We start from the raw sequence: 53,638 nt of genomic DNA on the forward strand, positions 1-53,638 counted from the left end.
CGGTCAGATTGGCGATGTGCAGCACCGCGTCGTGGTCGACATCGGCGGCGTTGGTGAGCAGGTCGATCGTGTAGGCGGCGGCGTCCTCCGAGGCCGTCGAGGTGACCGCCGCCGACACCGTCGGCGCATCGTTGGTGCCGTCGATCGTAATCGTCACGTCGTGCGTCGTCGTGCCGCCGTGACCGTCATCCGCTTTGACCGTGTATTTGAGCGTAAGGTGCTCGCCCGCCGCGAGATAGTCGAAAGCTTGCGGCGTGGAGTTGAACGACCAGTTGATCGCGCCCGATGTGTGGCTGTTGTCGATGACGGGATTGCCGCCCAGCGACAACATGTTCACGACATCGGCAGCGTGAAGGGAGCCGGTAGCTCCGCCCAAGGTCACTCCCGTCACCGAGGCATTGACCGTATCATGGATATCGACATCGCTGACGGTCAGCGTACCGTTTGTCGACAAAGGGGAGTTTGTTTCGTTAAGCGTGACAGCATCGTGATCGCCGGCGGTGACGGTGATCACCGGGGCATCGTTGGTACCTGTGATCACAACCGTCAGCGTGCCAACGCTGAGCGTGCCGTTCGACATCTTGATCGTGTATTGGATCGTGTCCGTGAACTGCTCGCCAGCGCCGAGCGCGTTGATCAGGGGGGCTAGGGTGGTTGCGTCATAATGAATCTTGTTGTCGGTGCCGATCCAGAATTTCGCCCCGCTCGTGCTGCTGGTTTCGATGACGTTCGCACCGTCCTGGATCAGCAGGTCCTTGTTATAGTCGGCGAACGCCTTGTTGGTGACGACGATCGCAGCCCCTCCGTCGTCGTTCTTGACGCCGTCATCCACCGAATAGATCGTCGTCTTGGTGCCGCCACCGCTTGCTGCAAGGACGTCGAATGTGAACAGGAGGCTGCCGTCCTCGCTGCCGGTTGATGTCAGATTGGCTGCCGCGCCCGAATTCGAAAACGTGACGGTCGAGCCTGAAACTGTTGTGGTCGCCATTGCCGATTACCCCCTGTGATCCCTCTGCGAACGACGAAAGTGTTCGCCCCAACGGTTGCTGCTGATCCTGGTGCGGGCGGCGCAAGCGGATGCTTCCGCCTGCGGCGGTTGGTCAGGACCAAGCCACTCTGTTTGAACGTAAAGACTTCTCTCGCTGAGAGACAAAACCCCACCCCAGAGCGCTTGCACGCTCGCACCCCAACATTCCTAGCGTGCCCTCCTCGGTCGCCACAATCGCGGGACAGACACACCTATAGTCAGGTATATTAGCTTTTTATGATTTGGAAACCATAACGGCATATATATTTTCGCGTAATATTAACGATTCATTAAACATTTAACAAATCTGCCATCGTGTCGATTGATGCCTGTGGCCCTCAACGTGGCTGCGACTTAAGCGAATGATAGGCACTTGGTCGGCGGCGCCTTTTCATGCAACCTCACACCGGGAAGCTGTCCTGCTCCGCGGCATTCGGATCGCCCGGCGCCGTCGCCCAGGCGAGCTCGACCAGCGTCACCGTTCGCCGGCCGACGCCGTCGACCTGGCAGACGACGAGCCCCTGCTCCTCGATATAGTCGAGCAGCCGGCGCGCGCGGCGCAGAGAATGCGAGCCATAGGCGCGGGCAATCGCCGCGTCGCTGGGGCAAGGCCAGCCCTCCTTGGCGGCGCGGGCGATCATCATGAACACGCCTTGCATGTCCTCGGGCAACAGCGATGCGCGCACCGACACGTCCCGCCACGCATCGTCCTCGGCCATGTCGGAGCCGACGCCCGCGCGGGCGCGCGTCAGCATGCGGCGGAATTCCGAAAGGTCGGGCACGACCGAAGCGAGGCCCTCGATGCGGCAGCGGACCACGAACTCCTGGTAAAGCACGCCGATGACGCGGAATCCGGCATCCGGCTCGGCCAGGATGGCGCGCAGAATGCGGTCCATCCGTTCGCGCCGCTCTGCCAGGTCCTCGGCGCTTGGCCGCGGCTCCATCGGCTCGGGGCGGATGTCCAGCGGCGCGGCCTTGGCGGCCATCAGCTGGTCGAGCAGGTCGGGCGAAGGCCGGCGTTGCGGCCTGACCGTCTCCGGCGGCGGCGCGGCAAGAATGATCGAGCGCGCATCTTCGAGCGCGGTTCCCGGCATCGGCATCAGCCGCGGCGTGCCGTTGCGCGGGCTGGTTTCGGTCTGGCCGATGCGCAGGCCGAGCGGACGGCGCGACAGCGCCGGGCCGAGCGCCATGAAATGCCCGCGCTCCAGGTCGCGAAAAGCTTCGGCCTGGCGCCGCTCCATGCCGAGCAGGTCGGCCGCGCGCGCCATGTCGATGTCGAGGAAGGTGCGGCCTATCAGGAAGTTGGACGCTTCCGCCGCGACGTTCTTGGCAAGCTTCGCCAGCCGCTGCGTGGCGATGATGCCGGCAAGCCCGCGCTTGCGGCCGCGGCACATCAAATTGGTCATAGCCCCCAGCGAAAGCTTGCGCGCCTCGTCCGAAACCTCGCCGGCGGCTGCGGGCGCGAAGAGCTGCGCCTCGTCAACCACCACCAGCATCGGGTACCAATGGTCGCGAGCGACCTCGAACAGCCCGCCGAGGAAGGCCGCGGCGCGCCGCATCTGGTTTTCGGCATCGAGCCCTTCGAGGTTGAGGACTGTCGAGACGCGATGGATGCGCGCCCGCTCGCCAGCCGCCTGCAGGCCGCGCTCGGTATGCTCCTCGGCGTCGATCACCAGATGTCCAAACCGTTCGCCAAGCGACACGAAGTCGCCTTCGGGGTCGATGATGGTCTGCTGCACCCAAGGCGCGCTCTGTTCGAGCAGCCTGCGCAGCAGATGCGACTTGCCGGAGCCCGAATTGCCCTGCACCAGCAGGCGGGTCGCCAGCAATTCCTCAAGGTCGAGGGCCGCCGGCGCGCCTGCCGTCGTCTGCCCCATCTCGATTGCAACGGTCATATTTCGACTCGGATCGTCTCCCTGCGCGCGACGGGCTTATCAACCTGAGCGCGGTGCGTCGAGCTTGCCGGCCATCGGCCAACCGATGTCCACATCTAAGGGCGGGCGTCAGCCCCCGTCGCTATGGTCCGAACTGGCGGCAGGCTGTCGGCAATCGCACTGGTCGGACCACCATTTCGCTGGCGCAATCCAACTATTGGCGTATCATTCTTTCAGAGAAGGTTCATGGCAGGAGGAGGCCAATGAACATCGCTGCGGAAGTGCCGGTCCCGGACCTCACGGTGCAAGACCTTGTTTCGTCTGCTCTTTCGAACTTTCGCGCTGGCGACACCGTGTCCACACGCGCCATGCTCGATGCCATACGCCACGCCGACCCATCCTGTGTGGACAGCGATGACCATCTGGTCGAGCTGATCGTGATGACCGCCGTTGGTAAGACCATGGGCGTCGTCTTCGACCACCGCTCGCCCGATGAGCGGTTGCCACGGCTTTCCTAGCGAGCCCGTCGGCTGAACCTTCGCTAACGTCGTCAATGACGAACTAACAGGCGCTTCGGCTAAGCTCCATAATGGTCGATTTTGCCAACGCAGGCGGCGTCCGATAGCCCCTTTTAGCTTCCCAGCGGATGCGGCATGTAGCCGACAAAGCCCGCGATCTTCCAGCGTCCGCCGACCTTGCGGCAGAAGTAGAGCGTCTGCCACTTCAGCCGATCGACGCCGCCATCCGCTTTGGCGACCGAGCCGTCGAATTTCTTGTGCAGCACCGCGCGGTCGCCGTCGATGTCGATGTCGCGCATGTTGGTGACGCGAAACAGCGCTTCGCGCAGCGGCTCGGCGAATTTCGTCGCCGCGGTTTCCTTGGCCTGCCGCAGCCATTCGTCGCGATAGATTTCGAGCCTTGGGAACTGCAATCGCCAGGCGTCGGCGTTGCTGAGGAAATGCGCATGCATGCCGAAGAAACTTTCGGCGATGAAATCGTCCTCGACCATCGACCAGTCCTGCCCGAGGAAGGCATCGATGTCGCGCCGCACCAACATTTCCCAAAGCGCGTGGCGGTCGGCATCGCCCTCAGGAAACGGATTCTTGTCGAAGGTCATGCTGGATCTCCCCTCACAATGCCGCAACCGGCCGGAAGCGGCGTCGAGCGCAACATGCTCAGGCTTGTGTAATAAAGCAACATCAATTTCGAAAAAATGTTGCTTTCCGACATCGGCTCTATGAGGATCATGCCGACAAGCATAGACGGCTCTATAAACAGTCCCGCTCAATCGACAAAGGAGGCTCATTTGCCCAAGCAGTGCTTTGGAAAATCGCATGTCCCGCTCTCGCCCGCCGTGCGAGCCGGCGATTTTGTCTATGTCTCCGGCCAGGTGCCGGTGGGCAGCGACGGGCTGGTGGTGAAGGGCGGCATCGCCGAGCAGACCGAGCAGGTGGTGCAGAACGTCAAGGCGGCGCTGGCGCTCGCCGGCTGCACCATGGACGATGTGGTGAAGACCACGGTGTGGCTGGAGGACGCGCGCGATTTCGGCACCTTCAACACCGTCTACGCAAAGCATTTCTCCAAGGATCCGCCGGCGCGCACGACGGTCGAGTCACGTCTGATGATCGACATCAAGATCGAGGTCGAGGCCGTCGCCTACCGGCCGGTCTGATCGCCCGGTCGGATCGCTTGAAGCAATTCCAGGAAAAGTGTTTAGCAGTTTTCCGTCCGGAATTGCGTGAAACAAAGGGAGGGCACCGATGCAGTTCGATCTCCTGATCAAGGGCGGCCGTGTCATCGATCCCGCATCGGGGCTGGACGCGCAACGCGATGTCGCCATTGCGGATGGACGCATCGCCGCGATCGACGCCGCGATCGACGCCGAGCATGCCACGCAAGCGGTCGATGCCAGGGACTGCATCGTCACGCCCGGTCTCATCGACCTGCACAGCCACGTCTATTGGGGCGGCACCTCGCTCGGTGTCGACCCCGACCGGCTCGCCGCCAAGAGCGGCACCACCACCTTCATCGACGCCGGCAGCGCCGGCGCCGGCAATTTCCTGGGCTTTCGCCGCCATGTCATCGAGCGTTCGAAGGTCCGCATCCTGGCTTACGTCAACATCTCCTTCGCCGGCATTTTCGGCTTTTCCAACACCGTGTCCGTCGGCGAATGCGGCGATCTCAGGCTCTGCGAGCCGCGCGAAACGGTGGCGGCGGTGCGCGAGCATGCCGACGTCGTCGTCGGCGTGAAAGTCCGCTCCGGCAAGCATGCCGGCGGCTCGAGCGGTATCGCGCCGGTCGACCTCGCGCTTGAAGCCGCCGACAAGGCTGGCCTGCCGCTGATGGCGCATATCGACGAGCCGCCGCCAGGCCGCTCGGAGGTGCTGCCCAGGCTGCGCCGCGGCGACATCCTCACCCATTGCTTCCGGCCTTTCCCCAACGCGCCGGTCTTCGCCTCCGGCGCGGTGCGGCCGGATATGCGGCTGGCGCGCGAGCGCGGCGTCATCTTCGACATCGGCCACGGCATGGGCTCCTTCGACTTCGAGGTGGCGAAGGCGATGCTCGCCGAAGGTCTCGCGCCCGACGTTATTTCCAGCGACGTGCATCTCTACTGCGTCGACGGCCCGGCCTTCGATATCCTGGTCTGCATGTCGAAGCTCATGGCGCTCGGCATGCCGCTGATCGAGGTGCTGCGCGCGGCGACGCAGCGGCCGGCGGAGGCGATCGCCAGACCGGAACTAGGCGCGCTGAAGGTCGGCGGCACCGGCGATGTCGCCGTGCTGAAGCTCCAACCCGGCCGCTTCACCTTCGTCGACGCCGTCGGGGCGTCATTGGTCGCGGATCAGCGGCTGGTCTCCAACGGTATCGTCATCGGCGGCAAATGGTGGCCGAACGAAACGACGGATTACAACGAGACGGAGCGCTTCGAGGCCCATTCGCATCACACGCATGTTGATGTGGCGGCGAGGCATTTTGGGCGGGGGTATGATTAGCTGATCTCTCCTTGAGGGGAGATGGCCGGCAGGATTGCTGCGGCGGCGCGTTTGACGAATGGCTTCCCCCACTCCGTCGCTGCTTCGCAGCGCCACCTCTCCCCCCTCCGGAGGGAGAGGAAGGGAGCCAGCTGGAATAAGCGCGCGCCTTCCTCTCCCCCGTCGATCGGGGGAGAGGTGTCGAGCGAAGCTCGACGGAGTGGGGGTCGATCTTACCCAGCGTTGCTCGGCTCCCCATACACCGGCGTCGCAATCCCTTCCATGCGCGCCTTGAGCTGAAGCGCAACGAACTTCGAGTAGAACCTCGACAGCGCCAGATTGCCGCCGTGGAACCATAGTGCTTCCTGCGCCGTCGGCTTCCACATATTGCGCAATTCGCCCTGCCAGGGACCGGGATCGCCCTTCACGCCGGAGCCGAGGCCCCAGCACGGGCCGACCTTGTCGGCGACTTCGCGCGAGACGATTCCCGCAACTGTCTCGTTCATCGACTGGTAGCCGGTGCAGCAGACGATTGCGTCGACGGCGAGTTCGCTGCCGTCGTCGAACAGGATGCCGTCCGGCGTCAGCGACTTGATGCCGGCGCCGCTTTTGACTTTGATCTCGCCGTTCAGGATCAGCTCGCAGGCGCCGACATCGATGTAATAGCCCGAGCCTGTACGATAGGCCTTCATCAACAGCCCGGTCTCGTCCTCGCCGAAGTCGATGGCGAAGCCGCTGTCGCTGAGGCGCTGGTAGAAATCCGCGTCGCGCGCCCGGATCACGTCATAGAGCGCGCGCTGGCCCTTCGGAACCAGCGCGAAAGGCGTGGAGGCGACGATCATGTCGGCCTTGTCGGTGGTGATGCCGCGCGCCAGCGCCTTCTCCGAGAATATCTCGAAGCCGACATCCATCAGCGTATCGGATTTCACCACCGTCGTCGGCGAGCGCTGGACCATGGTGACCTTGGCGCCCGCTTCCCACAGATCGACGCTGACATCGTGGCCTGAGCTTGCAGCGCCGATCACCGCGACGCCCTTGCCGCGGAATTTCTCGCCGGTGGAATATTGGCTGGAATGCAAAAGCTCGCCCTTGAAGCTTTCGGCGCCCGGCAGCTCGATCTGCCGCGGCGGCCCATAGGCGCCGGTGGCGAAGACGATGTGCTTCGGCTTCAGCGTGATGCGCTGGCCGACGCGGTCGACCACCACGGTCCAGATTTTTTCGGCCTCGTCATAGACGGCGCTGACGCATTTTGTGGCGACCCAATAGTTCAGCTCCATGACGCGGGTATACATCTCCAGCCAGTCGCCCATCTTGTCCTTGGGCGTGAAGACCGGCCAGTTTTCCGGGAACGGAATGTAGGGCAGATGATCGTACCAGACGGGATCATGTAGCACGAGCGAGCGGTAGCGGTTGCGCCAGGAATCGCCGGCGCGCGCATTTTTCTCGATGATCAGCGTCGGCACGCCGAGCTGCCGCAGCCGGGCCCCTAGCATGATGCCACCCTGACCGCCGCCGATCACCAGGCAATAGGGCTGCTCGTGCACGCCGAGATCGCGCGCCTCGCGCGCCCGTGCTTCCGCCCAGGTCTCGCGCTTCGGGTCGGCCTTGTGGCGGATGCCGAGCGGCCGCGCCGGGCCCTTCTGCTCCTCGAACCCCTTGAGCGCGCTCATCGCGGTCAACAGCGTGCGGCAGCGGCCGTCCTTGAGCCGCAGGATCCCCTCGCCGCGCGCCACCGCCGTCTCGAATGTGAACCAGGCTTCGACGGTGCCATCGTCGACGCTGGGCTCCCCGGATATCCGCCAGTGCGATGGCTGCGCCGAAGGCAGCGTGGCCTTCAGCATGTCGCGGATCGCCGCCTGTCCCTCCATGGTCTTGATGTTCCAAGTGAAGGTCAAAAGATCGCGCCAGTAGCAATCCTCCGCGAAAAGGTTTGTCGCCGCCTCGATATCGCCGGCCTCGAGCGCCCGGCCGAATGAGCCGAGCCAGGTTGCCGCCTGTTGCGATGGTGCGATGTCGAGCATTCTTCTTCGTTCCCTTCTTCAGTTCGAATTCCTTGGCGGCGGCGCCTCCCCCTTCTCCCCTTGTGGGAGAAGGTGTCGCCGAAGGCGACGGATGAGGGGTGCTCCAGGGAAAGCCAGCGTCTCACTCCGCTGGAACACCCCTCATCCGTCTCGGCGCTGCGCGCCGATCCACCTTCTCCCACAAGGGGAGAAGGGACTCTGCTAATCCCCCAGCGGCTCCATCTCCTTGCCTGTCCGATGGATCTGGGCGTTGTACTTGATGCGGCGCACCGTCTCGCGCGCCGGGCCGTCGATCCTGTAGGCGGTCGCTACCGCCAGCAGGTCGATGGCCGCGAGGAAAGCGTAGCGCGACGCTGTCGGCTTCAGCGTGTCGGGATATTCGGGAACCGCCATCGTCAACCGCACGTCGCAGACCCGCGTCAGCTCGGTGTCGGGCGCCGTCACGCAGATCGCGTTGGCGCGGTAATGCTTGGCAAGCTCCACCGCTTCGATCACTTCCCGTGTGCGGCCGGTGGCCGAGATCGCGATGACCAGATCGCCGGGCTTCAGCGTCGAGGCGGTCATGCGCATCAAATAGGGATCGCATTGTGCGCTGATGGTGATGCCATAGCGGAACAGCCGGTATTGCGTTTCCTGCGCCAGCGCCGACGAACTGCCGCCGAGGCCGAACACCGTCACCTGCCGGGCCTTGGCGATCAGATCCGCCGCTTTCTGCAGCTGGCCCGGATCGATCTGCCGCTCCGCCTCCTGCAGCGCCCGCCGTGCCTCGCCGAACACCGCGTTCCAGAACGGCATGCCGCTGTCGCTGTTCGCGGGTTGCGGCTTAGTGGCGAGATAGAGCGCGCCGACAACCAGGCTTTGCGCCAGCTTCAGCTTGAAATCGCGCACGCCGTCGCAGCCGATGGCGCGGCAGAAGCGGGTGACCGTCGGCTCGCTGACTCCGGCGCGCTGGGCAAGCGCGGCATTGGAAGCGTCGACCGCATATTTGACGTCGTCGAGCACGACATCGGCGACGCGGCGCTCGGCCGGCCGCAGCTCCGCATAGCTGTCCTTCACCTGCGAGATGATATCGGGAATGCGCCTGACATGGTCGTGCCGGTCGCCATCCTCGTCCGTCGTTCGCAACGCCTGGCTGTCAGCTTCGGTCATTGGCCAGTCCTCCCCAGCCCGCTTCGTGCCCTATCATCTTCGCGATTATCCGCCTGCTGACCATAGGCAATCAACCGAGACGAGTATGTAGGAAAGTAACACGCACCGCAAGGGATCATAAAACTGCTAAGAATCAAACGTTTATATGAAATCTGATTGAACCTGATTGCTTCCGCAGTCTGCCGCCGCTTGACAGTAAAGTAGGATAGTTACAGACTGATTTTCGCGGACAGATGGGCCTCCGGCAACGCATCGCGCAGTCTCCGAGGGGGAGCATGAGTACGGCAAGCGCAAGAACGCCGAAGCTCGGCGTGCAGGCAGCGACGAAGGTCTACCAGACGGGCTCCGGCGATCTTCTGGCGCTGGATCGCTGCAGCCTGGATGTGCAACCCAACGAGATCGTTTCGATCGTCGGTCCCTCCGGCTGCGGCAAGACCACGCTGTTGTGGTCGATGTCGGGCCTGCATCGGCTGACAGCGGGCGCGATCCTGCTCGACGGCAAGGAGATCACCGGACCGCGCCCCGAGATAGGCATCGTCTTTCAGGAAGCGAACCTTTTGCCCTGGCGCAATCTCGACGCGAACATCAACTTCCCTTTCGAGATCAAGGGCGAGAAGCCGGATCGCGCCTGGATCGCGCATCTACTCAACCGGGTCGGGCTCGACGGATTCGGCGGCAAGTTCCCGCGCGAGCTTTCCGGCGGCATGCAGCAGCGCGCCGCGATCGTGCGCGCGCTGGCGCTGAAGCCGTCCGTGCTTTTGATGGACGAGCCCTTCGGCGCGCTCGACAGCTTCACTCGCGAAGAGATGAACCGCCTCGTCGAGGAGATCTGGCTCGATACCAAGACCACCATCGTCTTCATCACCCACAGCATCGAGGAAGCGATCTTCCTGTCAGACCGTGTGGTGGTGTTGACGACACGGCCCGGCCGCGTCGCCAAGATCTACGACGTGCCGTTTCCGCGGCCGCGTTCGCTGGAGATCATGGCGACGAAAGAGGTCTTTGACCTCACCAACAAGATCAAGATGGATATCGTCGGCGAGCGCGTGCGGCCAAAGACGCCGGAACGACCATCGGCTGAAATCGTGAGGATCAGGCCGTGAGCGGAGGCGACGCCATTCCGGAATTCTCGAAGGCCAAATCGGGAGATGGGCAGGACGTCAGCCTGACCAACCTTTCCGCCTTCGCCAACGGCCCCGGCATCAAATCCGGCGCCGAGGTGGCGGCGATCCTTGCCGTGGCGGTGGTGATCATCGGCGGCATCGAGCTGGCGCTGCGCATCTTCCATGTGCCGCAATACATCATGCCGCCGCCGAGCTCGATCGTTTACGCGTTATTCGACGAGTTTCCGCTGATCGCGCCGCATCTCGGCTACACGCTGGTCGAGCTTGTCTCGGGCTTCGCCATCGGCGCCATTGTCGGCCTGGTGATGGCGGCGGTGATCACCCAGTTTCCCTTCGCCGAGAAGATCGTCGCGCCTTACATCCTGATCCTCGTCACCACGCCGATGCTGGCGCTGGTGCCGTTGCTCATCCTGCGCTTCGGCTTCGGCTACACGCCGCGCATCATTGCGGTCGCTTTGGCTGCCGGCCCAATGGTGATGATCAATGCCGCCACCGGCTTCCGCCGCGTCGACAGCGCCAAGATCGCCTTAGCCCGCTCCTATGGCGCCAGCACCTTGCAGATCTTCTGGAAAATCCGCGCGCCGATGGCGCTGCCGATGATCCTGGTCGGTTTGATGATCGGCGCGATCTTCGGCTTGCTCACCGCCGTCGGCGCCGAGATGGTCGGCGGCGGCTTCGGCCTCGGCAACCGGCTCACTTCATACTCGTCGATGATCCAGATGCCGCAATTCTTCGCGGTGGTGCTGATCCTGTCGACACTCGGCATCCTGATCTACGTGCTGTTCTTCCTGATCGGCAAGAAATGGGCGAGCTGGGAGACGTAAGCGCGAACGGACGAGGTCGCCCGGGAGGCGGGCGAAGGCAAGCAATCAACAAAAAGGGGAGTGCTATGACCAACGACAATCCGATCCATTCCAGTGCACCGGTGGGCATCAGCCGCCGCTATTTTCTGCAGGTGACGGCGGCCGGCGTCGTCACCGCCACCGCGCTCGGCGCGTCCGGCCTGAAAGCGAGGGCGGCGGGTTATGAGAAATTCACCTGGATCTCGCCGCGCGGCACGCTCGAAGTGCTGGACGACTATCCCTACTGGTCGGCGAAGAAGGCGGGCTATTTCGGCGACCTCAACACCGACATGCAGCCGGGCCCGTCAGACGGCACCGCGACGGTGAAATTCGTCGATGTCGGCCAGGCTGACATGGGCTTTCCCTCGCCGGGCGTCTTCTCCTTCGCCATCCAGAACGGCATGAAGCTGAAGTCCGTCTTCCATATGGGCGCGCGCGATACTTTCAGCATCGCCTTCCGCAAGGGCCAGGGCACCAAGAACCTCAAGGACCTCGAAGGCAAGACCATCCTGCTCGGCTCCGCCGCCTGGCAGTCGATCGTCGATCCGCTGCTTGCCGCTCAAGGCGTCGAGATCAAGAAGGTGAAATATGTCGAGGCCGGCTGGCCGACCTGGGGCACCGCGCTTGCCGGCGGCCAGGGCGACGCGGCGCTGTCCTGGGAGGGGCTCCGTGCCGAATGGATCGCCAAGGGGCTCGACTTCGAATATTGGCTGGGCGTGCAGAATTCGAAGCTGCCGGCCAACACCTTCGTCGTGCGCGCCGCCGACCTCGAGGATGCCGACAAGAAGGCCTTCCTGGAGAAATATCTGCGCGGCTGGGCGATGGGCCTCGAATTCGGCTACCAGAACCCGCGCGCCGCGGTCGAAGCCGTGTTCGAGCAATTCCCGACCTTGGCCAAGAACCTCGGCCCGGAGCTCGGCACCACCTCGATCCTGCAGCAGATCAACGTCTTCCGCGGCGACATGGACAAGCGCGGCGGCTGGGGCTCGCACGACATGGCGAGCTGGCAGGGCTTCTTCGACGAGATTCTGAAAATCGGCCAGATCACCGCGCCGGTGAAGGCGGAAGACGTCTGCACCAACGACCTGATCAAGCCAGCCAACGACTTCGACAAGGCCAAGGTCAAGGCCGATGCCGACGGCGTGAAACTGTCGGAAGGCTTTGCCGCGCTCGATGTCGACAAGATCAAGGCGCACCTGTTCGACTCCGCCGTCAAATAGGGCAGATCGACCGACCAACGGGCGGCGCGATGCGCCGCCCGAATTATCGTTCAAGCATCGAGGAGGCTTCGATGGCCGGCAAAGTAAGAATCCTGGTGGTTGGTCTGGGCAATATGGGCGCCTCGCATGCCAGCGCCTATCACCGCTCCGACGGCTTCGAGATCGTCGGCATTATGAGCCGCTCGATCAAGAGCAACAAGAAGATCCCGAAGGAGCTCGCCGGCTATCCGCTCTTCGAGGATTTCGACCTGGCGTTGAAGGAGACGAAGCCGGACGCCGTCTCCATCAACAGCTGGCCGAATACCCATGCGGAATATGCGCTGAAGGCGATCGCCGCCAATTGCCATGTGTTCATGGAAAAGCCCTTGGCCACCAACATCGCGGACGCCGAGAAGGTTGTGGCCGCCGCGCGCGCGAAGAACCGCAAGCTGGTGCTGGGCTACATCCTGCGGGTGCACCCGTCCTGGATCAAATTGATCGAGGTCGGCAAGACGCTCGGCAAGCCGCTGGTGATGCGCCTCAACCTCAACCAGCAGAGCAGCGGCAGCGCCTGGCACTGGCACAAGAACCTGATCGACTCGCTGATCCCGCTCGTCGATTGCGGCGTTCACTATGTCGACGTCATGTGCCAGCTGACCGGCGCCAAGCCGGTGCGCGTGCACGGCATCGGCGCCAAGCTGTGGGCCGAGGCCGACAAGCAGAATTACGGCCATTTGCACGTCACCTTCGATGACGGCTCGGTCGGCTGGTACGAGGCGGGCTGGGGTCCGATGATGAGCGAGACCGCCTATTTCGTGAAGGACGTGGTCGGCCCGAAGGGCGCGGTCTCGATCGTCGCCGGGCAGCAGGCCGGCAGCGCCAAGGACGCCGAGGACGTGTCCGATTCCGCCGACATCGACCGCCACACCAAGACCGACGCGTTGAAGATCCATTATGCGCAGGTCGACGGCGACAAGAATTTTACCAAGCCCGACGAGATCGTCAGCATGGAGGACGAACCTGGCCACCAGGAGCTCTGCGATCGCGAGCAGGCCTTCTTCCTGCGCGCCATCCGCGAGGACCTCGATCTCAGCGAGCAGATGGACGCCGCGGTCAACAGCCTGCGCATCGTGCTGGCGGCCGAGCAGAGCATCGCGGAGAAGCGGACCGTCGAGCTGGTCTAGAGCAACTCCAGAAAAGTGCGTAGCGGTTTTCCGCCAAAAAAAGACGCTGCGCCAGCCCTCTCATCCGGCCGCTTCGCGGCCACCTTCTCCCCGACGGGGAGAAGAGGTTGGCGCCGACGCTGACGATCTCCTCTCCCCGCCGGGGAGGAGAGCCGAGCGAAGCGGAGGCTGGGTGAGGGGGAGCCGCCGAGCCATTCTCAGCCTTCGACAAGAACCTAACGGGAGGAACACATGGCCGCGATTTCGGAGAGCCTGCTCGAGACCTACACCAACTCCGACGCCTGGCCGACCTGGTGAAGCGCGGCGAGGTTCTCCCATCATCACCGAGACCGGCGTCGGCTATCGGTTGCGCGAGGTCGATTGAAACGAAGAGGGCGACCGGCATCCGCCGGTCGCCCGAGCAATTCCAGGAAAAGTGTGTAGCGGTTTTCCGTCCGGATTGCGTAGAAACTGCTCTAAGACGAATACGCTTGTTCGCCGGTCAGTCCGCCGACAGGTCCGCCGTCCGCGCCAGCGCGCTGCCGAAGCCGTTGAGCGAGATGGTGAAGGAGATCGGCTGCGTCGTGTCGGCCGCCGTGGCGTTGACCTTCAGCGTGGTGCCATTCTGCAGCAACGGCGTGATATTGGCATCGAACGTCACCGGTACCAGGCAACCTACCGCCTGGCAGGTGTTGAACTGCAACGTGCCATCCAGCTTCTTGTCGTCGATTTCGAACGAGACGCCGTTGGCCAGGGCAAGCCCGAAGGGCAGCGCCAGCGTGCCGGCGGCGTCCTGGCCGGTCTTGGTCGTCAATTCGATCGCCAGCAGCCTCTGGCCGCTCTGTTTGTTGAACTGCTGATGCGACAGGCTGCAGACCTTGTTCGTGCCGGTGACCTGACAGTTGACCGTCCAGTCGCCATGCGTTTCCGACAGCGCCGAGGCGCCGCCCGGCAGTTGCGGCTTGGCCGCCGCGTCGGCGGGCTGGGCCGCTGGAGCCGCCTTGTCGGTCTTATTCTGCGCGGCAAGTCCCGCCGCCGGCACACCGGCAATGCAGGCGGCCGCCAGCATCGCCGCGAGATACGCGTACTTCGTCCTCATGAGATCCCTTCTTGGCCGTCGCCCCCCGCGTCAGCTGGAAGCTGACCTTCAGAGACGCCCTGACCGCGTTCTGCTTGACCGTTTGTCCGAAGGCGCCGTTGTACCTGACAGCCAACCCGGACGCCGTTGACGCCATTGAGCTCCAGCCCGGCGCCGACCGGATAGAGCGGCGAATCGATGGCTTCCGTCAAGTGCAATGCCGGATTGCCGGGCAAATTCTCGGCGGCGGCGGGATGTCGGCTGCGACCTCCAGCGCCGCGTCACGGCATAGTCGATCGCGCGGCTTGCGTGAGCCGCATCACGTTTCGCAGTTGCCCATAGCGTTATTGGCCGTCCGCACTATATGAAACGCATGGTTTTTCGTATGGGAGCCTTGCGGATGCTTCGTCTGGCTGTTCTGGCAGGCGCCATGCTGGCGGCCTCGGTTTCTCTGATTGCGCCGTCTTATGCGCAAATCGTCATCCCCACGAACCGCAACGCATTGATGCAGCAGAATGAGCTGCAGCAGTTGCAGAACCGCTTGCAGCGGCAGCAATACCAGCAGCAGCAGCAAATCTATCGCGAGCTCGACCGGCCTGCCCCGCCCAGAAGTCAGCCCGATGTGCCGGTATTTGACAAGACGTGCCGGATCGAAGCGGTCGGCAACACGATTTCCAGGGTTTGCCGCTGACATTTTGTTTTTTTCAGTTTATTAGCCGACTTACTTGCCGGCAAAATGCCGGATTGCAAGGGCGGCGGTTTTAGGGTTTGCAGAGGACAGGGTTTTTGCCGCGCGGATAGCGTGCTGCAAGACGCTGCTCTCACCGGAATTTGGGATGGCAACAACCAAGAAGAAAGCAGTTCGCAAAGCCAGGAAAGGCCAACGGATTCGCCAGGTGGCGGCCATTCCGTATCGGTTGCGAGAGGACGGCAGCCCCGAAGTGTTGCTGGTCACCTCACGCACCACGCGGCGCTTCATCGTGCCGAAGGGTTGGCCGATGAAGGGCAAGAGCGGGCGCAAGGCGGCAACGATCGAAGCCCAGGAAGAAGCCGGCGTTCTGGGCAAGGCGCTGAAGCAGCCTGCCGGCACCTATTCCTATTGGAAACGCATGACCAACGGCTTCATTCCCGTCGATGTTGTGGTCTATCTGCTCGAGGTCACCGAGGAGCTTGCCGATTGGCAGGAAGCCGCGAACCGGCAGCGCGCGTGGCTGCCGGCGGCAGACGCCGCATTGCTCATCGACGAGCCGGAGCTTTCGACGCTGCTGAGAGATTTGACCGTTCCGGTGGCCGCATAAGCCATCCCCTGTTCAGTGTCGTTCGGAAGGGTCGCGGCGTGCCGCCACGGCCCCAGAGCCATCCCTGGTCAGCGGCCCCTGTTGCGTTCGCTCCCGCGATTGTTCCGAGGCGGGCGCATCTTAGGCGTAGCGGTTTCGACAGGCCGTCATTCGCTGCTTGACTCATACATATCCCAGCGGTTATACGTCAATCAATAGCCAATGGGTTATCGATTTGAATGACAACCGCGCATGACATGCTGTTCAGGACGCTTGCCGATCCGACGCGGCGCGCCATCTTCGAACGTCTGTGCCGCCAGGGCGAGCAGACGGTCGGAGCTCTCACCGCACAGGCGGGCGTATCGCAGCCGGCGGTGTCGAAGCATCTGGGCGTGCTCAAGGAAGCCGGTCTGGTGCGTGACCGTCATGAAGGGCGCCAGACCCATTACAGCGCGCAGCTCAAGGCGCTTGCGCCATTGATGGACTGGACGCGCGACATGGCGGGTTTTTGGGAAAGCCGGTTCGACGATCTGGAAGACCTGCTCAAAAGGATGGATCAATGAACGAAGCCGCAACGCGCTCCGTCATCGTCGAGCGCGAGATACCTTTTCCGCCGGAAAAGATCTGGCGCGCGCTCACCCAACCGCATCTCATCGAGGAGTGGCTGATGAAGAACAGCTTCAAGCCGGTCGTGGACCATCGCTTCAATCTGAGCGCGGAATGGGGAGGCGTCGACTGCCAGGTGCGGACGGTCGAGCCCAACAGGACCCTGTCCTACAGTTGGGACACCAAGGATCTCGAGAGCGTGGTCACGTGGACGCTCACCCCGACGGGCAGGGGCACGCGCCTGCGCATGGAGCAGGTCGGTTTCCGAACCGATCAGGAGCCATACTACCGCGGCGCCACGGTGGGCTGGAAGCGCAACTTCACGGCCTTGGAGCAGTTGCTTTCGCGGATCGATTGACCTCCGCCGAAGCTTCAAAAGATAGACACGGCCCTGGCGGGGCGGCAAACCGCAGGCGTAAGCAATGGAGGCACCAAAATGAAGATCAAGCTGACCAGCATCTATGTCGACGACCAGGAAAAGGCCCTCGGCTTCTATACCGACGTGCTGGGCTTCACCAAGAAGGCCGACTTCACCAACGGACCGTTTCGCTGGCTAACTGTCGTCTCGCCGGAAGACCCAGACGGCACCGAACTGCAGCTGGCCCTCAACGACAATCCGGCGGCAAAGACCTATCAGCAGGCCATCTTCAAACAGGGCCAGCCGGCGCTGATGCTGTTCACCGACGATATCAAGGCAGACCATGAGCGCATCAAGGCCAATGGCGGCAGCTTTGCCATGGCGCCGACCGCGGTGACCGGCGCGACCATCGCGCAGCTCAACGACACCTGCGGCAACCTCATTCAGCTTTCACAGCTGGCGCGCTGGTAGGCGGCTCGATCCGTCTCGTCATTTGCAAGGGAGGTTATATTGAACTGGAGCAAGTGGATCAGGCAGCTTCACCGCTGGCTTTCGATCATCTTCACCGTCACCGTCATTGCCAATTTCGCCGCCATGGCGATGGGCCCGCCGCCCGCCTGGATCGTCTATTCGCCGTTGATCCCGCTTTTCCTGCTGCTGTTCAGCGGCCTCTATATGTTCGTGCTGCCCTATGCCGGCAGGCAGCGCGGGGAGCCGGCGGGCGAGCGCACGGGATCGGTCTGATGGCGCAGGCGAAATCGAAGGCCGCCGCGCTTCCGGACAAGAAGCCCGTCCTGCTTTCAGGCGGCAACCCGCAGATCGCCAAGGGCTACGGCGACGCTCCCGTGCAGGCCTATATCGCGGCAATGCCGGGCTGGAAGAGCGAGGTCGGGCGCCGGCTCGACCAGCTCATCGTGCAGGCCATCCCTGGTGTGCAAAAGGCCGTCAAATGGAACTCTCCCTTCTACGGCATGGAAGGCGAAGGCTGGTTCCTCGGCATTCACTGCTTCGCCAAATACATCAAGGTGGCGTTCTTCCGCGGGCTGTCGCTGAAGCCCGTGCCGCCAGTCGAATCCAGGAGCAAGGACACGCGCTCTTTTCATATCCATGAGAACGACCGGCTCGACGAGGAGCAGTTCGTTTCCTGGGTGAAGCAGGCAAGCCAGCTGCCCGGCGAACGGATGTAGGCGCACGAGCGATCAAGCGCCGTCTCCCCGAAAGAGACACGATTGCACTTTCCATTCAGCTCAGGAGAACCGAACATGCAAGATGGCGGCATACAGGACGGCAAGTCTGCGTCCGAACTGATCGACGGACGGATCACGGAGCTGGGCGACTGGCGGGGCGAGACGCTTGCCCGGCTCCGCGCTCTTATCAGGGAGGCCGCCCCCGAAGCCGTCGAGACGTGGAAATGGCGCGGCGTGCCGGTCTGGGAGGATGCCGGCATGATCTGCACCGGCGAGACCTACAAAGCCGTCGTCAAGCTGACCTTCGCCAGGGGCGCGGCGCTGCCCGATCCCAAGAAGCTCTTCAACTCCAGCCTCGAAGGCAATACGAGGCGCGCCATCGATTTCAAGGAAGGCGACAAGATCGACGCCGACGCCCTGAAGGCGCTCGTCCGCGAAGCCGTGGCGCTCAACAAATCCAAGACCAAGCGCTGAGACGCGGCTGCCCGGGCGCTATCGGATTGATGTTGCCGGCTTTTTCTTCCGCGCTCTCGCACCGTGGATCGATACTATGCGCCAAATGTCGCCATCACGCGGCGTAGCATCCTTCTGTTGCTTAGCAATAACTCATGAAAGCGCTTCTCTTTCCGGATCCGGCCTGCCGCTCCAACAGGATCGTCGGCTTCTCGTGATAGGTGGTCCGCAAAATCTCTCTATAGCCGTTCCTTTCGGCCACCTTCTGCGAAGCGCCGTTTTCCGGATCGATAATGCAGACGGTTCTCGCCTGTCCGAACGTCTCGTCACTCCAGGCGACGATCCTCCCGACGACCTCGCTCGCAAGCCCTCGGCCATGCGCCTCCGAGGCCAAGGCCCAGCCGGCTTCCGGCACGCCTTCGATCGAAGGTTCGATCTCGCGCTTCAGGTCATGGAAGCCGGCCTCGCCGATGAAGCGCCCCGTCGCCTTGTCCTCGATCGCCCAGAACCCGTAGCCGATCAGCGACCACAGGCCGGCATGGCGCAGGAAGCGCATCCAGCTCTCCTCTCGCATGCGCGGCTTGCCGCCGATGAAACGGGTGACGGCGGGCTCCGCCCACATGGCGGCATAGGTCTCGAAATCGTCCAGCCTGTGCGGCCGCAAAACGGTGCGCGCCGTTTCGAGGATCGGCACGCCGGCTTCCGTTTTGATGCTCATGGCATTGCCTCCATTGACGCGACAGCGCTTAGCAAACCAGCGGGCTCGATCAAGGGCCAGGAGAATGCGTTGGCTCTTCCAGCCGTAACAGCCATGGCACGGCTGCATCGCTATGGGCTTTTCGCATAGCGATGCTAGTTTGCGCCCGAAGCCGATCCAGAAACGCAAGTCTACCGAAGGAAGAACCATGGACACCACAGACCTGTTGCTGGCGATCGCGCATCACCTTCTGGTGTTCTCGCTGGCCGCCATCATCGGCGCCGAGTTCGTGCTGGTGCGCGGCGATCTGGGCGCGGCGACGCTGAAGCGCCTTGCCGGCATCGACCGTCACTATGGCGTCATTGCCGCGCTGATCGTCATCGTCGGCATCTGCCGGGTGTTCTTCGGGCTGAAGGGCTGGGAATTCTACGTCTACAATTGGGTGTTCTGGGCAAAGATGGTGGCCTTCATCATCGTCGGCCTGCTGTCGATCGTGCCGACCATGCGCTTCCTCTCCTGGAACAGGCAGGCGAGCGGCAATCCGTCTTTCGCGGTGCCGGCGGCGGAACTGGCCTCGGTGAAGAACTATGTCCGCGCCGAGGGCTTTATCTTCCTGCTCATTCCGGTTTTTGCCGCGGCGATGGCGCGCGGCTACGGTTACTAGGGCAATTCCAGGAAGAGTGCGCAGCGGTCAGGCTCGGCGACTTCGCCGTAACCTTCCGTCCGGAATTGCGTCAAAGCAACCTTTAGGCCTCGACCGGAAACGCCTCATCCAGCGGCGCGATCGGCACCAGCGGGGCCGGCACGTCGGTGGTCTTTTCCTTCGACTTGCAGATGTCGGCGATCACGCAGGCCGGGCAATCGGGCTTGCGCGCCTTGCAGACATAGCGGCCATGCAGGATCAGCCAGTGATGCGCGTGGCGCATATATTCGGCCGGAATGACCGTGAGCAGCCGTTGTTCGACCTGTTCCGGCGTTTTGCCGGGCGCCAGCCCGATCCGATTGCCGATGCGGAAGATATGCGTGTCGACCGCCATGGTATGCTGGCCGAAGGCGACGTTGAGCACGACATTGGCGGTCTTGCGCCCGACGCCCGGCAGCTTCACCAGCTCGTCGCGATCCTGCGGCACCTGGCCTGCATAATCGTCGATCAGCGCCTTCGACAGCGCGATCACGTTCTTGGCCTTGTTGCGCCACAGACCGATGGTGCGGATATAGTCGCCGACCTTGGCCTCGCCCAATGCCAGCATCTCGGCCGGCGTGTCGGCCGCCGCGAACAGCGCCTTCGTCGCCTTGTTGACGCCGGCGTCCGTCGCTTGCGCGGACAGCACCACCGCGACCAGCAGGGTGAAGGCGTTGAGATAGTCGAGTTCGCCTTTCGGCTCCGGCCGCTGCACGGAAAAACGCCGGAAGATCTCGCGCACCTCGGCGGGGCCGTAGAGCGATCGGGAAGCGGCCTTTCGTGGCCGTGCACCGGGCGCCTGACCGCTGCCGGCAAAGGCGAGTTGAGGTTTTTTGACAGCTGCGGATTTTTTCGACTTGGGGGGCGCCATTTCCTTCCTATAATATTCCCTCATGAGCGACACAAACGCCTCGTTCCGGGCCGACGAGCCATTTTTCCAGGCCTTGCTAACGCCGCACCGCTCGCTCGGCCGCACCGGCTTCCTGATCCTGATGGGAGCGCTTCTGTTCGGCTGGGCGGTCACCGGCGCGTTCTTCCTGGCGCATGGCGCCTGGCCGGTGTTCGGCTTCTTCGGCCTCGACGTGATCGCCGTCTACATCGCCTTCCGCGCCAATTACCGCGCCGCGCGCGCCCGCGAGGAAATCTCGGTCTCGCGCACCAGCCTCGACATCCGCAAGACCGCACCGTCCGGGCGATCCGAAGCGCATCATTTCAATCCGTTCTGGACGCGGTTTTCGATCGCCCGCCATGCTGAGATCGGCATCACCAAAATGGCGGTGGAAGCGCAGGGCAGGAGCGTGCCGATCGGCGGTTTCCTCAACCCCGACGACCGCGAAAGTTTCGCCACCGCCTTTTCGCGCGCGCTGGCGACCGCCAAGACACGCTGACACGCAGTTCCTCAGAACCGGTAGCGCAGCAGCCTGCCTGCCTTGCGCATGGCGGGGATGAGCTTCCAGAGGCCAACGAACAACCGCGCGGACCAGCCTAGGCGCGCCCCTTGCTCCGGCTTGTAGGAGGGAACCTCGTTGATCAAGCGAAGTTTCGGGATGACTCGCTCCAGCTCGCGCGGATCCTCAATGGCCCAATGGACTTCGGCGCCCGTCGCCTTCAAGGCAGGGCTGAGACGCATCAGCTTCAGTCCGAAACGGCTATAGGCATCGAACATCAGCTCGCCGCCCGCAAGATGCGCGATAAGCCGCGCAAACAGTCGCGGTCCCTCGTCGGCGGCGAGATACGGCGTCAATCCCTCGGCCACGACCATTGCCGGGCGATTGCGCGGCACCTCGGCCAGCCAGCCCGGCTCGGTCACCGACGAAGCGATCAGATGATACTGATCCCGGGGCGGATAGAGCCTGCGCCTGAGTGCGACGACGTCAGGATAATCGACATCGAACCAGTCGACGCCTGGCAGTGGGTCGACCCGGAAGATCCGCGTATCGAGCCCGCATCCCAGATGCAGCACGATCGCGTCCGGATATCGCGCAAGGAAATCCCGGACGCGGACGTCCAGCGTTTTCGCCCTGATCGCGAATCCCAGCCCGAGATTGCCGTCGACCTTGAGCCTTGAGAAATCATAGTCGATCTTGCGCACAGCCTCGTCGGCAAAGCGATCCTGGAGCAGCGAATTGGGCTGCCGGCTCTCCAGCACCTTGCCGTAGAGCGTCATCAGCAAGGTTTCCTTGGCCCCGGTCAGATCGACCTTTTCACCGGCCATGATTGTCCTCTTCGGTTCGAAGCTGACTCTATCTGAGTCCAAGCGGCGGGAAGGCAAGTTTCGGGTGGTTGCAACGCTCTGGAAGACCGATATTCGCGACCAAGGAGATATTGCCATGAACGCTCAGATGACCATGAATACGCGGATGAAACCGACCGCGATCCTTGAGAACGACATTACGCCGGAAGGCAGCGACTATGACGTCGTGCGCCGCGCCATCGAGAAGATCAGCCTCGACTATCGCGACCAGCCCTCGCTGGAAGTGCTGGCCGAGGAAGTCGGCGAAACGCCGACCGGCCTGCAGAAGCTGTTCACGCGCTGGGCCGGCCTGTCGCCCAAGGCTTTCCTGCAGGCGGTGACGCTCGACCATGCGCGCAGGCTGCTCGATTCCGGCATGCCGCTCCTGGAGACCTCGTTCGAGCTCGGCATGTCCGGCCCCGGCCGGCTGCACGACCTCTTCGTCACTCATGAGGCGATGTCGCCCGGCGACTATAAGACCCGAGGCGCGGGTCTCATCATCCGCTACGGCTATCACATCTCGCCTTTCGGCATCGCGCTGATCATGGTCACGGACCGCGGTCTCGCCGGCCTCGCCTTCTGTGACGCCGACGGCGAGCGGGCTGCCTTCACCGACATGTCCGGTCGCTGGCCGAACGCGACCTATGTCGAGGACATGTCCGCCACCCAGGCTTACGCCGCGCGGGTCTTCGACCCGACGAAGTGGCGCGCCGACCAGCCGCTGCGCGTCGTGATGATCGGCACCGATTTCCAGCTTCGCGTCTGGGAAGCGTTGCTGCGCATCCCTATGGGCAGGGCCTGTACCTATTCCTCGATCGCGGCAAGCATCGGCGCGCCCAGCGCCAGCCGGGCCGTCGGCGCGGCGGTGGGCGCCAACCCGATGTCCTTCGTGGTGCCCTGCCATCGGGCGCTGGGCAAGTCCGGCGCGCTCACCGGCTATCACTGGGGTCTGACCCGCAAACGCGCCATCCTCGGCTGGGAAGCGGGTCAGGTGGCGTCGTAAAATCGACGGCTAGGGCCCTGTCGACATCTTCCTAGTACTTTGATTTTGCGCATGATCCTTTCTGAAATCGGTTCCGATTTTCGGGGTCATGCGCTAGCCTCCCGCGCATCAGCAGGAGGCACTTCTTGATTATCGTTGTCGGTTCGATCAATCTCGACCTCATCGCCAATGTCGACCGCTTGCCGGAACCCGGCGAGACGGTGCGCGGCTCTGGCTTCGCCACCGCCCCCGGGGGGAAGGGCGCCAACCAGGCGCTGGCCGCGGCGCGCGCCGGCGCGCAAGTGCGCATGGTGGGTGCGGTCGGCAAGGATAGCTTTGCCGCCGAGGCGCTCGCCCTTCTCAAGGCCGGCACTGTCGATCTGTCCGGTGTCGGCGAGAGCTTCGCCTCCACCGGCACGGCCTTGATCCTGGTCGGCGCCGACGGAGAAAACGTCATCGCCGTCGTGCCGGGCGCCAATGATTCGGTGGTGCCGGGCGATATCGCCAAGGCCTATCTTAAAAAAGGCGACGTCGTGCTCTTGCAGCATGAGATCCCGCTGCAGACGGTCGAGGCTACGCTTGACGCGGCGCGCGCGGCGGGCGCCGTCAGCGTGCTCAACACCGCACCCTTCCGTGCCGAAGCCGCCGGCTTCATCGGCAAGGCCGACTTTGCCGTCGCCAACGAAACCGAGTTCGATCTCTATGGCGAGGCGCTGGCGCTTTCCGGGCGCGACCGCCCGGCCCGCATGCGCGACTATGCCCAAAAGACGGGCCGCATCATCGTCGTCACGCTAGGCGGCGACGGCGTGCTCGCCGCCACGCCGGGCGATTTCCTTGCCGTTCCGGCGCTGAAGATCACGCCGGTTGACACGGTCGGCGCCGGCGACACCTTCTGCGGCTATTTCGGGGCCGGCCTCTCGTCCGGTCTCTCACTTCAGGATGCGCTCACCCGCGCCGCCGCGGCCGGGTCGCTCGCCTGCCTGAAGCCAGGCGCGCAACCGGCGATCCCGCTGGCCAAGGATGTCGACGCAGCTTTGGCGGGGACCCGTTAAGCGATGCGCCCTGTCACAAAACATGCCGTGTCGCCTGCCGGCGATATCTGCCGCCTCTCCGCCGTCGAGCTCGCTGACGGGATCAGACGGCGTCACTTTTCGGTTCGCGAGGTGGTCGGCGCGTTCCTCGACCGCATCGAGGCCGTGAACCCGCAGGTCAACGCTATCGTCTCGCTGCGCGAGCGCGCCGACATCCTGGCCGAGGCCGACAGAGCCGATGCTCATCTCGCCCGCGGCGGCGAGGCCGGATCGCTGTTCGGCCTGCCGATCGCCATCAAGGACCTTGCCCTGACCAAGGGGCTCAGAACCACCTTCGGTTCGCCGATCTTTGCCGATTTTATTCCCGACACGGACGACTTCTTCGTCGAGCGTATCCGCAAGGCCGGCGCTATCATCATTGGCAAGACCAACACCCCGGAATTCGGGCTGGGTTCCAACACCTATAATCCCGTCTTCGGGCCGACGCTCAACGCCTTCGACCCGGCGCTGACCGCAGGCGGCTCGAGCGGCGGCGCGGCCGTGGCGCTGGCGCTCGACATGGTGCCCGTCGCCGACGGCAGCGACTTCGGCGGTTCGCTGCGCAATCCGGCGGCCTACAACAATGTCTACGGCTTCCGTCCCTCGCAGGGTCTTGTGCCTGCCGGCCCGGACGTCGATGTCTTCCATTCGCAGATGGGCGTCGAGGGGCCGATGGGCCGCAACATTCGCGACATCGCGCTGCTCCTCGACGAACAGGCCGGCTATCACCCGCATGCACCGCTTTCGCACGACAAGGCGGGCTCGTTCCTTGACGGTTTGCGGACCGAAGCGTCAGGCGGCCGCATCGCCTGGTTGGGCGACCTCGGCGGCCACCTGCCGACGGAGCCGGGCGTGCTCGATCTTTGCGAGGCTGCGCTTGCCCGCTTCGCCGATGCTTCCTTCCACAGCGAGGCCTTGGTGCCGGATGTCGACTTCGAGGCGCTGTGGCAGGCTTTTGTCACCTTGCGCCAGGCGAGCAGCGGCTGCGGGCTGAAGGTGCATTATGACGATCCGGCAAAACGCGGGCTTCTGAAGCCGGAGGCTGTCTGGGAAGTGGAGCAGGCGATGCGCCTGACCGCGCCGCAGATCCATGCCGCGACCGTCCGGCGCACCTCCTGGCACAGGACGCTGCTTACGCTGTTCGAGCGCTTCGACCTGATCGCGCTGCCCACCGCCCAGGTCTTTCCCTTCGACGTGACCACCCACTGGCCGCCCGAGGTGGCGGGGCGGGCCATGGACAGCTATCACCGCTGGATGCAGGTCTCTGCCTTTGCCACGCTGGGCGGCTGCCCGGCGCTCAACGTGCCGGCCGGCTTCGACGAGAGGGGCCGGCCCATGGGCATGCAGTTGATCGGCCGCGCGCGAGGCGATCTCGCCGTGCTTAAGGCGGGCGCCGCCTACGAGGCGACCCTGCCATGGGCGGCGGGAGCTGCATGACGGGCCGCCCTGCCCGGCCAGCTTGCGCCGGCGCCGATCCCGTGCATTGATCGCGGTCCGCCCAAGTCGGCGCTGTCCTGTTCGAGGGAAATGATGTCGCTGGAACTCTACGCCACCTATGTCGTCGCCTGCATCGTCATCATCCTGGTGCCGGGACCCACGGTCACGCTGATCATCGCCAACAGCATCCGCCACGGCTCGCGCGCGGGCTTGGCCAACGTCGCCGGCACCCAGGCCGGCCTTGCCATCATGATCGCCATCGTCGGCATCGGCCTCAACACGCTGATCGCCGGCATGGGCCACTGGTTCGAATGGGTGCGGCTGATCGGCGCCGCTTATCTCGTCTGGATGGGCGTGCAGATGTTCCGCGCCAAGGGCGCGCTGAACCCGGACGGCTCGGCCAAAAAGCCGCGCGGCGGCTTCTTCCTGCAGGGTTTTCTGGTGGCAATCAGCAATCCGAAGACCTTGGTGTTCTTCGGCGCCTTCTTCCCGCAGTTCATTGCGCCGCAGGGCAATTATACGCTGCAGATCGTCGTCATGGGCCTGACCGCCATGATCTTCGCCGCTATGTCGGACTCGACCTATGCCCTTGCCGCGGGCCGCGCCGGCCGGCTACTGTCGGCCAGCCGCGTCAGGCTGATGTCGCGCATCAGCGGCAGCTTCCTGGTCGGCGGCGGACTGTGGCTGGCGTTCTCGAAGGCGAAGTGAGCACCTCTCCTTCTCCCCTTGCGGGAGAAGGTGGATCGGCGCGCAGCGCCGAGACGGATGAGGGGTGTTTCAGCGGAGTGAGACGTCGGCGTTCCCTGGAACACCCCTCATCCGACCGAGCTTCGCTCGGCCACCTTCCCCCACAAGGGGGGAAGGAACGGCGCTATAGCCGCCCGAGCCGCTCTACCAGCAGCGCAAAGAAGCCGTCATGATCGATGTCGCGCATCACCATGGCGTTCTTTTTGCGTTTGGTGACACCCCACCAGTCGATCACCGTCATGCCCATGGTGAGTTCGGAGGTCGTCTCGACGCTGACATTGCAGTGGCGGCCCTTGAACAGCTCCGGCTTGACGAGATAGGCGATCACGCACGGGTCGTGCAGCGGCCCGCCATCGGTGCCGTATTTTTCCTCGTCATAGCGCTCGAAGAATTCCAGCATCTCGGCGGTCGCTGTGCCGACCTTGGTGCCGAGTTGGCGGAAAGCCTGGATACGCTTGGAGGTGGTCAGCGCCTTGTGGGTGACGTCGAGCGGCATCATCACGATCGGAATGCCCGATTTGAACACCAGATCGGCGGCCTGCGGGTCGACATAGATGTTGAATTCGGCGGCCGGCGTGACATTGCCGCCCTCGAAGAAGCCGCCGCCCATCAAGACGATTTCCTTGATCCGCGGCGCGATCCTGGGCTCGCGGATCAGCGCCAGCGCGATATTGGTGAGCGGTCCGAGCGGGCAGAGCGTGATCGTGCCGCTTTCCTCGCGCATCAGCGTCTCGACGATGAAATCGACGGCGTATTGTTCCTGGAGCGGCATGGTCGGCTCCGGCAGCTGCGGGCCGTTCAGGCCGGTCTTGCCGTGCACTTCCTCGGCGGTGACGAGTTCGCGCGCCAGCGGCCGGATGGCGCCGGCATAGACCTTGATGTCGGACCGGCCGGCCAGTTCGCAGATCTTGCGGGCGTTGTTCTGGGTCAATTTCAGCGGCACGTTGCCGGCAACCGCCGTGATGCCGACGATCTCCAGCTCGGAACTGCCGAGCGCCAGCAATATGGCGACGGCATCGTCCTGGCCGGGATCCGTGTCGATGATGATCTTTCTGGACTGGGGCATTTCAATTCCTTTTGGGGAGTCTTTTTGGGCGGGTTTTAGAGCATGATCCCCGAAAAGTGGGAATCGGTTTTCGGACAGGATCATGCTCCCAATGAAGGGCTAGATGGTGATGACGGTTCGACGAAACGTCGTCCTGATTTGGCGGCTTGAACTTGATCGTGCGACGGACCATATCAAGGCCATCGGGAAAAATGCCATCCGGGTTTTTCCAGTTTGTGTCGCTCTTCAGAGGACAGTGTAACAATGAGTCGAATGACGCCCTTCTCCAGCCCGCTTCTCCTGGGTTTCGATGCCATGGAAAAGACGCTCGAACGTCTGGCGAAGTCCGGCGACAGCTATCCTCCATACAATATCGAGCGCCTCAGCGCCGCTGACGGCAAGGCCGAGAGGCTGCGCATAACGTTGGCCGTTGCCGGTTTCGCAGAAAGCGACCTCGATGTCACCACGGAGGAAAACCAACTGATCGTGCGCGGTCGTCAGACTGACGACACCGAGCGCGAATTCCTGCACCGCGGCATCGCCGCTCGCCAGTTCCAGCGCTACTTCGTGCTGGCCGACGGCATGCGAGTGATCGCGGCGGAACTGAAGAACGGTCTGCTGTCGATCGATCTCGACCGGCCGGAGTCCGAGCGGATGGTAAGGAAAATAAACATATCGGTGAAAGACTGACCTTTGCCGATGGCTCTATGCGAGGCGGCCGATCCTGGCGTCCTCGCGCCAAGGAGGCTTGAAATGACCAGAACTGACGAAACGATCACCATGACCAGCGGCGAACTCGCCCATCTCGGCGAAGGTTCGGTTGCCTATCTCAGGAAAGTGTCGAGTGACGACCTGCGCGGCCGCTTCCCCGGCCTTCAGGAAATCGCGCCTGGCCTGGAGCTGTGGGCGCTGTTTGCCGCCAACGGCCAGCCGATCCTGCTTTCCGATGCCCGTGACCGGGCGCTGGCGGGTGCGTTGGAGAACGATCTGACCACTGTCGCGATCCACTAGACCATAATCCCGAAAAGTGAGGTCTTAAATCGGAAGGGCCGCCCGCGGCGGCCCCTGAGGGTGCAATCTAAAGGCAGGTTTCAATCCAAAAACCTCAGGCTGCGTGCGAGGCCTGCGTATCGGATAGCAATGCGTGGATTGCCACCGCGTCGCGCGTGCCCCTGATCTTCGCCACCGTGTCGGCATCGCGCAGCACGCGCGCGATGCGCGACAGCGCCTTGAGATGGTCGGCGCCCGCCCCCTCCGGCGCTAGCAGCAGAAACACCAGGTCCACCGGCTGGTCGTCCAGCGCCTCGAAATCGACTGGCGTTTCCAGCCGGGCGAAGACGCCGGCGATCCGCTTCACGCCGGCGAGCTTGCCATGCGGAATGGCGATACCGTTGCCGACGCCGGTCGAGCCCAGCCGCTCGCGCTGCAGGATGGTATCGAACACCTCCCGCTCCGGAATCCCCGAAATCGCCGCCGCCCTCTCCGACAGCAATTGCAGAAGCTGCTTTTTGGAATTTGCCTTCAACGCCGGCATGATCGCCGGGACGCTGATGAGATCACTGAGATCCATGCTTGAAAAATCCCTTGCTCGCCTGCCGCGCCAGTCGTCGCCCCCTTGCGCGGCTGGCTTTTTATCCTTGCGCGACTTTGGTCGTCGACGGATCGATCCAGCCGATATTGCCATCCGGCCGGCGGTAGACGATGTTGAGATGGTCGGTTCCGGCGTTGCGGAACAGGAAGACCGGGCTGTCGCTGTTGTCGAGTTCGATGACCGCCGAAGCCACCGACATGGTCCGCAGCGTCACGCTTGATTCGGCGACGATGACCGGAGCGAAGTCCTCCGGAATGTCTTCCTCGTCGTCGGTGAGGGGAGCCATCACGGTATAGGCGATGTCGGTCGGCTCTTCGCCGTTGCCGTTGCCGGTATTGCGGGATTTCAGCCGGCGCTTATAGCGGCGCAGCCGCGTTTCCAGGCGGTCGGCGGCCGCCTCGAAGGCAAGCGTCGGGTCCTGAGCGTCGCCGGTTGCCTGCAGCGAGGCGCCGGAATCGAGCCGGACCATGCAGTCGGCCGAGAAGCGCGATCCCGATTTGATGACCGTGACATGTCCTGAAAAACCCCGATCGAAATATTTCTCGATCGCCTCGCCGACCCGGTCGTTGATGCGTGTGCGGAACGCATCGCCGATGTCCATGTGTTTTCCCGAAATGCGTAGATTCATCTGAAAACTGACCTTCCTTGCTCAGGCTTCAAACTGTTCCCGAGTTTATACCCGTGGCGCGCGCGCACAAGCTTCGCAGCGGCATGCGCGCCGATTTTAGACCCGAACTTTCCGGTTGATCACAAGTCGCCTTCTTGGCCGTCCATGGCCATGTCTGACAGACCCATTCGCAAGCGGGCATTACCGCCCCGCTCCATGCGGGCGGGCTTCTAGACACTTCATTGCGGCTTGTCAATCAAGCTTGGGAATTGTGGGAAAGCAGCCAGTCTCGCACCGGCCAAGGCTTGTCGGGATTCCGGGCCGAGCCTAGCGGCCGACGTTCGCGAGCGCCCGCTTTTCCCGCCGCCGCTGCACCGACGATGGGATATTCATGCCTTCGCGGTATTTCGCGACGGTGCGGCGCGCGATATCGACCCCGCTTTCTTTGAGCATGTCGACGATGGCGTCGTCGGAAAGCACGTCGGCCGGTTTTTCCTCGTCGATCATCTGCTTGATGCGGTCGCGCACCGCCTCGGACGAGTGCGCTTCGCCGCCTCCGGCCGAGGCGATCGACGCCGTGAAGAAATAGCGCAGTTCGAAGACGCCGCGCGGCGTCAACATATATTTGTTGGCGGTGACGCGGCTGACGGTCGATTCATGCATGCCGATGGCATCTGCCACCGTGCGCAGGTTGAGTGGCTTGAGGTGGCGCACGCCATGGACGAGGAAGGCATCCTGCTGCCGCACGATCTCGGACGCCACCTTGAGAATGGTCTTGGCCCGCTGGTCGAGGCTGCGCGTCAGCCAATTGGCGTTCTGCAGGCATTCGGCGATAAAATCCTTTTCCGCCTGGTCCTTAGTGTGGCTTGAAATGCGGGCGAAGTAGACATTGTCCACCAGCACGCGCGGCAGCGTATCGGCGTTGAGCTCCACCGCCCAGCTGCCGTCATTGGCCGCGCGCACCTCGACATCGGCGACGATCGCATCGCTCGCGCCGCCTGAAAACGCCAGGCCGGGACGCGGATCGAGCGCGCGGATCTCGGCCAGCATGTCGAGGAGATCCTCCTCGTCGACGCCGCAGATGCGTTTCAGCGTCTGGAAATCCCGCCGCGCCAGAAGCTCGAGATTGGCGACCAGCGCTTTCATCGCCGGATCGAGTCGGTCGCGCACCGCCAGTTGCAAGGACAGGCACTCCGCAAGGTCGCGCGCGAAAAGTCCTGAAGGCTCGAAGGTCTGGCAGAGACCAAGCACGCGCGCCACCGCCGCTTCGTCGGCACCGAGCCGGGCCGCGATCTCCACCAGGTCGGTGCGCAAATAACCGGCTTCGTCGAGCCCGTCGGCGAGCTCACCCGCGATCAGGCGTTCGCCGGGGCTGAGGGACGCAAGCGCGATCTGCTCGCCGACATGTTCGCGCAGCGTGGCGACGGCCGCCGCCATGTCGCCCACGTCGAATCCTTCCGATGACGCCGTGCCGGCGCTGCCGGCGGCCGACTTCCACTGCGCCGTGAGATCAGGCCCCAGCCTCTCATGGGTGCCGGGATCATCGGGAAACAGGTTCTCCAGCGAGGAATCGAGCTTTTGCGAGATCGCTTCGGCGCTCCATTCCGTCTCGCCTTCGAACCAGTCGCCTTCGGGATCCCGCTCCGGCGCCGCCTCGCTTTTCTGGGCTTGGTCGCCGGCGGCATCGTCCTGCGGTTCGGCCCGCTCCAACAGCGGGTTGCGCTCGATCTCCTCGTCGATGAAGCGCTCGAGCTCGATGTGGGTGAGCTGCAGCAGGCGGATCGACTGCATCAGCTGCGGTGTCATCACCAGCGACTGGGCCTGTCTGAGCTGCAGTTTGGCTGCCAGCGCCATGGTGGGATTCAAACGCCTCGTCTACGCGTCGTACAGTTGTTTTTCGGTCGGGCATTGAAACTGGCCCGGCTTTTGCTTGTCAAGGAAAACGCTAGCAGCTGCGGCTTACCGGAGCGTTATCGAGCGCTAAAATAGCGAAAAGCCGCCACGCAATGTCCAAAGTCGCGCCTCGACCCGAAAACCGCGGATCAGAGTGTGAAGCCCTCACCGAGATAAAGACGCCGCACATCGGCGTTGGCGACGATCTCGTCGGCCCGGCCATGCGTAAGCACCTGGCCGGCATGGATGATATAAGCGCGGTCGATCAGGCCGAGCGTCTCGCGTACATTGTGGTCGGTGATCAAGACGCCGATGCCGCGGGCCGTGAGGTGGCGAACGAGCTGCTGGATGTCGGCGACCGCGATCGGGTCGATGCCGGCGAAGGGCTCATCGAGCAGCATATAGGCCGGCCGCGTCGCCAGCGCCCGCGCGATTTCGAGGCGACGCCGTTCACCGCCCGACAGCGACATCGAGGGCGCCTTGCGCAGATGGCTGATGTGGAATTCCTCAAGCAGCTCGTCGAGGTTGCGTTCACGCGCCTTGCGATCTTTTTCGACGACTTCCAGCACGGCGCGGATGTTCTGCTCGACGTTAAGGCCGCGGAAGATCGACGCTTCCTGCGGCAGATAGCCGATACCGAGGCGGGCACGCCGGTACATCGGCATCGACGTGACATCGAAGCCGTCGATCTCGATCGAGCCTTCGTCGACCGGCACAAGGCCCGTGACCATGTAGAAACAGGTGGTCTTGCCGGCGCCGTTGGGCCCGAGCAGGCCGACGGCCTCGCCGGCGCGCACGCCAAGCGTCACCCCGCTCACCACCTTGCGGCCCTTGTAGCTCTTGGTCAGGCCCTTGGCGATCAGGGTGCCCTTGAACTTCGCCTTGTCGGTGCCGACCATCGCCGGCGCAGCCGGTTTTGCGGCCGCCAGTCCCGGAAGACGGGCCAGCAGCGAGGTTACGCCGGCCATTAGTTGCCCGACGCTCCCTGCTGCTGCGCGCCCTGCTTCTGGGGCGTGAACGACATCATCACGCGGCCGCCGCAGCCATCGACATTGGCGAGGCCGCTCTTCATCTGCACGGTGAGCTTGCAGCCCTTGAGCACATTGTCGCCTTGCGACAACACCACTTCCTTGCCCTTAAGCACCAGCACCTGCGTCTTCATGTCGAATGTGCCGCTGTCGCCCGTGGCGATCTGGTCGTTTGATTTGACGTAGACTTTGTTCTCGACCTCCAGGTGGTCGATATTGGCCGCGCCGGTCATCGCCGAGGCGCCGGCCGCGGCGCTTTTGCCGGCATTGGCATCCTTGACGTAGTAGACCGTCATCTTGCCGGCCTTGAGCAGAGTCGGCCCCTGATTGACGGTCACGTTGCCGCTGAACACGGCCATGCTCTCGGCCTGGCGGACCTCAAGCTTATCGCTTTCGATCTGGATCGGCTGGTCGCCCGACAGTTTCAGCCCCGAAATCTGGCTGGTCGCGCTCGATTGCGCGAAAGAATGCGCCGTCGCCAAAAACAGCAATGCGAAAGCAGCGCCCGCAAGCCATGCCGATTTACTGCGACGCATTCTGTTCTCCACCGTTTACCCCCGCCGCCTTCAGCGCGGTTGGATCTATCTTAACGCGAACCCGGCTTTCGAAGACCACGAGCCTGCCATTGTCCTCGACCGCCATCGAGTCCGCGGTGATGCGCGATCCGCCGCGGCTGACGTCGACCGGATTGCTCGTCTTCATAGAGCCTTTGCTCATGTCTAGGAAGATCGATTTGAACTTCGCCATCAGACCGTCCGTCGTCGTCACGCTGACCTCGCTGGTCAGGTCCATCGTGTTGGCGTCGCGATTGTAGATACCGTGCGCGGCATCGACCGACACGATGTTGTCGGTGGCGAGGGGCAGCTTGGCGTTGATGCCTTCGAGATCGATGACGGCCTGCTGGCCGACATCCTGCGTCGCCCTGGTCGCCGTCAGCGAATATGGCAGCTTCTGCTTGGTGAAGCCGTTGAGCTTCGGATTGGCCATCACCAGCTTGCCGTTGGAAAACGCCGTGCCGTCGGCCTGCACCGAGACGGACAGCGGCGCTTTGAGGTAGGAATAGACCGGAAAGGCGACGGCGATCACGACCGCGAGCAGCGGCACCGCGAATTTCAGGACGCGCACGCGGCGCGAGTGGCGCTGCGCGCGGTTGAAAGCATCGCCACGCGTGCCGCCTTGGGTCGCCGGGGCCGATGCCTCGCCGGCATGGCTCGTTTCGTCAGATCGCGCCAACATGACTTTCTAATGGACCTTTGCCCGCCCAAACACCGCCTATAGGTGGTATGCCGGCACCTACAAGCAAGCACAAGCGGAGGAAAACTGCAAAATGTGACAACTGGCCGCCGGCGAAATCGACAGGAATCCGGCGAGACGGCTTGTACTTTATAGCAGATAGGGACTTGGTTGCGTTAATTTTTCGTGAGGTCGGCGTCAACGCTTCATGGCGGGGCATTTTAGGAAACGGTAGCCGTGTGCCAAGGCTTGCTTTAAAAGCGTGCTTTCCCACCGATCCATGAGGCTGAAGATGGCAATGAGAGCCGACGACCTGATCGACCGCCGCCGCTTGCGCCGCAAGCTGACTTTCTGGCGCGTGGTCGCGTTTCTGGTTCTGGCGGCCGCAATTATCGCCTTCTCGACCTGGGTCTATGACGAGAATTTTGCCGGCCGGGCGGTCCCCCATATCGCCAAGGTCACAATCGAAGGCACCATCACCGAGGACGAGGACCTGCTCAAAAGGCTGGAATCGATCCGCAAGTCGCCGGAGGTGAAGGGCGTCATCCTGTCGATCGATTCGCCCGGAGGCACCACGGTCGGTGGCGAGTCGACATTCGATGCCGTGCGCAAGCTTGCCGGCGACAAGCCGGTGGTGGCCGAAGTCGGCACGCTGGCGGCATCGGCCGGCTATATGATCGCCAGCGCTGCCGACCACATCGTCGCCCGCAAGACCTCGATCGTCGGTTCGATCGGCGTGCTGATCCAATACCCTGATGTCAGCGGCCTCATGGATAAGCTCGGCATCAAACTGGAAGAAGTGAAATCCTCGCCGCTCAAGGCTTCGCCCTCGCCCTTCAAGCCGACCAATGACGATGAGCGCGCCATGGTGCGCAAGCTGATCCTCGACAGTTACGACTGGTTCGTCGGCATTGTCGCAGACCGCCGCAAAATGACGCATGAGCAGGCGCTGGCGCTGGCCGACGGTTCGATCTTCACCGGCCGCCAGGCTTTGGCCAACCATCTGGTCGACGCCGTCGGCGGTGAGCAGGAGGCGATCGACTGGCTGGCGACGAAGGGCGTGGACGCCAAGCTCAAGGTCGTCGAGTGGAAGGACAAGGACCGGCGTGGCGGTTTCCTGTTTTCCCAGTCCATGGCAAAAGTGGCGGCCAAGGCGCTTGGCCTGCCGGATGCCGGCGGCGATGTCATTCACGAGCTCGGCGCCGACCGCTTGTTTCTTGACGGTCTCGTTTCGGTCTGGCACCCTTGACATCTCGCTGGGACGAGCCAAAAAAGCAATAAAATCATTCTGATAACCGACTGCAGTGGTTTTACGGGGAACGTTCTATGATCAAATCCGAGCTTGTGCAGATCATTGCCGCGCGCAACCCGCACCTTTTCCTGCGCGATGTCGAAAACATCGTCGGCGCGATCTTTGACGAGATCACCGATGCGCTTGCCGAGGGCAACCGGGTCGAGTTGCGCGGTTTCGGCGCCTTTTCGGTGAAAAACCGTCCTGCCCGCACCGGCCGCAATCCGCGCACCGGCGAATCCGTCGAGGTCGAGGAAAAGTGGGTGCCGTTCTTCAAGACCGGCAAGGAGTTGCGCGAGAGACTGAACGGCGGCAAATAGGCGCCGCGCCGGCGGGTTGAATCGGCATCTTGGCGCCTAAAGCATGTCTCCCGAAGTGAAGACCGGTTTTCGGGACAAAGACATGTGCGCTTCAAGAAGTCTCTCCATGGAGATCTGATGTTCAATCGCTTCATCCTCGTCGTGGTCTTAGTGCCGCTGGCCATCATCCTGATCGCGCTCGCCGTCGCCAATCGCGGCGCCGTCGCCTTCACGCTCGATCCGTTCCATCCCGGCAATCCCGCGCTGACGCTGACCCTGCCGCTTTTCATCTTCCTGTTCCTTGCCTTGGCCGTCGGCATGGTCGTCGGCAGCATGGCGACCTGGGTGAAGCAGGGGCGCTACCGCAAGCTCGCGCGCCAGCGCGGTCTGGAAGCCGAAAACCTGCGCCAGGCGGTGAGCCGCCCGCCAGCAGCGCCCAAAGGACCGGCGCTGCCCAAGCCCACGAACTAGAGCAATTCCAGGAAAAGTGTGAGCGGTTTTCCGTCCGAAATTGCGTAAAAACAAGGAGATAGAACATTTCACCGTTTCCGTGAAACGGTGAAATGTTCTAGAGAATGATGTCGAAACGTGTGAAGCGGTTTTCAAGCGACATCATGCTCTGTTTCTGAGCAACACCTTACGGAGCCTCCGATGCTGACCATTTCGGCCGCCGAGGTCGACCGCGCGCTGACCTTTCCCGGCCTTGTCGAGACATTGCGCACGGCTTTTCGCGACGGCGCCGTGCAGCCGGTTCGCCACCATCATGGCGTCGAACGGCCGGACGGCGCCGCCTCGACCCTGCTTTTGATGCCGGCCTGGACCGATTTCAACGCCGCCGGCACCTCGGCGGGCGGCCATATCGGCGTCAAGATCGTCACCGTATCGCCGGACAACAACGCCATCGGCAAGCCGGCAGTGATGGGTCTCTATCTTTTGCTCGATGGCGTCACCGGCGAACCGCAGGCGCTGATCGACGGACAGCGGCTGACGCAGTGGCGCACGACCTGCGCCTCCGCGCTCGCCGCCTCCTATCTCGCGCGCAAGGACGCCTCGCGGCTTCTGGTGATCGGCGCCGGCGCGCTGTCGCCGTTCCTTGCCAAGGCGCATTCGGCGGTCAGGCCGATCACATCCATCCGCATCTGGAACCGCACGCCCACCAATGCCGAAAAAGTAGCGGCTGCCTTGCGCGCCGAAGGCCTTCCGGCAAGTGCCGCCGGCGATCTCGATGCGGAGCTTGCCGAGGCCGACATCGTCGCCTCCGCGACCATCTCGAACACGCCGGTAGTCAAGGGCGCGCTGCTGAAGCCGGGCGCCCATGTTGACCTCGTCGGCGGCTTCACGCCGACGATGCGCGAAAGCGATGACGACGCGATCAAGCGCGCCCGCGTCTATGTCGACACCCGCGCCGGCGCCACCAAGGAAGCCGGCGACATCGTCCAGCCGCTGGCCTCGGGCGTGCTGAAGCCGGACGCCATCGTCGCCGACCTGCACGAGCTTGCCCGAGGCGAGAAACAGGGCCGACAAAGCGACAGCGAGATCACGCTGTTCAAGTCGGTCGGCGCAGCGCTCGAGGATCTGGCCGCAGGCATCGCCGTCTACAAGGCGCTCAAATAGGCAATAGGGAAGATAGACCTACTGCCTACTGCCTACTGCCTACTGCCTACTGCCTACTGCCTACTGCCCATTCGGCCAATAGACGCGCAGGCGATGATTGTCCGGGTCGAGCGCAACGAAGGTGCGGCCGAAATCGAGATCTATTGGCGCCTGCAGTACCTTAAGGCCTCTGCCAGCCCAATTCGCATAGGTGGCATCGACCGCTGCCGCGTTCTCGACGGCAAGCACGAGCTCGCCGCCACCGCCTGCTGCGGCCGCAGCCGGTTCCACCGTGTGGCGCGACCAGAGGCCGAGCTTGAAACCCTTGTCGAGCACGAACATGACGAAGGTCGGCGAGGATTCGACCGGCTCGCGTCCGAGCAGAGAAGCGTAGAACGCGCCGCTCTTTTCCGGACTATCGACATAGAGGATGACGAAATTCGGCGTGCTCATATCTGATCTCCAAAGTGTCTGAACCTTGGAGACCATACGCGGACCTGCTGTCAGATTCTGGCAGCTGCGATCAGCCGGAAGCGTCTTTCCCGCCGTTCCGGCCAGGCGCGTCAAGGCCCGCCCGCCACTCCTTCAGCATCGCCTGGCGGCGGCGCGGATAGCGGATGCCGGTCGTTGTCAGGCCGGACATCCGGTCGGCGCGGAAATGGCGGAAATCCTGGCGCGTTTCGCACCACGCCACCATCACCCGCACCTTGTCGAAGAAGGCGAGCGCGAACGGCCAGACCAGGCGCTTCGATGCCGCTCCCCCGGCGTCACGGTAGAGGAAGCCAAGCTTGCGCTCGTCGCGGATCGCCTGCCGCACGATGCCGAGGTCGATCGCTTCGATACTTTCCGAGCGCGGCCCGACAAGCAGTGTCGTAGCGTCGAGATCGTCGCGCAGATCGTCCGGCAGCACCGCCGCGATCTTGGCCAGCGCATCCGCCGCGGCGGCCGCCAGCCTTTTGTCCGGCTGCTTCGCCACCCAGCGCGAGCCGAGCACGATCGCCTCGATCTCCTCATCGGTGAACATCAGCGGCGGCAGCATGAAGCCGGGCTTCAGCACATAGCCGAGCCCCGCCTCGCCTTCGATCGGCGCGCCCTGCCCCTGTAGCGTCGCGATATCCCGATAGAGGGTGCGGATCGACACGCCGATTGCATCCGCAAGCGTGCGGCCGCTCACCGGCCGGCGGTGGCGGCGAAGGATCTGGACGAGGTCGAGCAGGCGGGCTGAACGGGACATGAATGGCTAACCGGCGTGCCGGACAATAGGGCTGGCCTGCACATCACGGCAAGCAGTCCGATCCAACGGGAACGCCTGCTGACTATTGCCGTTGTCTCCACAATGGAGATGCGCGGATTCCTGCTGTTCTGGTCGGTGCTGACCGTTTTCGTCGCGGCGCTCAGCCTTGGGCCCTCCTTTGCCCATGTGCTGGAATCACTGCCGAGGCTGACGAAATGGTCGCCGGCGCTGTGGCGCGAGGCGACGGTCTTCAACGGCCAGTTCCTGCTTTTTGCTGTGATCGGAGCGCCGCTCGATATCGCAGCGATCCTCTGCCCAGCGATGCTTGCCTGGATGCTACGTGCGGACCCGTTTGCCTTCCGGTTCGTGCTCGTCGCCGCATTGCTTTATGCGGTCTCGCTGGCGCTTTGGTTCGGCCTCCTCAAACCGGCAAACGCTGTCCTCGCGACCTGGACGCCGGGGCCAATTCCAGAAAACTTCGAAGCCGTCCGACTGCGTTGGGAAACCGGCCACATGGCGGTGACGGCGGCGAAGGCGCTTGGCTTCATTTCGCTTTGCTTCGGCCTGCTCGGCGTCCGGCATGGTTGATGACCCCACCATTGAATGAGCCGGGCTTTGTTGCGCCGGTGGGCTTAGCTGTGGCAGAAGCGGGCCGAACCGCCGGAGATGATCCTTCTTGAAATCTTTTCGCGACAAACGCCGCGATGGCCGCCCGCATCCCGCAAGGGCGGAACAGCCCCGCCCGCGTGAGGCGTTCGCGGCCGGACGGCAGCAGGCCGCGCCCGCCGAGCGCCGCGAAACCAAACCGGCGGACCGGCAGGAAGCCAGGCCGGCGCCGCGCGTGCTTGCGCGCCGCGAGGGCACGTTGCCGGCCGAGCGCCTGCCATTGATCCTCGAAGTCGCGCCCAATGCCGATTACGCGCTGCTGGATAGCGGCGCCGGCGAGAAGCTCGAGCAATACGGCCCCTACCGCATCGTGCGGCCCGAAGGCCAGGCGATCTGGCAGAGGGCCCTTCCGGCGAAGGAGTGGGAGCGCGCCGACGCCATCTTCACCGGCGACACCGACGAGGAAGGCATCGGCCGCTGGCGCTTTCCGAAGGCGCCGCTCGGCGAAACCTGGCCGATGAAGCATGACGGCATCGATTATCTCGGCCGCTTCACATCCTTCCGCCATGTCGGCGTCTTTCCGGAGCAAGCCTCGCATTGGGACCATATGGCGGGACTGATCGCGGCGGCAAAGCGCCCGGTCAAGGTGCTGAACCTCTTCGGCTATACGGGCCTCGCCTCGCTGGTGGCGGCCCGCGCGGGCGCCGAGGTCACCCATGTCGACGCCTCGAAGAAGGCGATCGGCTGGGCGCGCGAGAACCAGGAGATGGCGGGGCTTGCTGACAAGCCGATCCGCTGGATCGTCGAGGACGCGGTGAAATTCGCGGAACGCGAAGAACGCCGCGGCAGCCGCTACGACATCGTGCTGTTCGATCCGCCGGCCTATGGCCGCGGGCCCAAGGGCGAGGTCTGGCAATTGTTCGAGGATCTGCCGGGCCTCACCGACCTCTGCCGCTCGATCCTGACGCCAAAACCGCTCGCCGTCGTTCTCACCGCCTATTCGATCCGCGCCTCCTTCTTCGCTATCCATGCGCTGATGCGCGATACTTTCGCCGGCATGGGCGGCACGGTCGAATCCGGCGAGCTGATCATTCGCGAGAAATCGGCCGGCCGCGCGCTGTCGACCTCGCTGTTCTCGCGCTGGGTGGCTTGAAATGACAGCACATGACGGCGCGCGCCTAGTCGGGCAGGTCAAGGAAGTCACCAGCCTTGCCAATCCGCTGATCAAGGACATTAAGGCGCTGGCGCTCAAGAAATTCCGCGACCAGCAGAACGCCTTCATGGCCGAGGGCCTGAAGCTGGTCATCGACGCGCTCGACCTCGGCTGGTCGATCAGGACCTTGGTCTTCGCCAAGGCCGGACGCGGCAACGCGGCCATCGAAAAGGTCGCCGCGCGAACCGTCGCCGCCGGCGGCACAGTGCTCGAAGTCTCGGAAAAGGTGCTCGCGGCCATTACCCGCCGCGAAAACCCGCAAATGGTGGTCGGTGTCTTTGCCCAGCAGACCGTGCCGCTGAAGGACATCCGCGCCAGGGACGGCGATGTCTGGGTCGCGCTCGACCGGGTCCGCGACCCCGGCAATCTCGGCACCGTGATCCGCACAGTCGATGCCGTCGGCGCCAGAGGCGTCATCCTGGTCGGCGACACCACCGATCCGTTCTCGCTGGAGACGGTACGCGCCACCATGGGCTCGATCTTCGCCGTGCCGGTCGCCAAAGCGACGGAGCAGGCCTTCCTCGCCTGGCGGCGCGATTTTTCCGGCCTTGTCGTTGGAACGCACCTCAAAGGCGCGGTCGATTATCGCTCCGTCGATTTCTCCAGGGGGCCGGTTCTGCTGCTGATGGGCAACGAGCAGCAGGGACTGCCCGACAACCTTGCCGAAAGCTGCGATCGGCTGCTTCGAATCCCCCAGGCAGGCCGCGCCGACTCGCTCAACCTGGCGGTCGCCACCGGCGTGATGCTGTTCGAGATAAGGCGCGGCGCGTTGAAGCTTGAGCCTGCCACCGACATGCGATGAGGACTGCCCGATGAGGACTGCCAAGTGAAATCCTGGTCCCCTTACGTCGTGCTGGTCGTCATTGCCATTGCGCTCGACCAGTGGATCAAGCAGCTGGTCGAGAACGGGCTCGCCTTTCAGGAGAAGGTCGACCTCCTGCCCTTCCTGGCGCTGTTCCGCACCTACAACACCGGCATCGCTTTCTCGATGTTCCAGTCCTTCGGTGATATCGGCCTGGTGGTCATCGCCGTGCTGGTCGTTGCCTTCGTGCTCTATCTCGCCACGCGCACGCCGGCCGGCCATGTCGTCGCTCGTATTGCTTTTGCGCTCATCATCGGCGGCGCGCTCGGCAACCTCGTCGACCGCGCCGTCTACGGCCATGTCATCGACTACGTCCTGTTCCACACGCCCGTCTGGTCCTTCGCGGTCTTCAATCTGGCCGACGCCTTCATTTCCATCGGCGCGGCACTTGTCGTCTTCGACGAACTGATTGGCTGGCGGCGCGAAGCCAAGTCCCAGGACCTTGGCAATTGACCTCACGCTGTTGAAACCGCAGATTTCTCAACAGCCGGAACCGAGGAGAAAAACGTGACCGACACCTTTAAAGCCATCCTCGTTTCGCGCGATGCGGACAAGAAGCAGTCCGTCGATGTCGTCGACCTCACCGAGGCCGACCTGATGGAAGGCGACGTCACCGTCGCGGTCGAGGCGACGACGGTGAACTACAAGGACGGGCTCGCCATCACCGGCAAGGCGCCGGTCGTGCGCCGCTGGCCGCTGGTTCCAGGCATCGATTTCGCCGGCACCGTGACCTCCTCCTCGCATGCCGACTGGCGCAAAGGCGATAAGGTGATCCTCAACGGCTGGGGCGTAGGCGAGACGCATTACGGCGCCTATGCCGGCCGCGCCCGCGTCAAGGGCGACTGGCTGGTGCCGCTGCCCGAGGGCGTGAGCGCGCATGATGCGATGGCTGTCGGCACGGCGGGCTACACGGCAATGCTCTCGGTCATGGCGCTGGAGCGTCACGGCATCGTGCCGGACCGCGGTCCCGTGGTGGTGACAGGTGCTGCCGGCGGCGTCGGCTCGGTCGCCATCTCGATCCTGTCGAGCCTTGGCTACCATGTCATCGCCTCGACCGGCCGCAGCGCCGAAAGCCCCTATCTGATCGATCTCGGCGCGGCCGAGGTGATCTCGCGCGAGGAGCTCGGCCAGCCGGCGAAGCCGCTCGCCAAGGAGCGCTGGGCTGGCGGCGTCGACTCGGTCGGCAGCCATACCTTGGCCAACGTGCTGTCGATGACCTCCTATGGCGGCGCGATCGCCGCCTGCGGCCTCGCCGGCGGCATGGACCTACCGGGAAGCGTCGCGCCCTTCATCCTGCGCGGCGTCTCGCTGCTCGGCATCGATTCGGTGATGGCGCCGAAGGAAGTCCGCCTGGAGGCGTGGCGGCGCATCGGCACCGATCTCGACTTGAAGAAGCTGTCGACATTGTCGCGCACGATCGGTTTCGACGGCATTGTCGCCGCCGCGCGCGACATCGTCGAAGGTAAGATCAGGGGCCGCGTCGTCGTCGATATGTAACTGGCAACGACCTCGCAAAGCTGCGGTTGCGCCCGCACATGCGGGAGGCCGGAATCGCGCAATCGCTAAAATTCGAACGATCCCTCCCAGTGTTCCATAATTTCTGTCTGGCATGGTTTGCGCATGGTCGCGGACTCCGACATCAGACAGGACAGCAAAGCCGCGGGCGCTGACAGGCTCATCCCCGATGCGCCGAAGCGGCAGGTGCTTGTCGCGCCGCCGCTGGCTCCCGAATTGCCCAAGGCCAGCCACGAAGGCTTGCCGTTCCTGACCCTCGTCGCCATCGCCGTCATGGCGGGGCTCGCGCACCTCACCGGAGCGCCGCTCATCATCACCGCCGGCCTCGCCGCCATAGCCTTTGCGGGCCTGGCCATGCATCTGCGCAGCCGTCGCGACGAGCTCCGCACCGCAGCGCTGCTCGACGAGACCGCCGCCCGCAGCCGCGCCGAGATCGAAACCCTCGCCGACCGCATGTGGGAGATGCAGGAGAGCGAGGAGCGCTTCCGCGGCCTGATCGACGCGCTTGGCGACCTCGTCGTCCATCGCGACCGCGACGGCCATATCGTTTATGCCAACAGCGTCTTTGCCTCGCTTGTCGAACTCGATGCGCGCGATCTTGCCGGCAAGACCTTGTCCGAGCTTGGCATCGACGTCGGCGTCGTTCCCGACGCCGCCTTCTCCGATCATGAATGCCTGAGTTCCACCGATGTCGCGATCCGCACCCCGAACGGGCCGCGCTGGTTCTCCTGGATCGAATTGTCGGTGCGCGACAAGGACACGGGCGCGGTCTCGCATCGGGCGATTGCCCGCGACATCACCGCCCGCAAGCGCGCCGAATCCTCGCTGATCACCGCGCGCGAGCGGGCCGAATATGCCAGCCAGGCCAAGTCGCGCTTCCTCGCCACCGTCAGCCATGAGATCCGCACGCCCATGAACGGCATCATGGGCATGGCGAAGCTGCTTGCCGATACCGACCTTTCGCCCGAACAGCGCACCTATGTCGGCGCCGTTTCCACCTCGGCCAGCGCGCTGCTCGCGCTCATCGAAGACCTGCTCGACTATTCCAAGATCGAGGCCGGCCGCTTCGAGCCCGAGCCGCAGCCGACCTCGCTGCGCGAGATCGCCGACAACATCATCGAACTTCTGGCCGCAAAGGCCTTCGCCAAGAACATCGGCCTTGGCTGCCATGTCGAGCCCGACGTGCCGCAGATGATCACCGCCGACCCCGGCCGCGTGCGTCAGGTGCTGCTCAACCTCATCGGCAATGCGGTGAAGTTCACCGACACAGGTGGCGTGCTGCTCACCGTGGCGCGCGCCCGCACCGAAACCACCGACCGCATCTGCTTCACCGTCGCCGACACCGGCCCGGGCCTGCGCGAAGAGGACATGGAGCGCATTTTCGAGGAGTTCGAGCAGTCCGACGGCACCTCGACCAGGGTGCATGGCGGCGCGGGCCTCGGGCTTGCCATCTCGAAGCGGCTGGCGGCGGCCATGGGCGGCACGATCTCGGTCTCGAGCCGGCTCGGCGAAGGATCCGAATTCGTCCTCGAGCTTCCGGCGGTCGCGGCAACCGAGCCGCCGCCGCATCGCGACAACATCCTTGCCGACCGGCGGGCGGTGATCGTGTCGAAAAACGCCACCGAGGCCGATGCCATCGCCCGCGCGATCAGGGCCCATGGCGGCATTGTCGAGATCGCGGCGACGCCAAGCCAGGCCGCTCCCTTCGCCGCCGGTTGCAACGTGCTCCTGATCGACGCAGCACTCGAAAACAGCGACGGCAGGCTGCTCAAGCGGTTGCGCGACTCGGGCTTTGTCGACTGCGAGGCCATCACCCTGATTGCGCCGACCGACCGCGGCATGCTTGGCGAATTCCGCGCCAGCGGCTACGCCACCTTCCTCGCGAGACCCGTGCGCGGCGAGACCCTGCTGCGGGTGCTGTTGACCAGCCATGGCTCCGCGCTCGCTCAGCCCCGGCCGGCGCCGCGCGAGACTTCCTCGGCGCGCAAGCGCAATCAGGGCCTGTCGGTGCTGATCGCGGAAGACAATGACATCAACGCCATGCTGGCCCGCGCCACGCTGCTCAAGGCCGGGCATCGCGTCAAGATCGTCGGCAACGGCAAGGCCGCGGTCGATGCCGTTACCGATGCCGGCCTCAAGTTCCGCTTCGACGTGGTGCTGATGGACCTGCATATGCCTGTCATGGACGGGCTCGACGCGATCGCCGCCATCCGTCGCCATGAAGAGTCCCTGGCCATGCCGCCGATTCCAATCATGGTGCTTTCGGCCGACAGCCAGGAAAAGACCCGGCATGCGGTTCTCGCCCATGGCGCCAGCGGTTTCGTGACCAAGCCGCTCGACCCGGCCGCGCTCGTCCAGGCGGTCGAGGGCCAGGTTGCAGCCTGAGGAAATTTTTAACCCTTGAACGCCTTGGTTTGCTTGGCTTTCGCGGCCACAAGATAGCCGGTTGAGAGTATTGCCCAGCCGACAAAGTATTGCCCGCCACGTCGTATCACGGTACTGTCACAATCCTGTTGCACCTACACCGTATCCCCGTGCCAAGAGGGATGGCTCGAAGGAGAATCACTCGTGCATACAGTCGTGCCTGAATGTGACACTCGGCCGAATGCTGGCGGCGCCCTGCTCGCTGCCCGTAGCGCCGACGCCGTCGCAAGCGGTGCTCCGCTGGGCCGCATCGGCAATCTCGAAGTGCGGCTCGCCCGCAACGAGGCCGAGATCGCCGCCGCCCAGGAAGTCCGCTATCGGGTATTCTACGACGAGCTTGGCGCGAGGAAGGACCTGTTCCAGGCGCAGGACCGGCGCGACGCCGACCGTTTCGATCCGCTCTGCGATCACCTTCTTGTGTTCGACACCTCCCTTCCCGGTCCCGAGCATCGCCGCATCGTCGGCACCTACCGCTTGCTGCGGCAGGAGATCGCCACCGCCGCCGGCGGCTTCTATTCCGAGGGCGAGTTTGAGCTCACCAAGCTGATCGCGCGGCATCCCGGCCAGCGCTTTCTCGAGCTCGGCCGTTCCTGCGTTCTGCCGGAATACCGCTCCAAGCGCACCATCGAGGCGCTCTGGCAGGGCATCTGGGCCTATATCAATCACTACGGCATCGGCGTGATGACCGGCTGTGCTTCCTTCCATGGCATCGTGCCGGCCGCGCATGCCGAGGCGCTGACCTATCTCGCCCATCATTGCCGCACCAATTCCGCCTGGGATGTTCGTGCGGTTCCGGGACGCTACTGCTCCATGGATCTGATGCCGATCGAGGCGGTGAACACCAAGGCGGCGATCGCGGCCATGCCCCCGCTGGTGAAGGGCTACCTGCGCGTCGGCGCCCGCATCGGCGACGGCTGCGTCATCGACCACGAATTCTCGACCGTCGACGTCTTCGTCGTCATGCCGGTCAAGGAGATCGGCGCCCGCTACGTCAACTATTATGGCGGTGAAGGGCAGCGCTTCGCGGCGTGATTCCGGTGAGTAGTGAGTAGTGAGTAGCGATGGACACCATCACTCGCGCTTTGCCGCTACTGACTACTCACTGACCCCTACTCCCTCAGGGAATATCTTCCGGCCTTCGCCCCGGCCGGCTCTTATAGGCTGGAAACGACCAGCCGAACCTGAGCGCGCCGCCGCGCACTAGGAACGCGGCCGCAAAGCCGAGCACGCTGGACGCCAGCGCCGGCAGACCGGCAAGATCGCCAAGGGTGAAGATGGCGGCGCCGGCAAGGGCGGCCGTGACATAGATTTCGGGCCTGAGCAGCACCGAAGGCTCGCCGGCAAGCAGGTCGCGCAAGATGCCACCGAACGTCGCCGTGAGCACGCCCATGACGACCGACACGACAGGAGAGCCGGTGATCGCCAGCCCCTTCGCCGCGCCCATCACCGAGAACGCTGCAAGGCCGATGGCGTCGAGCCAGAGCAGCAGCTTATAGCGGGATTCGAAGCGATGGGCGCTGAAGAAGACCAGCACCGCGACCACGGCGCAGATCAGCACATAGCCGCTGTTGGCGACCCAAAACACCGGCAGGTTGAGGATGACGTCGCGCAGCGTCCCGCCGCCGATGCCGGTGACGCTGGCCAGGAACAGGAACCCGATGATGTCGAGCTCCTTACGCGATGCGGCAAGCGCGCCCGTCGCCGCGAAGACAGCGACCCCGGCATAGTCGAGCAACGCGATGGGATTCATGGCTGAGCGAGTAGTGAGTAGCAAATAGTGAGTAGGGAAATAGCACGAAGCCGCAGATAAATATCAGCCCCTACTCACTATTCCCTATTCGCTACTCACTCTCACGCATCCTTCTCGGCCTGCTCGTTCACCGGGCCCGGCTCGACCTTCGCCTCGGCGGCCGCCTTCGGACCGCCCCTGGCGACGCCGACCATTGCCGGCCGCAGCACGCGCTCGCCGATCGAATAGCCTGGCTGAACCACCTGGACGACAGTGCCGGCCGGAACCTCCGGATTGGGTACCTCGAACATCGCCTGGTGGAAGTTCGGATCGAACTTCTCGCCTTCCGGCGCGAGTTTCTTCACGCCGTGGCGCTCCAGCGCCGAAAGCATGGCGCGTTCGGTAAGATCGACACCTTCGATCAGCGCCTTGAACCCAGCGTCGCCGCTGGCCTTCGCCTCGGCAGGGATTGCATCGAGCGCGCGGCGGAGATTGTCGGAAACCGACAGCATGTCGCGCGCGAAATTGGCGACGGCGTAGGCGCGGGCGTCCTGAACGTCGCGCGCGGTGCGCCTCCGCAAATTCTCCATTTCGGCCGCCACGCGCAGTGCACGGTCCTTCAGTTCCTCGTTTTCCTTCAGCAGCCGCACGAGCGCTTCGTAGTCGCCGTCGACGCCACCTTCCGCACGCTCGCCGGAAGGCTGGGCGGTGGCTTCCATATCTTCGGGCGTGCGTTCGTCTTTTGCCTGGTCGCTCATCGCGTTTCCCGTCATTCGGATTGGTGTGGATTTGCGCCCGATATCGAGGTTTGGAGGGCAAAAATCAAGGGGTAAGCGCTGGCCGAGGACGTCCGGCCATCGTTCTAAATTAATTCAAATTTTACCGTATCACGTGGCTTTGCTTGCCCTCAGATGCGGTTGCGGGAACCATAGGCGGGCTGGAGGAGTTTCGAAACCGACACAGGATTTTGGGACGATGAACGGCAACAACGGCCACAGGCGCGTCGAATTGGCCAACGACATCAGGCGACAGGCGGGCAGCGAAGCGACCAAGCGCTTTCTGCGCACCTTGCCGGCATTTCGCCTGGAAAAGGACATGCCCCGGCGGCTGAGCGACTTGCTGGACCGCCTCGAGGATGCCGAGGCGGAGAATGCGGACGGCGGGCGGCCCTCGATAGCCGCACGCCGCAATTGACGAGTTTCAGGCCGCCTTGCGGTCGTCACGCATCAGCGCTTCGCCATGGCGGATCTCAGTGCCAAGCACCTTCAGGCATTCCCGCATGAAGGCTGCCAGGCCCGGCCACCCCTTCGCTGAAACCAGATTGCCGTCGACATGCGCGCCGGTCGGGGCGACATCGATATAGGTGCCGCCCGGCAAGCGTCACTTCCGGCTCGCAATAGTGCAGCGCCGCGACTTCCTTGCCGCGCACCACGCCATCGACCGCGATCAGGATCTGCACGCCGTGACAAATTGTGAAAATCGGCTTGCCGGTCTCATGGAAATGCCTGACCAGCGCCTGCACGCGCTTGTCGATGCGGATATACTCCGGTCCGCGCCCGCCCGCCGCATAGACCGCGTCGTAGTCGGCAGGGTTCACTTCGGCGAAGGTCTTGTTCAGGATGTAATCGTGGCCGAGTTTTTCGGTATAGGTCTGATGTCCCTCGAAGTCGTGCAATGAGGTCTTGAGCACATCGCCGGCTTTCTTGTCCGGGCACACGACATGGACGATGTGGCCGACCGCGTGCATGGCCTGTTCGAAGACGAAAATCTCGTACTCCTCGCTGAACTCGCCAACGAGCATCAATATCTTCTTGCCGGCCATGCTGTTCCTCCCTTAGCTGCCGATTATTCGTGATCCGAAATAATGTGCCCCATCCTAAGGGCAGGTCGGCAGAAGGGGAAGCCTGAATCGCCTAAGTGGTCTGACCAGAACGAGGCAGCATGAGTTCCAGGCCTATTCTGGGCCGAGTTGACCGGCAAAATACGCGATGCTGGTCGGACCAATGCGATACTCTTGCGGGGTCACCCGGGGCGCCTGCGCCGCCAGGAATATTTCGGCCCCTTGGGCTCCGCCTCCACTGCCGGCTGATAGTACACCGGCAGCCCGCCGGTCCGCCCTTCCTCCAGGCGCTTCAACAGCACCGGATTGGAGACCTCGAATTCGTCGAAGCCAAGCCGCAGCATGTGCGGAAGCTGGTCGACCAGAACCTGGCCGGTGGCGCGCACCGCGCCCTTGAAATGATGCCGGGTCCGCAGCAATTCGCCCTTGGAGAAGGAACGGCCGTCATTGAAGGCGGGGAAGGCGAGCGCCACCAGTGAGAGTTGATCCAGCAGGCCGGTTATCTTGTCGAGTTCGTCGCCGGGCTGCAGCAACACCCCGAGGCGCTCCTTGGCTGATTTGCGAACTTCTTCATCCAGCCCGAGAAAAGCCTGCAGCGGCAGGATGAAACGGCCATTGCCGGCAAGCGCCTCGGCGCTTTCGGCATGCGTCCACTCGTCCTCGCGAAAACCGTCCGGGGTCCAGAGGCGGGTCCCCGCCGTCGTCGATCCAGTCATCAAAATTCCTAAAGTCCCAAAGATTTCGAGGCGAACCGGCAGGCCGACAGCAACCGGAAGCCGCTTGCGGACCGGCATCATGTGAATAGCGATATACCCTAAAGCGAGGCGTCGGTCAGCGACTTCTCCAAACCGGAGAGGTGAATGCCGCACTCGGTCTTGGCGTGCCCGGCCCAGCGGCCGCTGCGCGCATCCTCGCCGGGCTGCACCGGCTGCGTGCAAGGAAAACAGCCGATCGAGAGATAGCCATAGGCGACCAGCGGATTTTCGCGCAGCGCATGCGCGCGCATATAGTCGGCCTGGTCCGACGTCGTCCAATGCGCCAGGGGATTGATGCGGATGCGCGAGCCGACCGCCTCGAAGACGGGCAGAGCCGCGCGCGTCGAAGCCTGGAAGCGCTTGCGCCCGGTGAACCAGGCGCGGAACGGCTCGACGCCGCGCGCCAGCGGCTCGACCTTGCGCAGGTTGCAGCAGGCGTCGGTGTCGGTCTCGTGCAGCCGGCCGGTCGGGTCGACGCGTTCGAGCGCAGCCTCCTCAGGCTTGATCACCCTTATGTCGGTCAGGCCGAAATCGGCCACCAGCGCATCACGATAGCCAAGCGTCTCCTCGAAATGCTTGCCGGTGTCGAGGAAGACGACCGGCAGCGAACGGTCGATCTCCGAAATCATATGCAGGAGCACCGCCGAATCCGCGCCGAAGGACGACACGGCGGCGACCTCGCCGCGAAACAGATCACGCGCCGCGCGTTCGATGATCTCGATCGGCTTCAGATGGCCGTGCAGCGCGTCCAGCCCCGCCGCTTCCGCGGCTACGCCCGTCTCCACGCTGCCGGTGCGGTCAAGCGGCCTTGGTTTCGCCAGCATAGAGCGCCTCCTTGAACGGCGCGGGACCGACACGGCGGTAGGCGTCGATAAAACGTTCGTCGGGATTGAGCCGAAGGCCGAGATAGGTATCGACGATCTGCTCGACGGCATCGGTGATCTCTTCCGAGGAGAAGCCGCGGCCGATGATCTCGCCGACGGACGTATTTTCGTCGGCCGAACCGCCAAGCGTCACCTGGTAGAGCTCGGTGCCTTTCTTCTCCACGCCGAGAATGCCGATATGACCGACATGGTGATGGCCGCAGGCATTGATGCAGCCGGAGATCTTCAGCTTCAGCTCGCCGATCTCGCGCTGGCGCTCCAGCGAGGCGAAGCGGCGCGAGATTTCCTGCGCCACCGGAATGGAGCGCGCCGTCGCCAGCGCGCAATAATCCAGGCCCGGGCAGGAGATGATGTCGCTGATCAGATTGGAATTGGCAGTCGCCAGGCCGATCTCGACCAGCGCGTCATAGACCGCCTTGAGATCGGCGCGCGCCACATGCGGCAGGATCAGGTTCTGCTCGTGGCTGACGCGCAATTCGTCGAAGGCGTATTTCTCGGCGATGTCGGCCACCGCTTCCATCTGGCTGTCGGTGGCGTCGCCGGGCACCTCGCCGATGCCCTTGAGCGAGATGGTCACCGCCGCATAGTCGGGATGGCGATGCGTCACGACATTCTGGTCGAGCCATTCCGAAAAGCTCTTGGAATCGAGCCTGGCCTGCTTCACCGCATCATCGCCTTCCGGTCGGGAAACCAGCGCCGGCGGAGCGAAATAGGCGTTGATGGCCTGGATGTCGGCCTCAGGCAGCTTGAGCTCGGCATCCTTCAGCGCCTGCCACTCAGTTTCGACCTGGCGGGTGATCTCCTCCACGCCGGTCTCGTGCACCAGGATCTTGATGCGCGCCTTGAACTTGTTGTCGCGGCGGCCATAGAGGTTGTAAACGCGCAGGATAGCCGTGCAGTAGGACAGCAACTCGGCCTCCGGCAGGAAGTCGCGGATCTTTCTCGCCACCATCGGGGTGCGGCCCTGGCCGCCGCCGACATAGACGGCGAACCCAAGCTCGCCGGCGGCGTTCTTCTTCAGATGCAGGCCGATGTCGTGCGTCTGGATGGCGGCGCGGTCGCGCTCGGCGCCGGTCACGGCGATCTTGAATTTGCGCGGCAGATACGAGAACTCCGGATGCACGGACGACCATTGGCGCAGGATTTCGGCATAGGGCCGCGGATCGGCGACCTCGTCGGCTGCGGCGCCCGCGAAATGGTCGGCAGTGACGTTGCGGATACAGTTGCCGCTGGTCTGGATCGCATGCATCTCGACGCTCGCCAGATCGGCCAGGATCGACGGAATATCCGATAGCGCCGGCCAGTTGAACTGGATGTTCTGGCGCGTGGTGAAGTGGCCGTAGCCCTTGTCGTACTTGCGGGCGATATGGGCCAGCATGCGCAATTGCCGGCTGTTCAACGTGCCGTAAGGCACCGCGATGCGCAGCATATAGGCATGCAGCTGCAGATAGACGCCATTCATCAGCCGGAGCGGCCGGAACTGGTCCTCGGTGATTTCGCCGGCAAGCCGGCGCTGCACCTGGTCGCTGAACTCGGCGACACGGGCGTGTACGAAATCCTGGTCGAACTCGTCGTAACGGTACATGCTTCGTCTTTCCGGGCGCGTCCGCCCGTTTCTTTCCTTGGGTTTAAGCCGCCCGTGCCGGTTGCGGGCTCGCCTGCTTGCCGAGATCGGTGCGGATGGTCGGCCCCGCGGCGCGTATCTTTTCGCGCAGCCGCACCGGTTCGACCAATCCGTCGACGATCGCAACGTCGATGATGTTGACGTCGACCACCTCATTGTTGGCGGTGGCCGCGGCGCCGATCGCCTCCAGCCGGTCCTCCGCCGCCTTGTCATACGCGATATCGGCATTGCCAACCGTCTCCGCCCAGCCGCCGGCGGCGTACCAAACGGCGATGCCGTCGGAGAGCCTGTTCGCGGTGAGAACCTTCATTGCTCAACTCCTTCGGCCACGGCTGAAGCCGCACCCTCATGCCTATGTGCCGCGAGCGGCTCGGATTGTTCGAAATTGGCGCCGGCGACGGCGTCGCCGATGATCGTCATCACCGGTCCGGTGAGATCGGCGCGCGCCTCCAGCGACGGCAGGTCGGCAAGCGTGCCGTGGAAACGGCGGCGGCCGGCGAGGCTGGCGTTCTCGACGACGGCGACCGCAGTGTCCGGCGACAGCCCCGCCTCAATCAGCCGGCCCGCGACTTCCGCCGCGACTGAACGGCCCATATAGACGGCGACCGTCGCGCCGGAGATGGCAAGCTTTGCCCAGTCGGGCAGCGAGTTGCCCTTGAGGTCGTGGCCTGTGGTGAACACCATTGAGGACGAAACGCCGCGCAGCGTCAGCGGCAGTTCGAAATCGGCGGCGGCGGCGAAGGCGGCGGTGACGCCCGGAACCACCTCATAGGCGATCCCGGCCTCGCGCAGCGCCGCCATTTCCTCGCCGGCGCGTCCGAACACCAGCGGGTCGCCGGACTTCAGCCGCACCACGCGCTTGCCTGCGCGGCCAAGTTCGATGAGCAGCGCGTTGATCTCTTCCTGGCTCTTGGAATGACAGCCCTTGCGTTTTCCTACCGGCAGGCGCTCCGCATCGCGGCGGCCCATGGCGACGATCGCCTCCGGCACCAGCGCGTCGTAGACGATGGCATCGGCCTCCATCAGCAGGCGATGCGCGCGCAAAGTCAAAAGGTCGTCCGCGCCCGGACCGGCACCGACCAGCGCGATATGTCCCTCGACCGGAGCATCCTGGGCCAAGAGGTCGAGCGCCGCGCCATGCGCCTCGGCGAGGTCGCCTGCTTCGATGGCCTTTGCCGGCGCGCCGGCGAAGAAATCGCTCCAGAAGCGGCGGCGGCGATTGCCCTTCGGCAGCCTCTCGGCGGCGGCCCGGAACGACGCGGCCAGTGCCGCCAGCCGGCCGAGCGATGGCGACAGCATGCGGTCGATGCGTCCGCGCAGCATTTGCGCCAGAACCGGTCCGGCGCCCTCGGTACCGATGGCAATCGCCACCGGCGCGCGGTTGACCAAGGCTGGGGTAAAGAAATCGCAGAGCTCAGGCCGGTCGACGGCGTTGACCGGGATGCCCCGCCGGCGCGCGTCCTCGGCTACGCGGCGATCGAGTGCCTCGTCGCCGCTCGCAGCGAACACCAGGGCGGCACCTTGGAGATGCACGGTCTCATAGGCTGCGTTGATGTGAACGGCGCCGGTCGATGCGATGAAATCCAGGAGCCCGCCGCTGGCATTGTCGGCGACGATGCGCAGCACCGCGCTCGACTGCGCGAGCAGCCTGGCCTTGGCAAGCGCTTCCTCGCCATTGCCGACGATGGCTACGGCTTCGCCGGCGACCCGCATGAAGACGGGAAAGGCATTGAGCTTGGCATTGGCTTGCGACATGGCGACGAGCAATATTGGAACAGTTTGGCAGTTTTACGCGGGCTGGCCAAAAACCAGAAGGCAAGCACTCGCGCACTGCCGAACGGCAGGCAATCGCTTTTTCGCAGCCGCGAAGAGCAAGAGAAAAAAATTCTACTTTGAGGATGAGACGGCCAGAGCGGCATGGGAAACCGCTTTGATCCGTCGCAATTTTTAGCGCCTTGCCCGGAAAGCGGCAAAACAGTTTTTTCTAAATTCTACTAACTTAGTAGATTAAGCCGACCTTGCCCCGGCTTCGGCTGAGGGTGTCACCCCAGATCGGAACCATCATGCTGCGCGGCTCGTTTGCCTAGCGATCATCCTGTCGATCCTGGCTCCATCGATCGACAACACTGCAAGCAAGGAGGAACGCCATGAACGTCAAGCTGAAACACGGAGTATGGGTCGTCGTGGCCGATGG

At 63.8% G+C, this 53,638-nt stretch carries 63 protein-coding genes and 1 pseudogene (1 of these 64 cut by a window edge); 37 read left to right on the top strand and 27 right to left on the bottom strand.

The window, feature by feature from the left end:
- Positions 1–988: VCBS domain-containing protein (locus tag O7A05_RS21140; RefSeq protein ID WP_337094902.1), on the bottom strand; the 988-nt coding region annotated here is incomplete at its 3' end.
- Positions 989–1,428: 440 nt separating this feature from the next.
- Positions 1,429–2,922 (bottom strand): ATP-binding protein, encoded by a 1,494-nt coding sequence (locus O7A05_RS21145; RefSeq protein WP_337094903.1) that lies wholly within the window; start codon positions 2,920–2,922, stop codon positions 1,429–1,431.
- A 242-nt stretch (positions 2,923–3,164) separates the two neighbouring features.
- Between O7A05_RS21145 and O7A05_RS21150 the strand changes: the two genes are divergently transcribed.
- Positions 3,165–3,419, top strand: a complete 255-nt coding sequence (locus tag O7A05_RS21150; protein ID WP_224585518.1) for a hypothetical protein — start codon at positions 3,165–3,167, stop codon at positions 3,417–3,419.
- Between the two features lie 113 nt (positions 3,420–3,532).
- On the opposite strand, the gene O7A05_RS21155 is transcribed toward O7A05_RS21150, so the two are convergent.
- Positions 3,533–4,018 carry a hypothetical protein gene (locus O7A05_RS21155; protein ID WP_337094904.1) on the bottom strand — a complete coding sequence of 162 codons (486 nt, stop codon included), beginning with the start codon at positions 4,016–4,018 and terminating at the stop codon, positions 3,533–3,535.
- 189 nt (positions 4,019–4,207) lie between these two features.
- On the opposite strand from O7A05_RS21155, the gene O7A05_RS21160 reads away from it, so the two are divergent.
- Together O7A05_RS21160 and O7A05_RS21165 are read left to right on the top strand one after the other, a co-directional pair.
- The gene (locus tag O7A05_RS21160; protein WP_337094905.1) at positions 4,208–4,573 is read left to right on the top strand and encodes a RidA family protein; all 366 of its coding nucleotides are present in this window, start codon (positions 4,208–4,210) and stop codon (positions 4,571–4,573) included.
- 88 nt (positions 4,574–4,661) lie between these two features.
- A complete protein-coding gene (locus tag O7A05_RS21165; RefSeq protein WP_337094906.1) occupies positions 4,662–5,894 on the top strand; it encodes an amidohydrolase/deacetylase family metallohydrolase in 1,233 nt (410 codons plus the stop codon).
- A 212-nt stretch (positions 5,895–6,106) separates the two neighbouring features.
- On the opposite strand, the gene O7A05_RS21170 is transcribed toward O7A05_RS21165, so the two are convergent.
- Together O7A05_RS21170 and O7A05_RS21175 are read right to left on the bottom strand one after the other, a co-directional pair.
- Positions 6,107–7,894: an NAD(P)/FAD-dependent oxidoreductase gene (locus tag O7A05_RS21170; protein ID WP_337094907.1), complete on the bottom strand. Its 1,788-nt coding sequence runs from the start codon at positions 7,892–7,894 to the stop codon at positions 6,107–6,109.
- Between the two features lie 201 nt (positions 7,895–8,095).
- Entirely contained in the window at positions 8,096–9,043 is a 948-nt protein-coding gene (locus O7A05_RS21175; RefSeq protein ID WP_337094908.1) for a MurR/RpiR family transcriptional regulator, read from the bottom strand.
- 275 nt (positions 9,044–9,318) lie between these two features.
- Between O7A05_RS21175 and O7A05_RS21180 the strand changes: the two genes are divergently transcribed.
- The 4 genes from O7A05_RS21180 to O7A05_RS21195 all read left to right on the top strand — a co-directional run bounded on the left by O7A05_RS21180 (position 9,319) and on the right by O7A05_RS21195 (position 13,392).
- Entirely contained in the window at positions 9,319–10,146 is an 828-nt protein-coding gene (locus O7A05_RS21180; RefSeq protein WP_337094909.1) for an ABC transporter ATP-binding protein, read from the top strand.
- Entirely contained in the window at positions 10,143–10,991 is an 849-nt protein-coding gene (locus O7A05_RS21185; protein WP_337094910.1) for an ABC transporter permease, read from the top strand. Before O7A05_RS21180 ends, O7A05_RS21185 begins: the two co-directional genes overlap by 4 nt.
- A gap of 65 nt (positions 10,992–11,056) precedes the next feature.
- Complete coding sequence (locus O7A05_RS21190) at positions 11,057–12,229, top strand: ABC transporter substrate-binding protein (protein ID WP_337094911.1); 1,173 nt, start codon at positions 11,057–11,059, stop codon at positions 12,227–12,229.
- A 71-nt stretch (positions 12,230–12,300) separates the two neighbouring features.
- Positions 12,301–13,392, top strand: coding sequence for a Gfo/Idh/MocA family protein (locus O7A05_RS21195; RefSeq protein ID WP_337094912.1), 1,092 nt, complete (start codon positions 12,301–12,303; stop codon positions 13,390–13,392).
- Positions 13,393–13,873: 481 nt separating this feature from the next.
- Here O7A05_RS21195 and O7A05_RS21200 read toward each other — a convergent pair whose 3' ends face one another.
- Positions 13,874–14,470, bottom strand: a complete 597-nt coding sequence (locus O7A05_RS21200; RefSeq protein WP_337094913.1) for an invasion associated locus B family protein — start codon at positions 14,468–14,470, stop codon at positions 13,874–13,876.
- 11 nt (positions 14,471–14,481) lie between these two features.
- On the opposite strand from O7A05_RS21200, the gene O7A05_RS21205 reads away from it, so the two are divergent.
- Complete coding sequence (locus O7A05_RS21205) at positions 14,482–14,817, top strand: hypothetical protein (RefSeq protein WP_337094914.1); 336 nt, start codon at positions 14,482–14,484, stop codon at positions 14,815–14,817.
- Between the two features lie 32 nt (positions 14,818–14,849).
- Complete coding sequence (locus tag O7A05_RS21210) at positions 14,850–15,140, top strand: hypothetical protein (RefSeq protein ID WP_337094915.1); 291 nt, start codon at positions 14,850–14,852, stop codon at positions 15,138–15,140.
- A gap of 30 nt (positions 15,141–15,170) precedes the next feature.
- Here O7A05_RS21210 and O7A05_RS21215 read toward each other — a convergent pair whose 3' ends face one another.
- Entirely contained in the window at positions 15,171–15,356 is a 186-nt protein-coding gene (locus O7A05_RS21215) for a hypothetical protein (RefSeq protein ID WP_337095055.1), read from the bottom strand.
- Between O7A05_RS21215 and O7A05_RS21220 the strand changes: the two genes are divergently transcribed.
- The 7 genes from O7A05_RS21220 to O7A05_RS21250 all read left to right on the top strand — a co-directional run bounded on the left by O7A05_RS21220 (position 15,286) and on the right by O7A05_RS21250 (position 18,351).
- Complete coding sequence (locus tag O7A05_RS21220) at positions 15,286–15,747, top strand: NUDIX hydrolase (protein WP_337094916.1); 462 nt, start codon at positions 15,286–15,288, stop codon at positions 15,745–15,747. The genes O7A05_RS21215 and O7A05_RS21220 overlap by 71 nt on opposite strands.
- 218 nt (positions 15,748–15,965) lie before the next feature.
- Positions 15,966–16,289: an ArsR/SmtB family transcription factor gene (locus O7A05_RS21225; RefSeq protein ID WP_040990288.1), complete on the top strand. Its 324-nt coding sequence runs from the start codon at positions 15,966–15,968 to the stop codon at positions 16,287–16,289.
- Positions 16,286–16,690 (top strand): SRPBCC family protein, encoded by a 405-nt coding sequence (locus O7A05_RS21230; protein WP_337094917.1) that lies wholly within the window; start codon positions 16,286–16,288, stop codon positions 16,688–16,690. The genes O7A05_RS21225 and O7A05_RS21230 overlap by 4 nt, the downstream gene beginning before the upstream one ends.
- 78 nt (positions 16,691–16,768) lie before the next feature.
- Positions 16,769–17,161 carry a VOC family protein gene (locus O7A05_RS21235; RefSeq protein WP_337094918.1) on the top strand — a complete coding sequence of 131 codons (393 nt, stop codon included), beginning with the start codon at positions 16,769–16,771 and terminating at the stop codon, positions 17,159–17,161.
- Between the two features lie 39 nt (positions 17,162–17,200).
- On the top strand, positions 17,201–17,434 hold the full coding sequence (locus O7A05_RS21240; RefSeq protein ID WP_337094919.1) for a hypothetical protein: 234 nt from the start codon (positions 17,201–17,203) through the stop codon (positions 17,432–17,434).
- Positions 17,434–17,877, top strand: coding sequence for a DUF1801 domain-containing protein (locus tag O7A05_RS21245; protein ID WP_337094920.1), 444 nt, complete (start codon positions 17,434–17,436; stop codon positions 17,875–17,877). Before O7A05_RS21240 ends, O7A05_RS21245 begins: the two co-directional genes overlap by 1 nt.
- A 75-nt stretch (positions 17,878–17,952) precedes the next feature.
- On the top strand, positions 17,953–18,351 hold the full coding sequence (locus O7A05_RS21250) for a DUF1801 domain-containing protein (RefSeq protein WP_337094921.1): 399 nt from the start codon (positions 17,953–17,955) through the stop codon (positions 18,349–18,351).
- Positions 18,352–18,472: 121 nt separating this feature from the next.
- Here the strand turns inward: O7A05_RS21250 and O7A05_RS21255 are convergent, their stop codons facing one another.
- Positions 18,473–19,048 (bottom strand): GNAT family N-acetyltransferase, encoded by a 576-nt coding sequence (locus O7A05_RS21255; RefSeq protein WP_337094922.1) that lies wholly within the window; start codon positions 19,046–19,048, stop codon positions 18,473–18,475.
- A 187-nt stretch (positions 19,049–19,235) separates the two neighbouring features.
- Here O7A05_RS21255 and O7A05_RS21260 point away from each other — a divergent pair, with 187 nt between their 5' ends.
- Positions 19,236–19,691, top strand: a complete 456-nt coding sequence (locus O7A05_RS21260) for a DUF2214 family protein (protein ID WP_337094923.1) — start codon at positions 19,236–19,238, stop codon at positions 19,689–19,691.
- Positions 19,692–19,773: 82 nt separating this feature from the next.
- Here O7A05_RS21260 and nth read toward each other — a convergent pair whose 3' ends face one another.
- Complete coding sequence (gene nth / locus O7A05_RS21265) at positions 19,774–20,580, bottom strand: endonuclease III (RefSeq protein WP_337094924.1); 807 nt, start codon at positions 20,578–20,580, stop codon at positions 19,774–19,776.
- A 22-nt stretch (positions 20,581–20,602) separates the two neighbouring features.
- Here nth and O7A05_RS21270 point away from each other — a divergent pair, with 22 nt between their 5' ends.
- On the top strand, positions 20,603–21,097 hold the full coding sequence (locus O7A05_RS21270; protein WP_337094925.1) for a DUF2244 domain-containing protein: 495 nt from the start codon (positions 20,603–20,605) through the stop codon (positions 21,095–21,097).
- A gap of 11 nt (positions 21,098–21,108) precedes the next feature.
- On the opposite strand, the gene O7A05_RS21275 is transcribed toward O7A05_RS21270, so the two are convergent.
- On the bottom strand, positions 21,109–21,924 hold the full coding sequence (locus O7A05_RS21275; protein ID WP_337094926.1) for a class I SAM-dependent methyltransferase: 816 nt from the start codon (positions 21,922–21,924) through the stop codon (positions 21,109–21,111).
- A 115-nt stretch (positions 21,925–22,039) separates the two neighbouring features.
- Here O7A05_RS21275 and O7A05_RS21280 point away from each other — a divergent pair, with 115 nt between their 5' ends.
- The 4 genes from O7A05_RS21280 (at position 22,040) to O7A05_RS21295 (ending at position 26,139) form a co-directional block, all read left to right on the top strand.
- Positions 22,040–22,945 carry a methylated-DNA--[protein]-cysteine S-methyltransferase gene (locus O7A05_RS21280; RefSeq protein WP_337094927.1) on the top strand — a complete coding sequence of 302 codons (906 nt, stop codon included), beginning with the start codon at positions 22,040–22,042 and terminating at the stop codon, positions 22,943–22,945.
- 125 nt (positions 22,946–23,070) lie between these two features.
- Positions 23,071–23,976: a ribokinase gene (locus O7A05_RS21285; RefSeq protein WP_337094928.1), complete on the top strand. Its 906-nt coding sequence runs from the start codon at positions 23,071–23,073 to the stop codon at positions 23,974–23,976.
- Between the two features lie 3 nt (positions 23,977–23,979).
- The gene (locus O7A05_RS21290) at positions 23,980–25,431 is read left to right on the top strand and encodes an amidase (protein WP_337094929.1); all 1,452 of its coding nucleotides are present in this window, start codon (positions 23,980–23,982) and stop codon (positions 25,429–25,431) included.
- Positions 25,432–25,524: 93 nt separating this feature from the next.
- Complete coding sequence (locus O7A05_RS21295; protein WP_337094930.1) at positions 25,525–26,139, top strand: LysE family translocator; 615 nt, start codon at positions 25,525–25,527, stop codon at positions 26,137–26,139.
- 163 nt (positions 26,140–26,302) lie between these two features.
- Here O7A05_RS21295 and O7A05_RS21300 read toward each other — a convergent pair whose 3' ends face one another.
- Positions 26,303–27,244, bottom strand: a complete 942-nt coding sequence (locus O7A05_RS21300; RefSeq protein ID WP_337094931.1) for a nucleoside hydrolase — start codon at positions 27,242–27,244, stop codon at positions 26,303–26,305.
- 243 nt (positions 27,245–27,487) lie between these two features.
- On the opposite strand from O7A05_RS21300, the gene O7A05_RS21305 reads away from it, so the two are divergent.
- Together O7A05_RS21305 and O7A05_RS21310 are read left to right on the top strand one after the other, a co-directional pair.
- On the top strand, positions 27,488–27,913 hold the full coding sequence (locus O7A05_RS21305; RefSeq protein WP_337094932.1) for an Hsp20 family protein: 426 nt from the start codon (positions 27,488–27,490) through the stop codon (positions 27,911–27,913).
- Positions 27,914–27,976: 63 nt separating this feature from the next.
- Positions 27,977–28,234: a BQ00720 family protein gene (locus O7A05_RS21310; protein WP_224513840.1), complete on the top strand. Its 258-nt coding sequence runs from the start codon at positions 27,977–27,979 to the stop codon at positions 28,232–28,234.
- 94 nt (positions 28,235–28,328) lie between these two features.
- On the opposite strand, the gene ptsN is transcribed toward O7A05_RS21310, so the two are convergent.
- The 6 genes from ptsN to lptC form a co-directional block, all read right to left on the bottom strand.
- Positions 28,329–28,793 (bottom strand): PTS IIA-like nitrogen regulatory protein PtsN, encoded by a 465-nt coding sequence (gene ptsN, locus O7A05_RS21315; protein ID WP_042641064.1) that lies wholly within the window; start codon positions 28,791–28,793, stop codon positions 28,329–28,331.
- Between the two features lie 61 nt (positions 28,794–28,854).
- Positions 28,855–29,442: a ribosome hibernation-promoting factor, HPF/YfiA family gene (hpf, locus tag O7A05_RS21320; RefSeq protein ID WP_337094933.1), complete on the bottom strand. Its 588-nt coding sequence runs from the start codon at positions 29,440–29,442 to the stop codon at positions 28,855–28,857.
- 306 nt (positions 29,443–29,748) lie between these two features.
- Positions 29,749–31,275 (bottom strand): RNA polymerase factor sigma-54, encoded by a 1,527-nt coding sequence (gene rpoN, locus O7A05_RS21325; RefSeq protein WP_337094934.1) that lies wholly within the window; start codon positions 31,273–31,275, stop codon positions 29,749–29,751.
- 188 nt (positions 31,276–31,463) lie between these two features.
- The gene (gene lptB / locus O7A05_RS21330; RefSeq protein ID WP_224513834.1) at positions 31,464–32,282 is read right to left on the bottom strand and encodes an LPS export ABC transporter ATP-binding protein; all 819 of its coding nucleotides are present in this window, start codon (positions 32,280–32,282) and stop codon (positions 31,464–31,466) included.
- Entirely contained in the window at positions 32,282–32,878 is a 597-nt protein-coding gene (locus O7A05_RS21335) for an LptA/OstA family protein (RefSeq protein ID WP_337094935.1), read from the bottom strand. Before O7A05_RS21335 ends, lptB begins: the two co-directional genes overlap by 1 nt.
- Positions 32,865–33,578 (bottom strand): LPS export ABC transporter periplasmic protein LptC, encoded by a 714-nt coding sequence (gene lptC / locus O7A05_RS21340; protein ID WP_337094936.1) that lies wholly within the window; start codon positions 33,576–33,578, stop codon positions 32,865–32,867. Before lptC ends, O7A05_RS21335 begins: the two co-directional genes overlap by 14 nt.
- A gap of 289 nt (positions 33,579–33,867) precedes the next feature.
- Between lptC and sppA the strand changes: the two genes are divergently transcribed.
- From sppA to lhpI, 4 genes are all read left to right on the top strand, one after another.
- Positions 33,868–34,824 (top strand): signal peptide peptidase SppA, encoded by a 957-nt coding sequence (sppA, locus tag O7A05_RS21345; protein ID WP_337094937.1) that lies wholly within the window; start codon positions 33,868–33,870, stop codon positions 34,822–34,824.
- Positions 34,825–34,901: 77 nt separating this feature from the next.
- Positions 34,902–35,186, top strand: coding sequence for an integration host factor subunit beta (locus O7A05_RS21350; protein ID WP_027165368.1), 285 nt, complete (start codon positions 34,902–34,904; stop codon positions 35,184–35,186).
- Positions 35,187–35,303: 117 nt separating this feature from the next.
- Positions 35,304–35,636 (top strand): DUF1049 domain-containing protein, encoded by a 333-nt coding sequence (locus O7A05_RS21355; protein ID WP_337094938.1) that lies wholly within the window; start codon positions 35,304–35,306, stop codon positions 35,634–35,636.
- Positions 35,637–35,816: 180 nt separating this feature from the next.
- Positions 35,817–36,779, top strand: a complete 963-nt coding sequence (gene lhpI, locus O7A05_RS21360; protein ID WP_337094939.1) for a bifunctional Delta(1)-pyrroline-2-carboxylate/Delta(1)-piperideine-2-carboxylate reductase — start codon at positions 35,817–35,819, stop codon at positions 36,777–36,779.
- Between the two features lie 60 nt (positions 36,780–36,839).
- Here lhpI and O7A05_RS21365 read toward each other — a convergent pair whose 3' ends face one another.
- Together O7A05_RS21365 and O7A05_RS21370 are read right to left on the bottom strand one after the other, a co-directional pair.
- Positions 36,840–37,211, bottom strand: coding sequence for a VOC family protein (locus tag O7A05_RS21365; RefSeq protein WP_337094940.1), 372 nt, complete (start codon positions 37,209–37,211; stop codon positions 36,840–36,842).
- Between the two features lie 70 nt (positions 37,212–37,281).
- Positions 37,282–37,992 (bottom strand): helix-turn-helix transcriptional regulator, encoded by a 711-nt coding sequence (locus O7A05_RS21370; protein WP_337094941.1) that lies wholly within the window; start codon positions 37,990–37,992, stop codon positions 37,282–37,284.
- Between the two features lie 102 nt (positions 37,993–38,094).
- Between O7A05_RS21370 and O7A05_RS21375 the strand changes: the two genes are divergently transcribed.
- The 7 genes from O7A05_RS21375 (at position 38,095) to olsB (ending at position 45,644) form a co-directional block, all read left to right on the top strand.
- On the top strand, positions 38,095–38,580 hold the full coding sequence (locus tag O7A05_RS21375) for a DUF1772 domain-containing protein (protein WP_337095047.1): 486 nt from the start codon (positions 38,095–38,097) through the stop codon (positions 38,578–38,580).
- Between the two features lie 88 nt (positions 38,581–38,668).
- Positions 38,669–39,751 (top strand): class I SAM-dependent rRNA methyltransferase, encoded by a 1,083-nt coding sequence (locus tag O7A05_RS21380; RefSeq protein WP_337094942.1) that lies wholly within the window; start codon positions 38,669–38,671, stop codon positions 39,749–39,751.
- A 1-nt stretch (position 39,752) separates the two neighbouring features.
- A complete protein-coding gene (locus tag O7A05_RS21385) occupies positions 39,753–40,613 on the top strand; it encodes a TrmH family RNA methyltransferase (RefSeq protein WP_337094943.1) in 861 nt (286 codons plus the stop codon).
- A 24-nt stretch (positions 40,614–40,637) separates the two neighbouring features.
- Positions 40,638–41,126, top strand: a complete 489-nt coding sequence (lspA, locus tag O7A05_RS21390; RefSeq protein ID WP_337094944.1) for a signal peptidase II — start codon at positions 40,638–40,640, stop codon at positions 41,124–41,126.
- 54 nt (positions 41,127–41,180) lie between these two features.
- Positions 41,181–42,170: an acrylyl-CoA reductase (NADPH) gene (gene acuI / locus O7A05_RS21395; RefSeq protein WP_337094945.1), complete on the top strand. Its 990-nt coding sequence runs from the start codon at positions 41,181–41,183 to the stop codon at positions 42,168–42,170.
- A 123-nt stretch (positions 42,171–42,293) separates the two neighbouring features.
- Entirely contained in the window at positions 42,294–44,573 is a 2,280-nt protein-coding gene (locus tag O7A05_RS21400; protein ID WP_337094946.1) for a PAS domain-containing sensor histidine kinase, read from the top strand.
- Positions 44,574–44,756: 183 nt separating this feature from the next.
- Positions 44,757–45,644, top strand: coding sequence for a l-ornithine N(alpha)-acyltransferase (gene olsB / locus O7A05_RS21405; protein WP_337094947.1), 888 nt, complete (start codon positions 44,757–44,759; stop codon positions 45,642–45,644).
- An 85-nt stretch (positions 45,645–45,729) separates the two neighbouring features.
- On the opposite strand, the gene O7A05_RS21410 is transcribed toward olsB, so the two are convergent.
- Positions 45,730–46,362, bottom strand: a complete 633-nt coding sequence (locus O7A05_RS21410) for a trimeric intracellular cation channel family protein (RefSeq protein ID WP_337094948.1) — start codon at positions 46,360–46,362, stop codon at positions 45,730–45,732.
- 101 nt (positions 46,363–46,463) lie between these two features.
- Positions 46,464–47,099, bottom strand: coding sequence for a nucleotide exchange factor GrpE (gene grpE, locus O7A05_RS21415; protein WP_337094949.1), 636 nt, complete (start codon positions 47,097–47,099; stop codon positions 46,464–46,466).
- A gap of 250 nt (positions 47,100–47,349) precedes the next feature.
- Between grpE and O7A05_RS21420 the strand changes: the two genes are divergently transcribed.
- Positions 47,350–47,535 carry a hypothetical protein gene (locus O7A05_RS21420; protein WP_337094950.1) on the top strand — a complete coding sequence of 62 codons (186 nt, stop codon included), beginning with the start codon at positions 47,350–47,352 and terminating at the stop codon, positions 47,533–47,535.
- A gap of 6 nt (positions 47,536–47,541) precedes the next feature.
- Here the strand turns inward: O7A05_RS21420 and O7A05_RS21425 are convergent.
- The 6 genes and pseudogenes from O7A05_RS21425 to cysG form a co-directional block, all read right to left on the bottom strand.
- Positions 47,542–48,163: pseudogene (locus O7A05_RS21425) on the bottom strand (DJ-1/PfpI family protein).
- Positions 48,164–48,363: 200 nt separating this feature from the next.
- Positions 48,364–48,897: a DUF934 domain-containing protein gene (locus tag O7A05_RS21430; RefSeq protein WP_337094951.1), complete on the bottom strand. Its 534-nt coding sequence runs from the start codon at positions 48,895–48,897 to the stop codon at positions 48,364–48,366.
- Between the two features lie 98 nt (positions 48,898–48,995).
- Complete coding sequence (locus tag O7A05_RS21435) at positions 48,996–49,760, bottom strand: phosphoadenylyl-sulfate reductase (protein WP_337094952.1); 765 nt, start codon at positions 49,758–49,760, stop codon at positions 48,996–48,998.
- A complete protein-coding gene (locus O7A05_RS21440; RefSeq protein WP_337094953.1) occupies positions 49,735–51,405 on the bottom strand; it encodes a nitrite/sulfite reductase in 1,671 nt (556 codons plus the stop codon). The genes O7A05_RS21435 and O7A05_RS21440 overlap by 26 nt, the downstream gene beginning before the upstream one ends.
- 43 nt (positions 51,406–51,448) lie before the next feature.
- Positions 51,449–51,754, bottom strand: coding sequence for a DUF2849 domain-containing protein (locus O7A05_RS21445; protein WP_337094954.1), 306 nt, complete (start codon positions 51,752–51,754; stop codon positions 51,449–51,451).
- Positions 51,751–53,199 (bottom strand): siroheme synthase CysG, encoded by a 1,449-nt coding sequence (gene cysG, locus O7A05_RS21450; protein ID WP_337094955.1) that lies wholly within the window; start codon positions 53,197–53,199, stop codon positions 51,751–51,753. The genes O7A05_RS21445 and cysG overlap by 4 nt, the downstream gene beginning before the upstream one ends.
- Before the next feature lie 392 nt (positions 53,200–53,591).
- On the opposite strand from cysG, the gene O7A05_RS21455 reads away from it, so the two are divergent.
- Positions 53,592–53,638: the 5' portion of a host attachment family protein gene (locus tag O7A05_RS21455; RefSeq protein ID WP_337094956.1), read on the top strand. It continues 394 nt past the right edge of the window; 47 of the gene's 441 nt are visible here — the first part of the coding sequence; its start codon is at positions 53,592–53,594; its stop codon lies off the right edge, out of view.

This window comes from Mesorhizobium argentiipisi (SeqCode), assembly GCF_037179585.1.
GTDB classification, from domain to species: Bacteria; Pseudomonadota; Alphaproteobacteria; order Rhizobiales; family Rhizobiaceae; genus Mesorhizobium; species Mesorhizobium argentiipisi.

What these genes read in the sequence shown, in the direction of transcription:
- O7A05_RS21145 (WP_337094903.1), bottom strand. Translation starts at nt 2,922, where the DNA reads ATGACCGTTGCAATCGAGATGGGGCAGACGACGGCAGGCGCGCCGGCG.
- O7A05_RS21150 (WP_224585518.1), top strand. Translation starts at nt 3,165, where the DNA reads ATGAACATCGCTGCGGAAGTGCCGGTCCCGGACCTCACGGTGCAAGAC.
- O7A05_RS21155 (WP_337094904.1), bottom strand. Translation starts at nt 4,018, where the DNA reads ATGACCTTCGACAAGAATCCGTTTCCTGAGGGCGATGCCGACCGCCAC.
- O7A05_RS21165 (WP_337094906.1), top strand. Translation starts at nt 4,662, where the DNA reads ATGCAGTTCGATCTCCTGATCAAGGGCGGCCGTGTCATCGATCCCGCA.
- O7A05_RS21170 (WP_337094907.1), bottom strand. Translation starts at nt 7,894, where the DNA reads ATGCTCGACATCGCACCATCGCAACAGGCGGCAACCTGGCTCGGCTCA.
- O7A05_RS21175 (WP_337094908.1), bottom strand. Translation starts at nt 9,043, where the DNA reads ATGACCGAAGCTGACAGCCAGGCGTTGCGAACGACGGACGAGGATGGC.
- O7A05_RS21180 (WP_337094909.1), top strand. Translation starts at nt 9,319, where the DNA reads ATGAGTACGGCAAGCGCAAGAACGCCGAAGCTCGGCGTGCAGGCAGCG.
- O7A05_RS21190 (WP_337094911.1), top strand. Translation starts at nt 11,057, where the DNA reads ATGACCAACGACAATCCGATCCATTCCAGTGCACCGGTGGGCATCAGC.
- O7A05_RS21195 (WP_337094912.1), top strand. Translation starts at nt 12,301, where the DNA reads ATGGCCGGCAAAGTAAGAATCCTGGTGGTTGGTCTGGGCAATATGGGC.
- O7A05_RS21200 (WP_337094913.1), bottom strand. Translation starts at nt 14,470, where the DNA reads ATGAGGACGAAGTACGCGTATCTCGCGGCGATGCTGGCGGCCGCCTGC.
- O7A05_RS21210 (WP_337094915.1), top strand. Translation starts at nt 14,850, where the DNA reads ATGCTTCGTCTGGCTGTTCTGGCAGGCGCCATGCTGGCGGCCTCGGTT.
- O7A05_RS21220 (WP_337094916.1), top strand. Translation starts at nt 15,286, where the DNA reads ATGGCAACAACCAAGAAGAAAGCAGTTCGCAAAGCCAGGAAAGGCCAA.
- O7A05_RS21215 (WP_337095055.1), bottom strand. Translation starts at nt 15,356, where the DNA reads ATGGCCGCCACCTGGCGAATCCGTTGGCCTTTCCTGGCTTTGCGAACT.
- O7A05_RS21225 (WP_040990288.1), top strand. Translation starts at nt 15,966, where the DNA reads ATGACAACCGCGCATGACATGCTGTTCAGGACGCTTGCCGATCCGACG.
- O7A05_RS21230 (WP_337094917.1), top strand. Translation starts at nt 16,286, where the DNA reads ATGAACGAAGCCGCAACGCGCTCCGTCATCGTCGAGCGCGAGATACCT.
- O7A05_RS21235 (WP_337094918.1), top strand. Translation starts at nt 16,769, where the DNA reads ATGAAGATCAAGCTGACCAGCATCTATGTCGACGACCAGGAAAAGGCC.
- O7A05_RS21245 (WP_337094920.1), top strand. Translation starts at nt 17,434, where the DNA reads ATGGCGCAGGCGAAATCGAAGGCCGCCGCGCTTCCGGACAAGAAGCCC.
- O7A05_RS21250 (WP_337094921.1), top strand. Translation starts at nt 17,953, where the DNA reads ATGCAAGATGGCGGCATACAGGACGGCAAGTCTGCGTCCGAACTGATC.
- O7A05_RS21255 (WP_337094922.1), bottom strand. Translation starts at nt 19,048, where the DNA reads ATGAGCATCAAAACGGAAGCCGGCGTGCCGATCCTCGAAACGGCGCGC.
- O7A05_RS21260 (WP_337094923.1), top strand. Translation starts at nt 19,236, where the DNA reads ATGGACACCACAGACCTGTTGCTGGCGATCGCGCATCACCTTCTGGTG.
- nth (WP_337094924.1), bottom strand. Translation starts at nt 20,580, where the DNA reads ATGGCGCCCCCCAAGTCGAAAAAATCCGCAGCTGTCAAAAAACCTCAA.
- O7A05_RS21270 (WP_337094925.1), top strand. Translation starts at nt 20,603, where the DNA reads ATGAGCGACACAAACGCCTCGTTCCGGGCCGACGAGCCATTTTTCCAG.
- O7A05_RS21275 (WP_337094926.1), bottom strand. Translation starts at nt 21,924, where the DNA reads ATGGCCGGTGAAAAGGTCGATCTGACCGGGGCCAAGGAAACCTTGCTG.
- O7A05_RS21280 (WP_337094927.1), top strand. Translation starts at nt 22,040, where the DNA reads ATGAACGCTCAGATGACCATGAATACGCGGATGAAACCGACCGCGATC.
- O7A05_RS21290 (WP_337094929.1), top strand. Translation starts at nt 23,980, where the DNA reads ATGCGCCCTGTCACAAAACATGCCGTGTCGCCTGCCGGCGATATCTGC.
- O7A05_RS21295 (WP_337094930.1), top strand. Translation starts at nt 25,525, where the DNA reads ATGTCGCTGGAACTCTACGCCACCTATGTCGTCGCCTGCATCGTCATC.
- O7A05_RS21300 (WP_337094931.1), bottom strand. Translation starts at nt 27,244, where the DNA reads ATGCCCCAGTCCAGAAAGATCATCATCGACACGGATCCCGGCCAGGAC.
- O7A05_RS21305 (WP_337094932.1), top strand. Translation starts at nt 27,488, where the DNA reads ATGAGTCGAATGACGCCCTTCTCCAGCCCGCTTCTCCTGGGTTTCGAT.
- O7A05_RS21310 (WP_224513840.1), top strand. Translation starts at nt 27,977, where the DNA reads ATGACCAGAACTGACGAAACGATCACCATGACCAGCGGCGAACTCGCC.
- ptsN (WP_042641064.1), bottom strand. Translation starts at nt 28,793, where the DNA reads ATGGATCTCAGTGATCTCATCAGCGTCCCGGCGATCATGCCGGCGTTG.
- hpf (WP_337094933.1), bottom strand. Translation starts at nt 29,442, where the DNA reads ATGAATCTACGCATTTCGGGAAAACACATGGACATCGGCGATGCGTTC.
- rpoN (WP_337094934.1), bottom strand. Translation starts at nt 31,275, where the DNA reads ATGGCGCTGGCAGCCAAACTGCAGCTCAGACAGGCCCAGTCGCTGGTG.
- lptB (WP_224513834.1), bottom strand. Translation starts at nt 32,282, where the DNA reads ATGGCCGGCGTAACCTCGCTGCTGGCCCGTCTTCCGGGACTGGCGGCC.
- O7A05_RS21335 (WP_337094935.1), bottom strand. Translation starts at nt 32,878, where the DNA reads ATGCGTCGCAGTAAATCGGCATGGCTTGCGGGCGCTGCTTTCGCATTG.
- lptC (WP_337094936.1), bottom strand. Translation starts at nt 33,578, where the DNA reads ATGTTGGCGCGATCTGACGAAACGAGCCATGCCGGCGAGGCATCGGCC.
- sppA (WP_337094937.1), top strand. Translation starts at nt 33,868, where the DNA reads ATGGCAATGAGAGCCGACGACCTGATCGACCGCCGCCGCTTGCGCCGC.
- O7A05_RS21350 (WP_027165368.1), top strand. Translation starts at nt 34,902, where the DNA reads ATGATCAAATCCGAGCTTGTGCAGATCATTGCCGCGCGCAACCCGCAC.
- O7A05_RS21355 (WP_337094938.1), top strand. Translation starts at nt 35,304, where the DNA reads ATGTTCAATCGCTTCATCCTCGTCGTGGTCTTAGTGCCGCTGGCCATC.
- lhpI (WP_337094939.1), top strand. Translation starts at nt 35,817, where the DNA reads ATGCTGACCATTTCGGCCGCCGAGGTCGACCGCGCGCTGACCTTTCCC.
- O7A05_RS21365 (WP_337094940.1), bottom strand. Translation starts at nt 37,211, where the DNA reads ATGAGCACGCCGAATTTCGTCATCCTCTATGTCGATAGTCCGGAAAAG.
- O7A05_RS21370 (WP_337094941.1), bottom strand. Translation starts at nt 37,992, where the DNA reads ATGTCCCGTTCAGCCCGCCTGCTCGACCTCGTCCAGATCCTTCGCCGC.
- O7A05_RS21375 (WP_337095047.1), top strand. Translation starts at nt 38,095, where the DNA reads ATGGAGATGCGCGGATTCCTGCTGTTCTGGTCGGTGCTGACCGTTTTC.
- O7A05_RS21385 (WP_337094943.1), top strand. Translation starts at nt 39,753, where the DNA reads ATGACAGCACATGACGGCGCGCGCCTAGTCGGGCAGGTCAAGGAAGTC.
- O7A05_RS21400 (WP_337094946.1), top strand. Translation starts at nt 42,294, where the DNA reads ATGGTCGCGGACTCCGACATCAGACAGGACAGCAAAGCCGCGGGCGCT.
- O7A05_RS21410 (WP_337094948.1), bottom strand. Translation starts at nt 46,362, where the DNA reads ATGAATCCCATCGCGTTGCTCGACTATGCCGGGGTCGCTGTCTTCGCG.
- grpE (WP_337094949.1), bottom strand. Translation starts at nt 47,099, where the DNA reads ATGAGCGACCAGGCAAAAGACGAACGCACGCCCGAAGATATGGAAGCC.
- O7A05_RS21430 (WP_337094951.1), bottom strand. Translation starts at nt 48,897, where the DNA reads ATGACTGGATCGACGACGGCGGGGACCCGCCTCTGGACCCCGGACGGT.
- O7A05_RS21435 (WP_337094952.1), bottom strand. Translation starts at nt 49,760, where the DNA reads ATGCTGGCGAAACCAAGGCCGCTTGACCGCACCGGCAGCGTGGAGACG.
- O7A05_RS21440 (WP_337094953.1), bottom strand. Translation starts at nt 51,405, where the DNA reads ATGTACCGTTACGACGAGTTCGACCAGGATTTCGTACACGCCCGTGTC.
- O7A05_RS21445 (WP_337094954.1), bottom strand. Translation starts at nt 51,754, where the DNA reads ATGAAGGTTCTCACCGCGAACAGGCTCTCCGACGGCATCGCCGTTTGG.
- cysG (WP_337094955.1), bottom strand. Translation starts at nt 53,199, where the DNA reads ATGTCGCAAGCCAATGCCAAGCTCAATGCCTTTCCCGTCTTCATGCGG.